Genomic DNA, 57,283 nt, shown 5'->3' with positions numbered 1-57,283 from the left:
GGACCGGTCCGAGCGCATCCGCACGTACAACTTCCCGGAGAACCGGATCGCCGACCACCGCACGGGCTACAAGGCGTACAACCTCGACCAGGTGCTCGACGGCGACCTGGGTCCCGTGGTGCGCTCCGCGATCGACGCCGACGAGGCGGCCCGGCTCGCCGAGGCCTCCGGTGTCTGAGCCGCGCATCACGCCGGGTCTGGCGGCTTCCGGCGTCGTCGGGCAGGCTTTTGCCGTGGTCGGAGGAGCGCGGTGAGCGCCAAGCTGGTGAAGTGGGCCGAGGGTGAGCTGGCGGACGCCGGGGTCCCGTCGCCCCGGGCCGACGCCGAGGAGCTGCTCGCGCACGCGCTCGGCGTGGACCGGGGCGAGCTGCGGCGGCTGCTCATGCTGGGCCGCGAGGTGCCCGACGACGTCGCACGCGCCTTCGAGGCCCTGGTCGCCCGCCGGGCGGCCCGCGAGCCCCTGCAGCACCTGACCGGCCGCGCCCCGTTCCGGCACCTGGAGCTGGCCGTGGGCCCGGGCGTGTTCGTGCCCCGGCCCGAGACCGAGGAGGTCGCCCAGGTCGCGATCGACGAGGCCGCCAAGGTCGTGGGGGAGCGGGGCGGCGCGGGCGCCGTCGTCGTCGACCTGTGCACCGGCTCGGGCGCCATCGCGCTGGCCGTCGCCACCGAGGTGCCCGGCGCACGGGTGCACGCCGTCGAGCTGGACAAGGACGCGCACGCCTGGGCGGCGCGCAACGTCGACGCCCTGAGCGCGGTCGCGGCCGGCCTGAACCCCTCCGGCACGTCCGGCGGGGCGACCGAGCCCGGCCTCGGCACGGACGCCGGCCCTGGCCCCGCGCCCGAGCGGATCGTCCGGCTCGTCAAGGGCGACGCCCGCACCGCGCTGTACGGCATCGACGGGACGGCCGACGTCGTCGTCTCGAACCCGCCGTACGTGCCGTCGGACGCCGTGCCCGTGGACCCCGAGGTCGCCGAGCACGACCCCGCCGTCGCGCTGTACGGGCTGGGGCCGGACGGGCTGGAGGTGCCGCGCGGCATCACGGACGCGGCGGCGCGGCTGCTGCGCCCCGGCGGGCTGTACGTCATGGAGCACGCGGAGGTGCAGGCCGAGGCGGCCCGCGCGATGGTCGCGGCCGCGCGGGACGCCGAGGGGCGGCCCGTGTTCGGCGAGCCGGAGACGCGCAAGGACCTCACGGGCCGCCCGCGCATGGTCGTCGCGCGCCGCCTGGATTCCCAGGCCCCCGGATCGTGAAAGACTGGTCCGCGTGAGTGTGCCTGTGCAGCCCGTGCTCGACGCCACCGACCCGCAGTCCTGGGGCCCCGCGATCGACGAGGCAGTGAACGCGATCTCCCGTGGCGGCCTCGTGGTCCTGCCCACCGACACCGTGTACGGCATCGCTGCCGACGCGTTCGACGAGGTAGCGGTCGCCGCGCTGCTCGCGGCCAAGGGCCGCGGGCGGCAGATGCCGCCTCCCGTCCTGGTGGGCGAGGTCGCGACCCTCGACGGTCTCGCCACCGACGTGCCCGACGACGCCCGCAAGCTCGTCGAGGCCTTCTGGCCCGGCGGCTTCACCGTCATCCTGCGCGCGCAGCCGTCGCTGCAGTGGGACCTCGGCGACACGGGCGGCACCGTCGCCCTGCGCATGCCGGACCACCCCGCGGCGCTCGCCCTGCTCAAGCGCACCGGCCCGCTGGCCGTGTCCAGCGCGAACAAGTCGGGCAGCCCGGCCGCGCAGGACGTCGAGGACGCGCGCGACCAGCTCGGCGCGTCCGTCGCGGTCTACCTCGACGGCGGGCAGGCGCCCGGCGGCGTCGCCTCGACGATCGTCGACGCGACCGGCCCGGTGCTGCGCATCGTCCGCGAGGGCGCCGTGACGCTGGAGGAGCTGCGCAAGGTCGCGGACGTCGAAGGTCCTCAGGTGTCGCCGGAGGACGACCCGACCGAGCCCCCGGCCCCCGCCGCGGAGGACGACGAGTGAGGGTGTACCTGCTCCTGATGCTCGTGGCCGCGGCGGTCACGTTCCTCACCACGCCCTTCGCCCGGTGGGTGGCCCTGAAGAGCTCCGCGATCTCCGCGGTCCGCGCGCGCGACGTGCACCTGGTGCCGACGCCGCGGCTCGGCGGGCTCGCGATGCTGATCGGCATCGTCGTCTCGGTCCTGCTCGCGTCCCAGATGCCGTTCCTGTCGGGGGTCTTCGAGGACCGCCAGGCGTGGGGCATCGTCGGCGGCGCCGCCATCGTGTGCGCGCTCGGCTGGGCGGACGACAAGTGGGACCTCGACTGGGTCACCAAGCTCGCGGGCCAGGTGCTGGCCGCCGGGTTCATGGCGCTCCAGGGCGTCCAGCTCATCACGCTGCCGATCGCCGGCACGACCATCACGTCGTCGCGCACCTCGCTGGTCATCACGGTCCTGGCCGTGGTGGTCGCGATGAACGCCGTGAACTTCGTGGACGGCCTCGACGGCCTGGCGGCGGGCATCGTCGCCATCGGCGGCGCCGCCTTCTTCCTCTACACCTACGGGCTCACCCAGCAGGCCAACCCGGAGGACTTCGCGTCCCTGGCGTCGCTGATGATGGCGGTCCTCGTGGGCGTGTGCGTGGGCTTCCTGCCCTACAACTTCCATCCGGCGCGCATCTTCATGGGCGACGCCGGGTCCATGCTGATCGGCCTCGTGATGGCCGGCGCGGCGATCACCGTGACCGGCAACGTCCAGCCCGACGTCATGACCGGGTCGCAGGCGCTGCCCGCGTTCATCCCGCTGCTGCTGCCGGTGGCCGTGCTCATGCTGCCGCTGCTGGACATGGGCCTGGCCGTGATCCGCCGGCTCGCCGCCGGCAAGTCGCCCATGGCGCCCGACCGGATGCACCTGCACCACCGCATGCTCGCCCTCGGCCACTCCCACCGCCGCGCCGTCGTGATCCTGTACGTCTGGACCGCGGTGTTCGCGTTCAGCGCCGCGGCGCTCGTGCAGTGGGACTGGGAGATCGTCCTCATCTGGACCACCGTGTTCGTGGTGCTCGCGCTGCTGGCCACGCTGGGCCCGCTGCGCAACCGCGGCCGGTTCCTGGACGACGACGTCGCCCTGTCCGGCCAGACTCCCAAGGTGCCGGCCGCCGTCGGCGCCGCGGCACCGGCGACCGCCGTGGCGCAGAGCGCCGGTGACGGCGCCGCGGACCGGCACGAGACCCACCACGGGACCCACGGCGAGAACCCCGCCGAGGCCCACGTCAAGACCAAGGAGACCGTCGAATGACCGAGCAGGTACCGGATGCCCCCGACGCCCCCCGGGGTGCCGCCGAGCAGGCGGTGCTGCGTGCGGCCCTGCGCGACTGCCTGATCCTCGTGGGCGGTCTCGCCGTCCTGGGGTCGGTGGTCGGGCTGCTGGTCGCCGGCATGCCCGGGGTCTGGGGCGCCCTGATCGGCGCGGCCCTGGCCGCGTTCTTCTGCGCCACGACCGTGTGGTCGATGCTCTACACCGTCGGCAAGGGCACCACGGCGATGGGCGCCGTGGTGATGGGCAGCTGGCTCGCCAAGATGGTGGTGCTGATCGTCGTCCTGGTCGTCATCACGCAGTTCGACTTCTACGACCGGGTCGTCCTGTTCGTGGTGCTGCTGCTGGGCGCCGTCGGCTCCGCGCTGCTCGACTACCGGGCCGTGCGCAACGGGCGCATGCCGTACGTCGAGCCCGAGGCCACGACCGACGTCAAGCCCTGATCGGACCACATGAGCGACCCACGACCTGACGCGGGGTTGCGCAATAAGTCACAAGGGGCCGTGTCATGCGGTTCTACGGCCAGAACCGCATGGGACATAGGTTAGGCTTACGACGAATCCATGACGGCCAGGCCCGACGGCGCGCCCGTTCCGCCACACAGCGGAAACGCGCGCGGGGCCGAATGACCACCTGGGAGTCCTCCTGTCCACGTATGCGACGTCCGTAATCCTCGCCGCCACTGAAGGCCACGAGGGTGAGGGCGGCTTCCACACGCCGTCGATCGCCGACTTCTTCCCGTCGGCCATTCTCTTCGAAGGCACAATCTTCCAGATCGACCGGCTCTGGATCATCCGGATCATCGCCACCATCGTGCTGCTGTCGATCTTCATGATCGCCGCGCGCCGGGCGAAGGTCGTGCCGGGCCGTTTCCAGGCCGGTGTCGAGTACATCCTGGACTTCGTCCGGGTGCAGGTCGGCGAAGAGATCCTGGGCAAGGACAACGCCAAGCGTTTCGTCCCCATGCTCACGACGATCTTCGTCACGATCCTGGCGTTCAACCTCACCGGCATCATCCCGGGCCTGAACCTCGCCGCCACCTCGCGCATCGGCGTGCCGCTGCTGCTCGCCCTGTGGGTGTTCGTCACCTACTGGGCCGTCGGCATCCGCAAGCACGGCCTGGGCGGGTACCTCAAGGCGAACCTCTTCCCGCCCGGGGTCCCGTGGCCGATCTACTTCATCCTGACGCCGATCGAGCTGCTGCAGATCCTGATCATCCGGCCGGGCTCGCTGATGGTCCGACTGGTGGCCAACATGGTCGCCGGCCACATCATGCTGGTGCTCTGCTTCGCCGCCACGCAGTTCTTCCTGATCGACTCTGCGGGCAGCGGGCTGATGGTCTTCGGCGCCCTGACCCTGCCGGCCGGCATCTTCATGACGCTGTTCGAGCTTCTGGTCGCGTTCCTGCAGGCGTACATCTTCGCCCTGCTTGCCGCGGTCTACATCAACATGTCGCTGGAGGAGGAGCACTGACGGTGCTCGCTCCTCCGGGCGGCGCTGCATAGCTTCACCTGGAAAACCCGCGACGGGCGCAGCACGCGCCTTCGCACACCACGCGACGCCGGGCCAAGACCGGTCCGGCGCCCAACGGAAGGAAGACGCAAGTGGACGTCACCACTCTCGCCGCAGTCTCCGGCAACCTGAACGCCATCGGCTACGGCCTCGCGGCGACCGGCCCGGGCATCGGCCTCGGCATCCTCATCGGCAAGACCATCGAGGGCATGGCCCGCCAGCCCGAGGTCGCCGGTCAGCTCCGCGCCACCATGTTCCTGGGTGTCGCCTTCGTCGAGGTGCTCGCGCTCCTCGGTCTCGTCGCCGGCTTCCTCTTCCAGTGATGACGGCGCACTTCAGCGCCGCCCTCGCAGCGGCGCAGACGGACGAGCCGCAGGGCATCGAGCTGTTCCTGCCCGCCGGATACGACGTCCTCTGGTCGGCCGTGGTCCTCGTGATCATCGCCGTGGCGTTCTACAAGTTCATCCTGCCGCCGATGAACAAGATCCTGGACGAGCGCGCCACCCTCATCGAGGGCGGCATCGAGAAGGCCGAGGCCGCGCAGAAGGCGGCCGACGAGGCCTTGGCGAAGCAACAGGAGCTGCTCGCCGAGGCCCGTGCCGAGGCGGCGCAGGTCCGCGAGGAGGCGCGTGCCGAGGGCACCGTCATCGTCAACGACCTCAAGGCCAAGGCGAGCGAGGAGGCGGGGCGCATCACCGAGACGGCGCACCGTCAGATCGAGGCCGAGCGGCAGTCCGCCGTCGTGTCCCTGCGCACCGAGGTCGGCACGCTCGCGACCGAGCTCGCGTCGAAGATCGTCGGCGAGTCCCTCGAGGACTCGGCCCGTCAGTCGCGCGTCGTGGACCGCTTCCTCGACGAGCTCGAGGCGAGCCAGGCCGTGGCAAGCAACAAGGAGGCGTGATGCGGGGATCGAGCGGTGCATCGCTGACTGCGGCGCAGGAGCGCTTCGAGCCGGTGCTGCGCGCCGCGGGTGCGGACGCGCTGACCCTGGGGGAGCAGCTGCTCACCCTGGTGTCGGCGCTCGACGACTCCGCCGCGCTGCGCCGCTCGCTCGCCGACCCCTCCCGCGAGGGTGAGGCCAAGGCGGGCCTGGTGGCCCGCCTGCTGAGCGGCTTCGACGAGCGTGTCGTCGACCTCGTGTCCGGGCTCGCCCGGGCGCGCTGGTCGAGCGACGCCGACCTCCCGGACGCCGTCGAGCGCCTCGGCCTGGACGCCGTCCTGGCTTCGGCCGAGGCGCGCGGCGCGCTGGAGACGGTCGAGGACGAGCTGTTCCGGCTCGGCCGGTCGCTCGTCGGCCAGCGGGAGGCCAAGCAGGTTCTCTCCGACGCCTCGACGGCTCCGGAGCGCCGGGTGGCGCTCGTGGACGCACTGGTCGGTGGCAAGGTCGACACCGTGACCCAGCGCCTGGCGCAGCGCGCGACGTCGTCGCTGCGTGGCCGCCGGTTCGTGCAGACGATCAGCTGGTTCGGCGAGGTCGCGGCGGAGCGCCGCAACCGCCTCGTCGCCGCCGTGACGAGCGCGACGGTGCTCACCCGCGAGCAGCAGGACCGCCTCGGCGCGCTCCTGGAGCGCTCGTACGGGAAGCCTGTGCAGCTGAACGTCACCGTGGACCCCACCGTCGTCGGCGGCCTGCGCATCCAGGTCGGCGCGGACGTCGTCGACTCCACCGTCCTGTCGCGCCTTGCTGACGCTCAGCGTCGTCTGGCCGGCTGAAAACGTGAACAAGAACCTTCCGCCGCGGCTTTCGCGGCCACGACAGGAGAAGAGCAATGGCTGAGCTGACGATCCGGCCGGACGAGGTCCGGGCCGCACTGGACAGCTTCGTGAAGGCCTACGAGCCCCAGGAAGCGGTCACCGAGGAGGTGGGCCGCGTCGCGTACGCCGCGGACGGCATCGCCCGCGTCGAGGGCCTGCCTGGCGTGATGGCCAACGAGCTGCTGCGCTTCGAGGACGGCACCCTCGGCCTCGCGCAGAACCTGGACGTCCGCGAGATCGGTGTGGTCGTCCTGGGCGAGTTCACCGGCATCGAGGAGGGCCAGGAGGTCCGCCGTACCGGTGAGGTGCTCTCGGTCCCCGTGGGCGAGGGCTACCTCGGCCGCGTGGTCGACCCGCTGGGCGTCCCCATCGACGGCCTGGGCGAGATCGCCACCGAGGGCATCCGTGCCCTGGAGCTGCAGGCGCCCGGCGTCATGCAGCGCAAGTCGGTGCACGAGCCGCTGCAGACCGGCATCAAGGCGATCGACTCGATGATCCCGATCGGCCGTGGTCAGCGTCAGCTGATCATCGGCGACCGCCAGACCGGCAAGACGGCGATCGCGATCGACACGATCATCAACCAGAAGGCGAACTGGGAGTCCGGCGACCCCAGCAAGCAGGTGCGCTGCATCTACGTCGCGATCGGTCAGAAGGGCTCGACCATCGCCTCGGTGCGTGGCGCCCTCGAGGAGGCCGGCGCGCTCGAGTACACGACCATCGTCGCGGCTCCGGCGTCCGACCCCGCGGGCTTCAAGTACCTCGCCCCGTACACCGGCTCGGCCATCGGCCAGCACTGGATGTACCAGGGCAAGCACGTGCTCGTCGTCTTCGACGACCTGTCGAAGCAGGCCGAGGCCTACCGTGCCGTGTCGCTGCTGCTGCGCCGTCCGCCGGGCCGCGAGGCCTACCCGGGTGACGTGTTCTACCTGCACTCCCGTCTGCTCGAGCGTTGTGCGAAGCTCTCGGACGAGCTGGGCGCGGGCTCGATGACCGGTCTGCCGATCATCGAGACCAAGGCGAACGACGTCTCGGCGTACATCCCGACCAACGTCATCTCCATCACGGACGGGCAGATCTTCCTGCAGTCCGACCTGTTCAACGCCGACCAGCGTCCCGCCGTGGACGTCGGTATCTCGGTCTCCCGAGTCGGTGGCGACGCGCAGATCAAGGCGATGAAGAAGGTCTCCGGCACGCTGAAGCTGGAGCTGGCGCAGTTCCGCTCGCTCGAGGCGTTCGCGATGTTCGCGTCCGACCTCGACGCGGCGTCCCGCGCGCAGCTGCAGCGCGGCGCCGTCCTGACGGAGCTGCTCAAGCAGCCCCAGTACTCGCCGTACGCGGTCGAGGACCAGGTCGCGGCCGTGTGGGCCGGTACCAAGGGCAAGCTGGACGACGTCGCGGTCGAGGACGTCAAGCGGTTCGAGTCCGAGCTGCTGGACCACCTGCGCCGCAAGACGGACGTGCTCTCGTCGATCCGTGAGAGCGGCAAGCTGGAGCCCGCGACGGAGGAGGCGCTCAGCGCCGCCGTCGAGGACTTCCGCGCCGGCTTCCAGCGGGCCGACGGCACCGCGCTCGTCGGTGGTGAGGTCGAGGGTGGCCCCGTCGACGTCGAGCAGGCACAGGTCGTCGTCAAGAAGAAGGCCTGACCCGTGGCCGGTGGATCCCAGCGCGTCTATAAGGCACGGATCAAGTCGACGCAGTCGCTGAAGAAGATGTTCCGTGCTCAGGAGCTCATCGCCGCGTCCCGCATCGGCAAGGCCCGTGCGCGGACGGCGGCTGCGGCACCCTACGCGCAGGCCATCACCCGTGCGGTCTCGGCGGTCGCCACGCACACCGACATCGACCACCCGCTCACGCGGGAGGTCGACGGCGCCAAGCGCGCCGCGGTGCTCGTCGTGTCGTCGGACCGTGGCATGGCGGGCTCCTACCCGGCGTCGATCGTCCGTGAGGCCGAGCGGCTGACCCAGCAGCTCGCTGCCGAGGGCAAGGAGGTTCTCCTCTACGTCGCCGGTCGTCGGGCGATCTCGTACTACGCGTTCCGCGGCCGCGAGGCCGTCCAGACGTGGACGTACGGCTCGGAGCGGCCGACGGCGGAGGTCGCCGAGGAGATCGGGCAGGCTCTGCTCGAGAAGTTCCTCGCGGACGAGGCCGAGGGCGGCGTGTCGGAGCTGCACGTGGTCTCCACGCAGTTCGTCAACATGGTGACCCAGCGTCCCCGCGTGGTGCGCATGCTGCCCCTGGAGGTCGTCGAGGGCGTGGTGGAGGCGGACGAGCACGAGGTCCTGCCGCTCTACGACTTCGAGCCGTCGCCGGAGGCCGTGCTCGACGCGCTGCTGCCGCGGTACGTGGACCAGCGCATCTACGCGGCCCTGCTCGACGCGGCCGCGTCCGAGCTGGCCGCCCGCCAGCGCGCCATGCACACGGCCACGGACAACGCCGAGGACCTGATCCGCACGTACACCCGACTGGCTAACCAGGCCCGTCAGGCGGACATCACCCAGGAGATCAGCGAGATCGTCTCCGGTGCCGACGCCCTGGCGTCCTGACCAACCAACAGACTCCCCGCCGGAGGACCCTCCGGCCCACCGAAGCGAGGCAACCATGACCGCCACCACCGTGGAATCCACGGTCGAGCACACGAGCGGCCCCGGCACCGGCCGGGTCGCTCGGGTGATCGGCCCCGTCGTGGACATCGAGTTCCCCGAGGACGCGATCCCCGACATCTACAACGCGCTCACCGTCGAGATCGACCTCTCGGGCCAGGGCGAGGACGAGAACACGTTCACGCTGACCCTCGAGGTCGAGCAGCACCTGGGTGACTCCCTGGTGCGCGCCATCGCGCTCAAGCCGACCGACGGCCTGGTCCGCGGCGCCCTGGTCACCGACACCGGCTCGCCCATCAGCGTGCCCGTCGGCGACGTCACCAAGGGCAAGGTCTTCAACGTCACCGGCGAGGTCCTGAACCTCGCCGAGGGCGAGAAGCTCGAGGTCACCGAGCGCTGGCCGATCCACCGCAGGCCCCCGGCCTTCGACCAGCTCGAGTCGAAGACCACGATGTTCGAGACGGGCATCAAGTCCATCGACCTGCTGACCCCGTACGTGCAGGGTGGCAAGATCGGTCTCTTCGGTGGTGCGGGCGTCGGCAAGACGGTCCTCATCCAGGAGATGATCCAGCGTGTGGCCCAGGACCACGGCGGTGTGTCGGTGTTCGCCGGTGTCGGCGAGCGCACCCGTGAGGGCAACGACCTGATCGCCGAGATGGACGAGGCGGGTGTCTTCGACAAGACCGCCCTCGTCTTCGGCCAGATGGACGAGCCGCCGGGCACGCGTCTGCGCGTGGCCCTGTCGGCGCTGACGATGGCGGAGTACTTCCGCGACGTGAAGAAGCAGGACGTGCTGCTCTTCATCGACAACATCTTCCGCTTCACGCAGGCCGGTTCCGAGGTCTCCACGCTGCTCGGCCGTATGCCGTCCGCCGTGGGCTACCAGCCGAACCTGGCCGACGAGATGGGCCTCCTCCAGGAGCGCATCACCTCGACGCGTGGTCACTCCATCACGTCGCTGCAGGCCATCTACGTGCCGGCCGACGACTACACCGACCCGGCCCCGGCCACGACGTTCGCCCACCTGGACGCGACGACCGAGCTCTCCCGAGAGATCGCGTCGAAGGGTCTGTACCCGGCGATCGACCCGCTGACCTCGACGTCGCGCATCCTCGACCCCCGTTACGTGGGCCAGGAGCACTACGACGTGGCGACCGAGGTGAAGTCGATCCTGCAGCGCAACAAGGAGCTGCAGGACATCATCGCTATCCTCGGTGTGGACGAGCTCTCGGAAGAGGACAAGACGGTCGTGGCGCGTGCGCGCCGCATCCAGCAGTTCCTCTCCCAGAACACCTACATGGCCAAGAAGTTCACGGACGTGGAGGGCTCGACGGTCCCGCTGTCCGAGACCATCGAGGCGTTCAAGAAGATCTGCGCCGGCGAGTTCGACCACATCGCCGAGCAGGCCTTCTACAACATCGGTGGCCTCGAGATGCTCGAGGAGAACTGGGCACGGATCCAGAAGGAGTACGGGGCCTGAGGTCTCGTACGTCCCCCCGTGCGTGATGCCGCCCCGCCGGACCCCTTAGACTCGGGCAACCCGGCAGGGGCGGCAGCACGCCCGCTACATCGGAAGGAGCTCTCGTGGCAGAGCTGAGCGTGGACCTCGTGTCCCTGGACCGCAAGGTCTGGAGCGGTGCGGCGACCCAGGTGAGCGCGCCGTCTGCGGACGGCCAGATCGGCATCCTGGCGAACCACACGCCGCTGCTGGCAGTGCTTCGCCCCGGCACCATCAAGGTGGACACGGCGTCGGGACCGGCCGTCGAGGCCCAGGTCACCGGCGGCTTCATGTCCGTCGACAACAACCTCGTCACCCTCGTGGTCGACGAGATCTCCCTGGTCTGAGGGCGAGCGCGTGCCGGGCGTCGTATGGATCGCGATTGCGGTACTCGGGGCGCTCGCGCTCGTGCTCGCGGCCGGGATCTCCCGGCTGCGCACCCTCTCCCGCAGGGTGGGTTCGTTCAACTGCGCGGCCCGGGCGACAGGTAACCCCGAGGGGTCCTGGACGCCGGGCATCGCGCAGTACGCGGTGGGCCGGATCGAGTGGTGGCGGTGCTGGTCGCTGTCACCCCGTCCGGCCCGCACGTGGTACCGGGAGCGGCTCGTCGTGACGAGCCGCACCCCGCTGGACCCGGACGAGCGTGGTCAGGGCGACCACTACCTCGTCCAGTGCCGGTACGACGGGCTCGACTTCGAGCTCGACCTCGCTGCCGGCGACTACTTCGGCCTCGCCTCCTGGCTCGAGGCCGCCCCTCCCGGACGACAGGATCTGGTTCTCTGATGCGGCTGGTCGTGGCAGACTGCTCCGCCCTCTACACGGGCCGCCTGACCGCGATGCTCCCGCAGGCGACGCGGCTGCTCGTGGTCAAGGCCGACGGCAGCGTGCTGATCCACTCGGACGGCGGCTCGTACAAGCCGCTGAACTGGATGAGCCCCCCGTGCACCCTGGCGGTGCGCGAGCCGTCCGAGGAGGCCGCCGAGCGCGGCGTCACCGAGGTCTGGACCGTCCAGCACGCCAAGTCGGACGACCGGCTCGAGGTCGAGCTGTTCACCGTGCACCACGACTCCGCCCACGACCTGGGCATCGACCCGGGCCTCGTGAAGGACGGCGTGGAGGCGCACCTGCAGGAGCTGCTCGCCGAGCAGATCGCGCTGCTGGGCGACGGGCACACCCTGGTGCGCCGCGAGTACCCCACGGCCATCGGCCCGGTGGACATCCTCGCGCGGGACGGCTCGGGCTCCACCGTGGCGGTGGAGATCAAGCGCCGCGGCGACATCGACGGCGTCGAGCAGCTCACGAGGTACCTGGAGCTGCTGAACCGGGACCCGCTGCTGGCCCCGGTGCGCGGCGTCTACGCGGCGCAGGAGATCAAGCCGCAGGCGCGCGTCCTGGCGAAGGACCGCGGTATCGCGACCCTCCTCCTGGACTACGACGCGATGCGCGGCGTCGACGACCCGACCACGCGCCTCTTCTAGGCCGGGGTCACCGACCAGGTCGCGCCCGGCGCCTCCCGGACGACGGCGTAGCCGCCCGGCGCGATGACGATGCCGTCCTCGGCCGGTCCGTCGGACACGAGGTCGTGTCCCGCCCCGGCCACCCGCAGCGGCCGCTCGCCGTGGTGGAGCAGGAAGAGGTAGGTGGCCTCGGCGCCGCGCCGGCGCACCGCCTCCAGCCCGGTGCCGACCGCCTCGGGCACCACGGCCCGCACGGCGCGCTCGGCGAGCACCGTGGCGACGAACGCGTCCCACGACTCCTGGACCAGCCCCGCCGAGACATACACGGCGGCCCCGTCCCCGACGGTGCGGCGGGTGACCGCGGGGGAGCCGGCGAGGGGCCCCTCCGTGTAGTGCGCCACGACCTTCGCGCCGGTCGCCTCCATCCGCTCGGTCCACTGGCCGACCACGGACCCGTCGCTCAGCTCCTGGGTGTCCCCGGGCGCGAGCGGCAGGTGCTCGGTGACCCGGACGCCCAGCAGGTCGCGCAGGCGCCCGGGGTAGCCGCCCGGGACCACGCGCTCGTGCTCGTCCGCCACACCCGTGAACCGCCCGACGACCAGGTGCCCGCCGTCCTCGACGTACCGGGTCAGCCAGGCCACCATGGCGTCGTCCAGCGCCATGAGGGTCGGCACGAACAGCACGCGGTACCGCGCGACGTCGGCCCCGGACCGCACGAAGTCGACGGCCACCCCGGCGCGCCAGAGGGCGCGGTGCGTCGCCCGGGCCTCGGTCGCGTAGTCGAGGTCGTCGTTCGGCAGGTGCGGCGTCTCCAGCGACCACCAGCCGGCGGCGTCCCAGAGCACGGCGACGTCGGCCGCCACGACCGGTCCCTCGGCGGGCGGCGCGGCCACCTCCTGGAGGCGGTCGAGGAGCGTGCCCAGCTCGACGACGCCCTCGTACGTGCGGCTCTCCGGGCCGGAGTGCGGCACCATCGCGCTGTGCCAGGTCTCGGAGCCACCGGCCGACGCGCGCCACTGGAAGAACAGCGCGCCCTGGGAGCCCCGGGCCACGTACCCGAGCGAGTTGCGGATCATCCGGTCGGGGTCCTTGAAGGCCTGCCGGCGGCCGTCGCGGATGCCGGCGGCGCTCTGCTCCATGAGCAGCCACGGCCCCTCGCCCCAGGACCGGGTCAGGTCGGCGCCGTACGCGACGTGCGCCTCGCCGTCGGGGCCGGGCGTGTCGAGGTAGTGGTCCACCGAGACGAGGTCCAGCTCGTCGCTCCACTCCCACTGGTCCAGGTGGTTCCAGGTGGGCAGCATGAAGTTGGTCGTGACCGGCGCGGACGAGCCGGTCGCGCGGATCTCGTCGCGCTGCTCGGTGTACGCGGCGAGCATCTCGGCGGAGCAGAACCGCTTGAAGTCCACGACCTGCGCCGGGTTGTGCAGGTACTGCGTGGCGCGGGGCGGCACGATCTCGTCCCAGTCGTCGTACCGCTGGGACCAGAACGCCGTGTACCAGGCGTCGTTCAGCGCGGCCAGGGAGCCGTACCGTGCTCGCAGCCAGCGCCGGAAGGCGGCCGCGGCGTGCGGGCCGTGGTCGACCGTGCCGTACTCGTTGTGCACGTGCCAGCCGCGCAGGCGCGGGTGGCTGCCGTACCGCTCGGCGAGGAACCGGGCGACGCGCCGCGCCGCCTCCCGGTAGGCGGGAGCGCTGATTGCGTACGTGTCGCGCGACCCGTGCCAGAGCTGCGTGCCGTCGGGGCGCACCGGCAGCGCGTCGGGGTGCGCCTTGGTGAACCACGGGGGCGGGGACGCGGTGGGCGTCGCCAGGAAGAAGCCGATCTCCTGGGCGTCAAGCAGCGCGACGACGTCGTCCAGCCAGCCCGGCTCGAACTCGCCCTCGCGGGGCTCCAGGGCGGCCCACGAGAAGACGCCGATGGTCACCGTGTTGACACCCGCCCGGCGCATGAGCGCCATGTCCTCGTCCCAGACGTCGCGGGGCCACTGCTCGGGGTTGTAGTCGCCGCCGAAGAGCAGGCGCGCGGGTGCGAAGGGGGCAGTCATGGTTCGTCCTCGGGTCGGCGGTGCGGTCTGTACGGGTGGGGCGGGGGCGGGCTAGCGCCCGAGCTCGCCGGCCCAGTGGGCGGGGTCGGGCAGCGCGGCGTCGAGGTCCGGCCAGACGTCGTCGGGCACCGGGATGGCCGCCCAGGCCGTGACCTGCGCGAGCTGGGCCGTGCTCGACACGCCGACGATGGTCGCCGCGACCCGCGGGTCGCGGACGCTCGCCCGCACGGCGAGGGCGCCCACGGGGACACCGGCGGCGCGGGCGATCTCGCGGATGCGCAGGACGGCGTCCCGCTGGGCGGCGTCGGCGTCGCGGTAGTGGTAGCTGCGCACCGGCCCGTCGTCGTCGGCGAGCGCACCCCCGCCGAACGGGGCGGCGTTCAGCACGCCGATCCCGCGCTCGGCGCAGTCCTCCAGCAGGGTCTCTGCCGACCGGTCCAGGAGCGTGAGCCGGTTGTGGGTCACCACGGCCTCGAACTCGCCGGTGCGGACGTACCGCCGCAGGAGGCCGATCGGCCCGCCGGCGACGCCGAGGTGCTCGATCGTGCCGGCGTCGCGCAGGTCGAGCAGCGCCCGGACGGGGCCGTCCGGGGCCATGGCGTCGTCGAACGAGATGCGCTCCGGGTCGTGCAGGTGCACCAGCGGGAGGCGGTCGAGGCGCAGGCGTTCGAGGGACTCGGCGACGGACGCCCGGACCCGGTCGCCCGAGAAGTCGGCGGAGCCGGGCAAGGGGTCGGCCTTGGTGAGCACCTGGACGTCGGCCAGGCCGTCGAGCGCCGAGCCGATGCGCGCCTCGGCGTCGCCGTACTCGTTGCTCGTGTCCCAGGTGCGCCAGCCTGCCGCGGCCGCCGCGCGGAGCACCTCGGCCGCGGTGGGCTCGTCGACCTTGCGGCCGAGGCCGGCTGTCCCGAGCACCAGGGCGGGCACGCGCAGCCCGGTCGTCCCCAGCGCGCGGTCGGTGATCCCGGGCACCGGGCCGGACGCCGGGTCGCTCGCTGTGCCGCTCATCCCTTGAGCCCGCCGCTGATCAGGTCGAGGCGCCAGTAGCGCTGGAGCACGAGCATCATCACGACGAGCGGGATGATCGCCACGGCCGAGCCGATGATCGCCAGCGTGTAGAGCGACGGCGTGCCGGAACCCTTGGACAGCAGCGTGTAGAGGCCCACGGTCAGGGGGTATATCCGCTCGTCCGACAGCATGATGAACGGCAGCAGGAAGTTGTTCCAGATGCCCACGAACTGCAGGAGGAAGACCGTCACCATGCCCGGGATCATCATGGGCAGGGCCACCGAGACGAAGACGCGCGCGTCGTTCGCGCCGTCGATCCGCGCCGCCTCGATGGTCTCCGTCGGCACCGCGGACCCGGCGTAGACGCGGGCGAGGAAGATGCCGAAGGGCGAGATGAGGCACGGCAGCAGCACCGACCAGTAGGTGCCGGCCAGGCCGATCTTCGACATCAGCAGGTACTGCGGGATGGCGAGCGTGATGCCCGGCAGCAGCACGCCGCCGAGGATCGCGTAGAACGCGACCTGCCGTCCCGGGAACTCGTACTTCGCCAGCGCGTAGCCGGCCATGGTCGAGACCAGGGTGCACGCGGCGGCGCCGACCCCGGCGAACAGGAGGCTGTTCAGGGCCCACTGCGCGTACTGGCCGTCGCCGTAGGCGAACAGGTCGCCCAGGTTGTCGAGCAGCCCGGTGCCCGGCAGGAACGTGAAGGTCGAGAACAGCTCCGAGCTGGACTTGGTCGAGGCGACCAGCACCCAGACCACGGGCACGAGGCAGTACAGCGCGCCGAGGACGAGCGCGACGGTCGGCAGCACGGCCGCGCGGGGGCGGGGTCGCCGGCGCTCGGCGACCAGCGGCCGGGTGCTGACGGGACGGGGTGCGGTGGCGGTGCTCATCAGGACTCTCCGAACGAACGCTTCTGCGTCACGCGCAGCAGGACGAGCGACACGACGAGCGTGCCGAGGGCGAGGGCGACCGAGGAGGCGGCGGCCAGCGACAGGTCGTCCCGGGTGAAGGCGTCGCGGTAGATCAGCATGAGCGGCACCCAGGTCTGGGAGATCTCGCTGGTCATCGGGCGCAGCGTGGTGGGCTCGCCGTACACCTGGAGGGTGCCGATGAGGGCGAACAGGCCGGTGAGCACCAGGGCGGGCCCGACGAGCGGGATCTTGATGCGGAAGGCGATGTCCCACTCGCTGGCGCCGTCGAGCCGCGCCGCCTCGTACACGTCCGCCGGGATACCCCGCAGGGACGTGTACAGGATGATCATGTTGAAGCCGACCCCGCCCCAGATCGCGATGTTCGCGATCGCGGGGAAGAGCATCGGGCCGTGCAGCGCGTCGATGCCCGGCAGGCCGACCCGTTCGAGGATCCAGTTGCCCGGGCTCGTCGACGGCAGGTAGAGGAAGCCCCACAGGAGCGTCGCCACCACGCCCGGCACCGCGTACGGGATGAAGATCGCGGTCCGGCTGAACCGGGCGCCCCGCACGCGCGGCAGGTCGAGCAGCAGCGCGAAGGTCAGCGCGAGCCCCAGCGTGAGGGGCACCGCGATGACGCCGTAGATCGCGAGCCGGCCGAACCCCGCGAGGAGCTCGGGGTCGGCGAACGCCGCGACGTAGTTGTCCAGTCCCACCCAGGTCTCCTGGCGGACGCCGAACGGCCCGCCGCCCGTCACCCGCATGCCGCGGAAGCTCAGCCACACGGCGTAGCAGATCGGGATCGCGAGGAACGCGACGAACAGCACCGCCGCGGGCAGGAGGAAGAGGACCGGGGCACCCCAGCGCCGGCGCGCGGGGCGGCGCGCGGGCGTCTCGGTGGCAACGCTCATGTGGGCTACTCCTTTGCAGCCCCGTGGCCGGCGGTGCCCGCCGGCCACGGGAGTCACTTCTGGGTGACCTCGAAGCCCGTGGTGGTCATGTCGTCGACCACCTCGGCCTCGGTCTCGGTCAGGGCGTCACGCAGGGGGGTGCCGTTCGTGACGGCCGCCGACATCGCGTCCTGGAAGGCGCTCGAGGCGACGTTCACGTTGGGGCCCCAGCTGATCTCCGGGATGGTGTCCTTGGTGATCTCGGCCGCGACCTGCCAGTAGTCGTCCTGCTCCGGCGTCAGCAGGGGCGCGTCGCTCTCCAGCGTGAGCTCCTGCCCGGCCAGCGACGCGGGGTACTGCCCCTGCTCGATCTGGGCGGCGGACGCCTCGTCGGCGGTGCCCATCCACCGCGCGAACTCGGCGGCGGCCTCGGCGTGCTCCGTGGACGTCGTGACGACGACGGCGGAACCGCCCTGGAACGCGACGGCGGGGTCGCCCTCGGTCCACTGGGGCATCGGTGCCATCGCCCAGTCGCCGGCGCTCTCCTCGGCCACGCCGTAGAGGACTCCCGCGGCCCAGAGGCCCGCGGGCCACGAGAGCACCTCGCCCTTGTTGACCTTGGCGTTCCACTCGGGGGTCAGCAGCGGCTCGGCCAGCACCAGGTCCCGGTCGATCAGGTCCTGCCAGTAGTCGGCGACGGCCACGGACGCGTCGTCGTCGAAGTCCACGGTCCACGCGTCGCCGTCGACCGACCACCACTCGGCGCCGGCCTGCTGCGCCAGCCCGGCGAAGCCGCCGAACTCGGCCGGGGCGAAGGTGGTGATGTACGAGTCGGGGTCCGCCTCGTGGACCTTCTCCGCCGCGTCGGCGAACTCGTCCCACGTGGTCGGCACGTCGATGCCGAGCTCGTCGAACTTCGCCTTGTTGTACGTGAGGGCCTGGGGGCCGGCGTCCTGCGGCACGCCGTACGTGGCGCCGTCGAAGGTGACCTGGCTCCACACGCCGGGGGCGAACTCGGCGTCCAGCCCGTCGACGTTCCCGGAGATGTCGGCGGCCACGCCGGCCACGATCATGGCCGGGAGGGTGTTGTACTCGACGATCGCGACGTCGGGCGCGTTGCCGCCGCGCGTCGCGGTGACCAGCTTGGCGGAGGAGTCCGTGCCGCCGCCGGCGTCGGTCCGCTTGACCTGGATGTCGGGGTGCGCGGCGTTCCAGGCGTCGACCATGGGCTCCTGCGCGGTACCCCAGGCCCAGTAGTCGAGGGTGATGGGGCCGTCGTCGGCGGCGTCGGAACCGCCGGAGGCAGCGCCCGAGGAGCAGGCGGCGAGAGTGAGGGCGAGGGCCGAGACCGTCGCCACGAGCGGGATAGTCCTACGCATCATGCACATCTTCCTTGACGTGTTCGGTGAACCCCTCGCCGTCTCTGGCGAAGCGCTTCGATGATGGGCGTCATCATTCACAGACGGGAGACGGCCTGTCAAGGGTTGTTAAAACCGGTCACCCGCAGGGCGGGTTTGTTCGGGGTCCATCCACGTACATCTATTGGAGGGGCAATCAGTCGAAGCGGTTCGCCGTCTCGCGGGGCTTTCGTGCGTCTCGTACGGGTCTGGCGCCGCCCCGATCCCGCCGGACGCGGGCGCGAGCGCTGGCAGGATGTCCGCATGAGTGACGTGGTTGTGGTGCGCGGTCGTGTGGTGCTCGGCTCCTCGGTGGTGGACGACGGCGTCGTCGTCGCCTCGGGCGGACGCGTCGCCTTCTCCGGCTCGGTGGCCGACGCCGTGGCGGCCGGCCACGGCCCCGCCCTGGAGCGGGCGCTGGAGCAGGCTCCGGACCAGGCCCCGGACCGGGCGCGGCCCGCGCCCGGGACGCTCGTGCTGCCGGGGCTCGTCGACCTGCACAACCACGGCGGGGGCGGCGCGTCGTTCCCCGACGTGACCTCGGCCGGCGAGGCGCTCGCGGGCGTCCTGGAGCACCGCGCCCACGGCACCACCACCCTGCTCGCGTCGTTGGTGACGGCCCAGCCCGAGGTGCTGCTGGCGCGCGCCGCGGTGCTGGCCGAGCTCGCCGAGGCCGGGGAGATCGAGGGCCTGCACGCCGAGGGGCCGTTCCTCTCGTACCGCCGCCGAGGCGCCCACAACCCGGCTGACCTGCAGGAAGGCAGCGTCGAGCTGGTGCGTGACCTGGCCGCGGCCGCCCGCGGGTACCTGCGCACCATGACGATCGCCCCGGAGGTGCCGGGCGTGACCGGCCCCGGCGGCGTCGCCGAGGCGCTGGTCGCGGCGGGCGTGCTGCCCTCGCTGGGGCACACCGACGGCAGCACCGAGCAGGCCGAGGCGCTCATCGAGCAGGTCACCTCGGCGCTGCGGGCGCGGGCAGGCGGCGGGGCCGCGGGACCTGGGGCCGCGGGGCGCCCGGCGGGCACCCCGGCCCCGGCCGGGCCGATGACGGCGACGCACCTGTTCAACGGCATGCGCCCGCTGCACCACCGGCAGCCCGGCCCCATCGCGGCGTGCCTGGCGGCGGCGGCCCGCGGCGACATGGTCGTCGAGCTCGTGGGCGACGGCGTCCACCTGGACCCGGCGACCGTGCGCTCGGTGTTCGACATGGTCGGCGCGGACCAGGTGCTGCTGGTGACCGACGCGATGGCGGCGGCCGGCATGGCCGACGGCCGGTACGACCTGGGCCCGATGTCGGTGGAGGTGCGCCACGGCGTCGCGCGCATCGCCACCCCCGTGTCAGACCCACAGGTCACCGGGGGGACCTCTGCGTCTGACACGGGGGAGGGGGAGGGACCGATCGCGGGCGGCACGGCCCACCTGGTCGACGTCGTCCGCTGCGCCGTCGAGGGCGGCGTCCCCCTGGTCGACGCCGTCCGCTCCGCGACGGCGGTGCCCGCCCGGGTGCTGGGGCTCACCGGCGAGGTCGGCACCCTGGAGCCCGGCGCCCGCGCCGACGTGCTGGTCACCGACGCGAACCTGCGCCCCCTGCGGGTGCTGCGCCACGGTGTTGACGTCGATGTCGCCGGGGCGTAACTCGCCGCTGTTAGCGTTCCGGCCATGACGCCTCCCGTTTTCGAGCCCGGCCAGACGGTGGTCCGCCGCGAGATCATGCGGGGCGAGCCGTGGATCGCCATCCCCCAGGTCTGCGTGCAGGACGACGGCGACCTCCTGGTGACCTACACGCCCGGCGGCACCCCGATGGTGTATCCGGGGTCGGGGGTGTTCCCGGTGGGGGAGCACCCGTGGAAGGCCGCCGGGAGCAGGCGCTGGCGCGGCCACGGGCGCCTCGAGCTGCACTGGGCCGGGGTGGAGCACTCGCTCTTCCTGTTCTGGGACGGCCCGCAGCGCACCTTCCAGGGCTGGTACTTCAACCTGGAGGACGCGCCGCGCCGCACGCCGATGGGCTTCGACACCCTCGACCACGAGCTGGACGTCTGGTGGGCGGCGGACGCCGAGACCTACGAGTTCAAGGACGTCGTCGAGTTCGAGGAGACCGGCCCGGACCGGTACCCGGGCCGGATGGAGCAGATCCGCGCCGAGGGCGCCCGGATCGCCCGCCTCCTCGACGCGGGCGAGCTCTGGTGGGACAAGGCGTGGGCCGACTGGACGCCCGACACCTCGTGGGAGCCCCGCGACGTGCCGGCCGGCTGGGAGAGCGTGGCGTTCGAGACGCGCTGACCGAGATCTGCGGCAGGGCGGAATCTGTCGTCGATACCGGCTGATTTCCGGTGGCATCTCGGTTCGTGGGCGCTACGGTCGGACCGTGCCCCCTTCCGTGCCGTCCGACTCGGCCCCCAGCCCCGCCGCACCGATGTCCGCCCCCGGCTCCGCCGCCCGGTCCGGCGCGCCCTCGCGCGGGTACCGGGTCGACCCCGGCTGGCCGGTGGTCACCCCGCGGCTCGCGCTCCGCCCGGTCGCCCCGGACGACGCCGAGGCGTTCTTCGCCTGGCGCTCGCTGCCCGACGTCGTGCGGTTCATGTACCAGCCGCCGTGGGACCAGGAGACGGCGAAGGTGAAGCTCCGCACCTGGTCGAGCGCCCCGTTCGAGGAGGCCGGCGACGTGCTGGTGCTCGCCGTCGAGGCCGACGGCGACGTCATCGGCGAGACCATGCTCAAGTGGGCGGCCGGCCCCCGGCAGGCCGAGGTCGGCTACGCCCTGCACCCCGACGTCGCGGGCCACGGCCTGGCGACGGAGGCCGTCCGCGCCACGCTGCGCCTGGCCTTCGGGTCGTACGGCTTCCACCGCGTGTACGCGCGCATCGACGAGGAGAACCTGCCCTCGGTGCGGGTGGCCCAGCGGCTGGGCATGCGCCAGGAGGCGCGCCTGGTCGAGAGCGACGTGCGCGACGGCGCCTGGTCCACCGAGCTGGTCTTCGCCCTGCTCGACCGCGAGCACGCGGACCGCGACTAGCCGGTCGCGCCCTCAGTCGGCGGTGGCGACGGCGGCCGGGCCGGGCGCCGAGCTCTCGCGCTCGGTCAGCACGGGCGCCAGCAGGCGGGTCTCGGACGGCTGCTCGGACTCCAGGCGCGCCATCACCATGTCCACGGCCACCTTGCCGATGTCCTCGGCGGGCAGGTCGATGCTGGTCATCGGGATGCGCTGGGAGAGCGCGACGTCGGTGGGGCAGACGGCGACCACCGCGATGTCGGTGCCCACCACCAGCCCGCGCTCCGCGAGCCGGGACAGCACGTGGGGGAGGGCGCCCTCGTTGTGCACCACGATGCCCGTGGTCTCGGGGGCCGTGGTCAGCAGCAGGTCCACGGCGGCCGAGGCGCCCGCCGGCGTGGAGTCGCAGGCCTCCACCGTGGCCGTCACGCCCGACGCGCGGGCCTGGTCGCGCAGGCCGCGCATCATCCGCTCGGCGTAGGACGTGTGCCGCCGCAGCACCTCGGGCGGTGAGCCGATGAGCGCGACGTCGGTGTGGCCCGACTGCGCGAGGTGCCGCACGGCGAGCCGGCCCGCGCCCTCGAAGTCGAGGTCCACGCAGCTGAGCCCCTCCGGGTCCTGCGGCAGGCCGATGAGCACGGTGGGCTGCTTGGCGGCGGCCACCAGGGGCACGCGCGGGTCGTCCGCCTCGATGTCCATCATGACCAGGGCGTCCACCATCGAGCCGCCGGTCACCCGGTCGAGGCCGCTCACGTCGTCCTGCGTCAGCAGCAGCACGTCGTGGTCGAAGTCCCGCGCCCGCGTGACGACGCCCGCGACGAACTGCATGATGACGGGCACGTTCACGCCCACGCGCAGCGGTGCCATCAGCGCGATCACGTTGGTGCGCGCCGAGGCCAGCGCCCGCGCGCCGGCATGGGGGCGGTAGCCGAGCTTCTCGATCGCGCGCTCGACCCGCGCCCGGGTGGGCGCGGAGATGGGCCGCTTGCCCGACAGGACGTAGGACACGGTCGAGGTCGAGACCCCCGCCGCCCGCGCGACGTCGTCGATCGTAGCCACAGTGCTCCATTCGAGTCGGAACCGGTCATCTGCCCCGGGAGAGTGTGCCTGATCCCGGCGCAGGTGGTGCGCGGTGCCGGCACACCAGTGTGCCGCATGCCGGGGAAGCGCTTCGACAGAAGACTAGCCCCATGGTCTAGAAATGCTACTGGACAGTTGTCAGAGCTTGGGGCTAGCGTGTTGAAACGCTTCGACGATCCGGACGCAGGAGTCCGGGCGCGACCAAGGAGATGCAATGAGGCACAAGCGGACGATCGCGGCCGTGGCCGCAGCGGTGGCCGGCGCGATGGCCCTGGCCGGCTGCACCGGCCAGAGCGCTGCCGGCGGCGACACCGACGACAGCACGCTCACCATCTGGCACTACGAGAACGACGACTCGGCGATGGGCAAGGCCTGGGCCAAGGCCATCGAGATCTTCGAGGAGGAGAACCCGGACGTCACGGTGGACGTCGAGAAGCAGACGTTCGAGCAGATCCAGAAGAACGCCAAGATCGTGCTCACGGGCGACGACGTGCCCGACGTCATGGAGTTCAACAAGGGCAACGCGACCGCGGGCCAGCTCGCGGCGCAGGGCCTGCTCACCCCGCTGACCGACGCCGCCGCCGAGCGCGGCTGGGACGAGAAGCTGTCCGGCTCGCTCGCCACCACGGCCACCTACGACGAGCAGGGCCTCATGGGCTCCGGCGAGTGGTACGGGGTGCCGAACTACGGCGAGTTCGTCGGCGTCTACTACAACAAGGAGATGCTGGCCGACCTCGGGCTGGAGGTGCCGACCACCCTCGACGAGTTCGAGGACGTGCTGGCCGCCTTCAAGGACGAGGGCGTCACGCCGCTCGCCGAGGCCGGCGCCGAGTACCCGCTCGGCCAGCTCTGGTACGAGCTCGTGCTCGCCTACGGCGACCGCGCCCTGGTGGACGACTACCAGCTCTTCGCGAACGACGTCGACTTCCACAACGACGCGATGACGCAGGCCACCGAGAAGCTCGACGAGTGGATCGAGAAGGGCTACATCGCCTCCGACTCCGCCGCCCTGACCGCCGAGGACATGGGCGTCTCGTTCATCGACGGCACGTACCCGATCATGGTCAGCGGCTCGTGGTGGTTCGGCCGTCTCGCCACCGAGATGCAGGCCGACTGGGGCCAGTTCAACTTCCCGGGCAACACGCTGCACACCGGCTCGTCGGGCAACCTCTGGGTGGTCCCCGCGAACGCCGACTCCCCGAGCCTGGCCGAGGAGTTCATCGACATCACCCTGCGCCCCGAGGTGCAGGACGTGCTGGCCACCGAGGGCGGCCTGCCCGTCGCGGGCGACCCCTCCGTGATCGAGGACGAGCGCACGCGCGAGCTCACCGAGAACTTCCAGGCGATCCTCGACGAGGACGGTCTGGCCTACTACCCCGACTGGCCCGTGGCCGGCTACTACGACGTGATCGTCAGCGAGCTCCAGTCCCTGGTGAACCGGTCCAAGACGCCGTCCGAGGTGCTGGACGGGCTGCAGGGCTCGTACGACGAGGGCAAGGCCGACCTGCTCGATGGCTGACACCGCCCTGACCGAACGGCGCTCGCGGGCGGACACCCGCCCGCGAGCACCGCGCGGAACGCGCCGTCGTCGGGCCCCGTGGGTGGGGTACCTGCCCTACCTGCTGCCCGGCGCGGTCGCGTTCGTCGTGGTGATCGGGTACCCGCTGGTCACCAACGTGTACTTCAGCCTGTTCAAGTGGCGCGGCGGCATGGCGCCGCTGCGCTGGAACGGGCTGGGCAACTACGTGGACCTGCTGGGCGACGACAAGTTCTGGACGTCGTTCGGCAACTCGCTGGCGATGATCGTCGCGATGGTGCTGGTGCCCACGCTGCTGGGCCTGGTGCTCGCGGCGGTGCTGTTCGACTACCTCGGACGGCGCTTCGGCGAGCGGGTGTCCTCCGTGCTGCGGGCCACGTACTACCTGCCGCAGATCCTGCCCGTCGCGGTGGCGGGCGTGCTGTGGAACTGGATCCTGAACTCCCAGACCGGTGCGCTCAACGTGATCCTGCGCGGGATCGGCGTCGAGACGCCGCCCAACTGGCTCGGTGACCCGAGCACGGCCCTGCCCTCGGTGATGCTCGTGCTGATCTGGGTGCAGATGGGCTACCCCGTGGTCATCTTCATGGCGGCCCTGCAGCGCGTGGACCCGGAGCTCTACGAGGCGGCGGAGCTCGACGGCGCCGGCTGGTGGGACAGGTTCCGCGCCATCACGGTGCCGCAGATCCGCCCCGAGACCTTCGTGGTGACGCTGACCTGCACGGTCGCGGCCCTGAAGGTGTTCGGGCCCATCTACGTGCTGACGCGCGGCGGGCCCGAGAGCTCGACCCTGGTGCCGAGCTACTACTCGTACCTGAACTTCTTCGACAAGTCCCAGGTCGGCTACGGGTCGGCCATCGCGACGGTGCTCACGCTCGTGATCGTCGTCGTGGCGCTGGTGATCCTCGGCCTGCAGAACCGGGCCGAACGACGTGAGAGGGAGGGGGTCTGACATGGCCGTCGCCACAGACCTGCGACCCGCCCAGGTGCGGGCCTCCGCGATCGACTCCCGCTACCGCCGCGGGGTGGGCCGCTGGCTCGTCCTGGCCGCCGCGGTCCTCGTGGGGCTCGCGGTGCTCGCCCCGTTCGGGATCATGCTGCTCAACGCCTTCAAGTCGCCGCAGGACTACGCGGCGAACGGGCCGCTGTCCCTGCCGTCGGGCCTCTACCTCGACGGGGTCGTGGCCTTCTGGGAGCGCACCGACTTCCCGGTCAAGCTGTGGAACTCGGTGTTCATCTCGGCGGTCGTGGCCGTGCTCGGCGCCCTGCTGTCGCTGCTGAACGCGTACGCGATCGGCATCGGCCGGGTGAAGGGGCGGCTGTGGATCGTCGCGCTGTTCCTGCTGGCGAACATGCTGCCGCAGGAGGCCCTGATCTACCCGCTGTTCACCATGGCGCAGTCCGTGGGCCTGTCGAACTCGCAGTGGTCGGTGATCATCATCTTCACCGTCATCCAGTCGGCGTTCGGCACCTACCTGCTGTCCTCGGTGCTCGGCACGTTCCCGCCCGCCCTGCTGGAGGCGGCCGCCCTGGACGGCGCGAGCCGCTGGCGCATCCTCTGGCAGGTCGTGTTCCCGATCGTGCGGCCCACGCTCTCGGTGCTGATGATCTTCTTCTTCATCTGGACCTGGAACGAGTTCTTCATCCCGCTGGTGATGCTGACCAGCAACGACACCCAGACCATCCCCATCGCCCTCGCCTCGCTGCAGGGCGACCGGATGATGGACGCGCCCACGATCAACGCGGGCTCGCTCGTGTCGCTGGTGCCGGCCGTCATCTTCTTCCTGATCTTCCAGCGCACCCTGACCCGGGGCGTGACCGCCGGGGCGGTCAAGTGAACGCGCTCCACCCCACGGCCATCGAGAGACGAGTGAGGCCCCACGCATGAGATTCACCGACGGCTACTGGCAGCTGCGTCCCGGCGTCGACGTGCTGCGTCCGCGCGACGTCGACGCGGTCGAGGCCGGCGACGACACGCTGACCGTGTACGCGCCCACGGCGCCCATCACCAAGCGCGGCGACACCCTGAACCGCCCCGTCGTGACGGTCACGTTCGACGCCCCCGCGGACGACGTCATCGGCGTGCGCATCGAGCACCACCAGGGCCGCCGCGACCCCGGGCCGCACTTCGCGGTGAACCGGGAGCCGGGCGTGGTCAAGGTGGTGGCGCCCACCGCTCCGGGCGAGGGTCCCGCCGAGCTGACGTCGGGCGGCCTCACGGCCCGCGTCTCGACCGACGGCGCGTGGCAGGTCGACTTCGTGGCGGGCGGCGAGGTGCTCACCACGTCTTCGGCCCGGAGCGTGGGGCTGGCCAGCACGCCCGAGGGCGACTTCGTGCACGAGCAGCTCGGGCTGAGCGTGGGCGAGCACGTCTACGGGCTGGGCGAGCGGTTCGGCGCCTTCGTGAAGAACGGCCAGAGCGTCGACGTCTGGAACGAGGACGGCGGCACCGCGAGCGAGCAGGCCTACAAGAACGTCCCGTTCTACCTGACCGACCGCGGCTACGGCGTGTTCGTGGCGCACCCCGAGAACGTGTCGTTCGAGGTGGGCTCCGAGGCGGTCAGCCGCACGCAGTTCTCCGTGCCGGGGCAGACGCTGCAGTACTACGTGATCCACGGGCCCACCCCGGCCGAGATCCTGCGCCGGTACACGGCCCTGACGGGGCGGCCCGCCGTCGTCCCCGCCTGGTCGTACGGGCTGTGGCTCTCGACGTCGTTCACCACGGACTACTCCGAGTCCACGGTCATGAGCTTCGTCGACGGCATGGCCGAGCGGGACATCCCGCTGTCGGTGTTCCACTTCGACTGCTTCTGGATGCGGCAGTTCCACTGGTGCGACTTCGTGTGGGACCCGGCCACCTTCCCGGACCCCGAGGGCATGCTGGAGCGGCTGCACGACCGCGGCCTGAAGGTCTGCGTCTGGATCAACCCGTACATCGCCCAGCGCTCGCACCTGTTCCGCGAGGGCAAGGCGAAGGGCTACCTGGTCACCACGGCCGACGGCGACGTCTGGCAGTGGGACAAGTGGCAGGCCGGCATGGCGCTGGTGGACTTCACCAACCCCGACGCCGCCGCCTGGTACCAGGACAAGCTGCGCGTGCTGCTGGACCAGGGCGTGGACTGCTTCAAGACGGACTTCGGGGAGCGCATCCCCACGGACGTCGTCTGGCACGACGGGTCCGACCCGCAGCGGATGCACAACTTCTACGCCTCCCTCTACAACAAGACGGTGTTCGACCTGCTGGAGCAGGAACGGGGCACCGGCGAGGCCGTGCTGTTCGCCCGGTCCGCCACGGCGGGCACCCAGGCCTTCCCCGTGCACTGGGGCGGCGACTGCGAGTCCACCTTCGTGTCCATGGCGGAGTCGCTGCGCGGCGGCCTGTCGCTGTCGCTGTCCGGGTTCGGCTACTGGAGCCACGACATCGGTGGCTTCGAGGGCACGCCCGACCCCGCCGTCTTCAAGCGGTGGACGGCGTTCGGCCTGCTCTCCTCGCACTCCCGCCTGCACGGGTCGAGCTCGTACCGCGTCCCGTGGGCGTTCGACGACGAGGCCGTCGACGTCACGCGCAAGTTCACCCGGCTGAAGATGCGGCTCATGCCGTACCTCGGCGGGGCCGGCGCCGAGGCCGCCGGAGCGGGGCTGCCCGTGATGCGGCCGATGGTGCTGGAGTTCCCGGCCGACCGGAGCGCCGCCACCGTGGACACGCAGTACATGCTGGGGTCGTCGCTGCTGGTCGCGCCCGTGTTCGGTGAGTCCCGCGCCGAGTACTACCTGCCCGCGGGGGAGTGGACCCGGCTGGCGGAGGTCGCGGCGTCCGACCTGGCCCCGACCGTCTCCGGGTCCCGCTGGGTCACGGAGGAGCACGGGTTCGACACCCTGCCGGTGCTCGTGCGGCCCGGCACGGTGCTGCCGGTCGGCGCGCGCGACGACCGGCCGGACTACGCATGGGCCGAGGGCGTGACGTTACGCTGCACCCGTCTGCCCGAAGGGTTCGACGAAGAGATCCTGGTTCCCGGTGGCACCGGCGCCCCGGCGACGTTCCGTGTGCGGTACGTGTCCGGCGTCGTGCACGTGACCAGCGCTGACGCTCCTGGTGAATGGAGCGTCGAGAACGAAGGCAAGACCGTTCGGGCCACCGGCCCGGGAGAGGTGGCACTGTGAGTGCACGGAAGTTCCCCGACGATTTCCTCTGGGGATCGGCGACGGCGTCGTACCAGATCGAGGGAGGCGCGACCGAGGGCGGGCGCGGCCCGTCCATCTGGGACACGTTCTCGCACACGCCGGGCCGGACGCTGAACGGCGACACCGGTGACGTCGCCGACGACCACTTCCACCGCTGGCAGGAGGACGTCGAGCACATCAAGAACCTGGGCCTGGGCGCCTACCGGTTCTCGATCGCGTGGCCGCGGGTGCAGCCGGGCGGCTCCGGCGAGTTCAACGCCGAGGGCATCCGGTTCTACTCGGACCTCGTGGACGGCCTGATCGCCGCGGGCGTCAAGCCCGTCGTCACGCTCTACCACTGGGACCTCCCGCAGGAGCTGGAGGACGCCGGCGGCTGGACCAACCGCGAGACGGCCTACGCCTTCGCGCGGTACGCGCGGAAGATGGCCGAGGAGCTGGGCGACCGCATCGACGTCTGGACCACGCTCAACGAGCCGTGGTGCACGGCGTACCTGGGCTACGGCTCGGGCGTGCACGCGCCCGGCCGCACCGAGTCCCTGGCCGCGCTGCAGGCGGTGCACCACCTCAACCTGGCGCACGGCCTCGCCGTCCAGCAGATCCGCGAGGTGCTCGGCGACGCCGCGAAGACGTCGATCACGCTGAACCTGCACGTCTTCCGGCCGGACGACCCGTCGTCCGAGGCCGACCAGGGCGCCGTCCGCAAGGTCGACGCCCTGGCGAACCGGGCGTTCCTCGCGCCGGTGCTCGACGGCGTCTACCCCGCCGACCTGCTGGAGAACACCGCCTCGGTGACCGACTGGTCGTTCGTGCACGACGGCGACCTGGAGATCACGAAGCAGCCGCTCGACGTGCTGGGCGTCAACTACTACTCGACGGCGCGCGTGCGGCACTACTCCGGCGAGGGCGAGCGCCAGCAGGCCGACGGGCACAAGGACTCCGCGGGCACCCCGTGGATCGCCGCCGACGACGTCGAGTTCCTGCCGCAGCCCGGCCCCTACACGGCCATGGGCTGGAACATCGAGCCGGCCGGCCTCACCGACCTGCTGGTCTCGCTGCGCGACACCTACCCGGACCAGCCGCTCATGGTCACCGAGAACGGCGCGGCGTTCGCCGACACCGTGGTGGTCGAGGACGGCGTGGCGCGCGTGCACGACGTCGAGCGCGTCTCCTACCTGCACGACCACGTCGAGGCGCTCGGGCTCGCCCGGGACCAGGGCGTGGACGTGCGCGGGTACTTCGCGTGGTCGCTGCTCGACAACTTCGAGTGGGCCTACGGCTACGACCGCCGGTTCGGGATCATCCGGGTGGACTACGAGACGCTGGAGCGCACCTGGAAGGACTCCGCGCACTGGTACCGGAGGCTGGCCACCAGCAACATCCTGCCGGGGACGGATGAGGTCTCCCCTGCCTGACCCCTTGCTGGTGGGGGTGTGACTTCGGTCGGTTGCCTTGAGACCGGTCGGTCGAACGACCGGTCTCAAGGCAACCGACCGATCTCGTTCGTTGGGTACCTTCTGGGGATGATCCAGTCCCAGGTGGCCAGTACCGTGCCGGGCAGCGCGCTGAGCGGGCTGCTCCACGAGCTGCGCGACGGCGCCCGCGTGCCCGCCCTGTCCGCCGCCGCCGGCCGCGGGGGCGAGGTCGTCTGGGCGGACGTCGCGGCGGCCCCCTGGGCAGGCGAGCCGACGCCGGAGCACGCCTTCCGCATCGGCTCGATCACCAAGCCGATGATCGCCGTCGCCGTGCTGCGGCTCGTCGCCGACGGCGCGGTGGCGCTCGCGGACCCGATCGGGAAGCACCTGCCGGACGCCCCCGGCGCCGACGCCACCGTCCGGCAGCTGCTCACGCACACCAGCGGCCTCCAGGCGGAGTTTCCCGGGCCGTGGTGGGAGCGGCACGGCGGGCCGTCCTGGGACGAGCTGGCCGCCTCCGGCCTGGAGCGGCTCTGGGAGCCCGGCGACCGGTACCACTACAGCAACCCGGGCTTCGCCCTGCTGGGCCGGCTGGTCGAGGTGCACCGCGGCCGGCCGTGGGACGAGGTGCTCCGCGACGAGCTGTGGACGCCGCTCGGCATGACCGCCACCGGCCGGGAGCCCGCCGGCCCGCACGTCACGGGCTACGCCGTGCACCCGGACCAGGACCTGGTGCACCACGAGCCGGTGCCCGGCTACCGTGCGGCCGGGCCGGCGGGCGAGGTGTGGTCCACGCCGTCGGACCTGGTGCGCTTCGGTCTGTGGCTCGTGGGCGCGGAGAGCGACCGGGACGCGGGCGAGGCGGTGTTGCCGCTCGCCGTGCGCCGCGACCTGGCGGTCCCGCGCGTCGTGGTCGACGATGCCGGACCCGCGGGCGGACCGTGGGCCACCGCGCACGGGCTCGGCGTGCGCGTGCGGCAGGACGGCACGGTGCGCACGGTCGGGCACGGCGGGTCCGTGCCGGGGTTCACGGCCGACCTCCGGGCCGACGTCGAGACCGGGGACGTGGTCGCGGTCTGCGGCGCGTCCACGGCCGGGTTCGGCGACGGTACCGGGCTGCTGGCGCTGCTCCAGGGCGGCGGGGCGGCCGCGGGGTCGCCGGTGGTCGACGAGCAGGGCTCGAACGGGCAGGGCTCGAACGAGCAGGCCTCGGGCGGGCGGGCCGGGATCGACGGGACCTGGTACTGGGGGCCCGTCCCGTTCCTCGTGCGCGTCGACGCGGCGGGACGGGTCGACCTGCGGTCCGCGCGCAGCGGGGGCCGCGGCACGCTGTTCGACGTCGTCCGCGGCGAGCTCCGGGGCGTCGACGGCGGCTACTGGCTGGGGGAGCGGCTGCGGGTGGTCGAGGCGGACGGCGCGCCCGTCGCGCTGGACATCGGCACGTTCCACTTCACGCGGGCGCCGTACGACGCCGGCACGACCGTTCCCGGGGGCGTGGACGACGTCGGCTGGCACGTTCCCGGGCCGGTCGGGTAGGCGCACCCCGCCGAGTACGGATCGGCCGCGCACGGGTGCCGGTGGGAGCGCCGTCCCGGAGCGGCGGCGAGGTATTCCCGGTGGCGGCCGTCCGTCGTGTGGTGAGCCCGACAAACTCCGTCCGGGTGACACGCCGAAGGGGCGCGACACGCCGTGGACTCAGATATTTTTCGGGCTCCGCGAGGCCGCCGAGGTGCCCGTTCGCGCGGTCCCGGCGGCTCCTCCGACGGCGCCCTGGGAACCCGTGCGCGCGGCCTCCCAGGCGGTGTCAGAGGCTCGTGGCAGCATGGTCCTCGAGCGTCGCGAGCGTTCCCGGCCTAGTGCCTACCACGTCTCGAACCACTACATGTCGTTGCCGAGCAGGTGTCAGACCCTAGGTGTAGTGTTTGGTGCAGCGGGAGACGCAGACCCGCGAACAAAGCACACCGACGTAAGTTCACGGGTGTTCTTCGAGGTCAGAGGAGGCGGACATGAGCGTCACGGTCTACAGCAAGCCGGCATGCGTGCAGTGCGACGCGACGTACCGGGCACTGGATCGCAAGGGTGTCGAGTACACGGTCGTCGACATCACGCAGGACGCCGAGGCGCTGGAGATGGTCCGCGGTCTCGGTTACCTCCAGGCACCGGTCGTCGTGGCCGGTGACACCCACTGGTCGGGCTTTCGTCCCGACCAGATCAGCGCGGTCGCCGCGCTTCAGGCCGCTTCGGCCTGACCAGCACCACAGCTACGTCGGCAAGGAGGCGTGACGTGGGCTCTCTCGTCTACTTCTCCAGCGTGTCCGAGAACACGCACCGGTTCGTCGAGAAGCTCGCTCTCGACGAGCAGGGGATGTCCGTGCACCGGATCCCGCTCCGCCCGGCCGACGGCTTCCTGCGCGTGGACGAGCCCTACGTCCTCATCGCCCCCACCTACGGTGGCGGCAACGAGGGCGGGGCCGTCCCGCGCCAGGTGAGGAAGTTCCTCAACGACGAACACAACCGGTCGCTCATCCGCGGCGTCATCGCCGCGGGGAACACCAACTTCGGGGCTGCGTACTGCATCACGGGCGACATCATCGCTGCGAAGTGTGATGTCCCGTACCTGTATGCCTTCGAGCTCCTCGGAACTGCGCAGGACGTCACGCGCGTCCGCAACGGATTGGGACGATTTTGGCAGCAACAACCACTGAGCCTCTCGGCTTGACCGAAGGCCTGAGCGAGATCCCGCTGGAGTCCCTCCAGATGGACTACCACGCGCTCAACGCCATGCTGAACCTGTACGGGCCGGACGGGAAGATCCAGTTCGAGAAGGACCGCGAGGCGGCCCGCCAGTACTTCCTGCAGCACGTGAACCCGAACACGGTCGAGTTCGAGACGCTCGAGGCGAAGCTCGAGCACCTCGTCGAGGCCAAGTACTACGACCCGACGGTGCTGGCCAAGTACTCCGGCGCGTTCGTCAAGGAGCTGTTCCAGCTCGCGTACTCGAAGAAGTTCCGCTTCGAGACGTTCCTGGGCGCCTTCAAGTACTACACCTCGTACACGCTCAAGACGTTCGACGGCAAGAAGTACCTGGAGCGCTTCGAGGACCGCGTCGCCATGGTCGCGCTCGGCCTCGCCGACGGCGACGAGGGGACGGCGCGCGACATCGTCGAGGAGGTCGTCTCCGGGCGGTTCCAGCCGGCGACGCCCACCTTCCTCAACGTCGGCAAGGCGCAGCGCGGCGAGCCCGTGTCCTGCTTCCTGCTGCGCATCGAGGACAACATGGAGTCCATCGCGCGCGGCATCAACTCCGCGCTGCAGCTCTCCAAGCGCGGCGGCGGCGTGGCGCTGCTCCTGAGCAACATCCGCGAGCACGGCGCCCCGATCAAGCACATCGAGAACCAGTCCTCGGGCGTCATCCCCGTGATGAAGCTCCTGGAGGACTCCTTCTCCTACGCGAACCAGCTCGGCGCGCGTCAGGGCGCCGGTGCCGTGTACCTGCACGCGCACCACCCCGACATCATGCGGTTCCTCGACACCAAGCGGGAGAACGCGGACGAGAAGATCCGCATCAAGACCCTCTCCCTCGGTGTGGTCATCCCGGACATCACGTTCGAGCTGGCCAAGAAGAACGCCGACATGCACCTCTTCAGCCCGTACGACGTCGAGCGGGTCTACGGCAAGCCGTTCGCCGACATCTCCATCTCGGAGAAGTACGACGAGCTCGTCGCCGACGAGCGCATCCGCAAGACGACGATCAGCGCGCGCGACTTCTTCCAGACGCTCGCGGAGCTGCAGTTCGAGTCCGGGTACCCGTACATCATGTTCGAGGACACGGTGAACGAGGCGAACCCGATCAAGGGCCGCATCACGCACTCGAACCTGTGCTCCGAGATCCTGCAGGTCTCCACCCCGTCGACGTTCAACGAGGACCTCTCGTACGACGAGGTCGGCCGCGACATCTCCTGCAACCTGGGTTCGCTGAACATCGCCAAGGCGATGGACTCCCCGGACTTCGGCCGCACCATCGACACCGCGATCCGCGCGCTGACCGCGGTCAGCGACCAGACGTCGATCGAGTCCGTCCCGTCGATCAAGCTCGCCAACGAGCGGGGTCACGCGATCGGCCTGGGCCAGATGAACCTGCACGGCTACCTCGCACGTGAGCGCATCTACTACGGCTCCGAAGAGGGCATCGACTTCACGAACATCTACTTCTACACCGTGGCCTACCACGCGATCGCGGCGTCCAACCGCCTGTCGATCCAGCGGAAGCAGAAGTTCGGCGGGTTCGAGGACTCCAAGTACGCCACCGGCGAGTACTTCGACAAGTACGTCGAGCAGGAGTGGAAGCCCGCCACGGAGCGGGTCGCGCGTCTGTTCGCCGACGCCGCGGTGTCGATCCCGACGCAGGACGACTGGCGCGCGCTCAGGGCCTCGGTCATGGAGCACGGCCTGTACAACCAGAACCTCCAGGCCGTCCCGCCCACGGGTTCGATCAGCTACATCAACAACTCGACGTCGTCGATCCACCCGGTTCCGGCCAAGGTCGAGATCCGCAAGGAAGGCAAGCTCGGCCGCGTCTACTACCCGGCGCCGTACATGACGAACGACAACCTGGACTACTACCAGGACGCGTACGAGATCGGGTACGAGAAGATCATCGACACGTACGCCGCGGCGACGCAGCACGTGGACCAGGGCCTCTCGCTGACCCTGTTCTTCCCGGACACGGTGACCACGCGCGACGTCAACAAGGCGCAGATCTACGCGTGGCGCAAGGGCATCAAGACCCTGTACTACATCCGCCTGCGTCAGCTGGCACTGGAGGGTACGGAGATCGAGGGCTGCGTCAGCTGCATGCTGTGACAGCAGCACGCTGACCGGTCCGCACCGCCAGGCTCACCCGTACCACCGCCGCTCCTGAAGGAACTCCCATGTCGCCAACTGGCAAGCTCAAGCTCATCGATCGCGTGACGGCGATCAACTGGAACCGCCTCGAGGACGAGAAGGACCTCGAGGTCTGGGACCGCCTGGTCGGTAACTTCTGGCTCCCCGAGAAGGTGCCCGTGTCGAACGACATCCAGTCGTGGAACACGCTCTCGGAGCACGAGAAGACCATGACGTCGCGGGTGTTCACCGGTCTGACCCTCCTGGACACGATCCAGGGCACGGTCGGCGCGGTGTCGCTCATCCCGGACGCGCTCACCCCGCACGAGGAGGCGGTGTACACCAACATCGCCTTCATGGAGAGCGTCCACGCGAAGAGCTACTCCTCGATCTTCTCCACGCTGCTGTCCACGCCGGAGATCGACGCCGCCTTCGAGTGGTCCGAGAGCAACGAGCACCTGCAGAAAAAGGCAGAGATCGTCCTCGACTACTACCGGGGCGACGACCCGCTGAAGCGCAAGGTCGCCTCGACCATGCTCGAGTCGTTCCTGTTCTACTCCGGCTTCTACGCGCCGATGTACTGGTCCTCGCGGGCCAAGCTCACGAACACGGCCGACCTGATCCGCCTCATCATCCGTGACGAGGCGGTGCACGGGTACTACATCGGCTACAAGTACCAGAAGGGGCTCGCGAAGCTGACGCAGCCCGAGCAGGACGACCTCAAGGCGTACACGTTCGACCTGCTCTTCGAGCTGTACGAGAACGAGGTCGAGTACACCGACTCGCTCTACGGCGAGCTGGGGCTGACCGAGGACGTCAAGAAGTTCCTGCGGTACAACGGCAACAAGGCCCTGATGAACCTGGGCTACGAGGCGCTGTTCCCCAAGGAGGACACCGACGTCAACCCCGCGATCCTCGCGGCGCTGTCGCCGAACGCGGACGAGAACCACGACTTCTTCTCGGGGTCGGGCTCGTCGTACGTGATCGGCAAGGCCGTGGAGACCGAGGACGACGACTGGGACTTCTGACCTCTGGTCGGAAGTCAGTCACCAGGTACGGCTGACAGAGGCCCGGGTCCGCAGAACGCTGCGGACCCGGGCCTCTGTCGTACCCGCGGCTCAGAGCGATCCGGACCCGGGCCACCGTGACCAGTGCGTGTTCGGCGCGTGGGTCGGCCGGTAGGCGTCGACCGCGCCGGTCGCCAGGACCCGGGCGAGCTGGACGTAGGTCTCGCACTGCGACGGGATGGTCCGGAACAGGTCGGGCTGGTACCAGGCGTCGATCACCAGCAGGCGTGGCAGTTCGCCGGGGACGAGCCAACCCAGCTCCTCCTCGTCGCAGAGCAGCAGATCGCGGTGCTGGGGGACCAGGCCCCGGAAGACGTCGACGAGGCCGGCTCCGGCTGGTTGCGTGACGTCCAGGTCACGCCCGCGGACCCGGACAGGGGCGGAACCCGCGAACACCTCCGGCTCCCACTCGTCTTCGATCTCGTCCCAGTTCTCGACGCGGTCGAAGGTGCCGATCTCGGATCGCCACCGTGGTGCTGCACCCGGACCCGCGTTGTCGAAGACATGGACGACGTCGCGCACCGCACCACCACGCGGGGTGTAGGCGACCTTCTCGACCACCAGAGCCCATCGGGTCGCGTCGGCGAACGCGTGCAGGCGGCAGTCGATCAGGTACTCGTAGACGTGATCGAGGTCGGGGAACTGATGCTCGGCCGCGGCCCGGTCGAAGAGGTCCAGGATGCTCTGCTCGTCCGTCATCACGTCGCACACGGTAGAGACAGCTACTGACACCTACCGGTGGTCGAGCCGTTCGTGATCGTCTGCCGTGTCGGTGGCGCCGACTACAGTCGCCGCCGTGACCGAGATGAACGTGGCGCCGCCGTCCGACGGCGATCAGCTGAGGTACGTCAGACAGCAGGTCCGGGCCATGGTGCGCGCGGGGTTCACCCCGTTCGACCGCGTGCTCCAGGCCGCCGACGAGATGCTCGAGAGCGATGCCGGGAAGAGCCTCCGTGCCGCCGCAGGTGAGGCAGCTCGTCAGGAGTGGCAGGCCCGGGTCGTCGAACAGGCGAGCTGGGCCGACGAAGGCAGCTACCCGGCCCTCGCCACAGCCTTCGCCGACCTGGAGAGCCTGGGCGTGGTGGCGCGGATGTCCTTCGCCTGCTGCAACACCTGCGGCGCCACCGAGATCCACGACGAGGCCGACCCGAACGGCCCCGAGCCGCTCGGCTACACCTTCTTCCACAGCCAGGAGGCGGACAGGCTCGGTGACACACCGGGTGACCTCTTCCTCTCGTTCGGCGGGTTCGACGAGACGCCGGCCGCCGTGATCGGCGACATCGTCGCGACGACGGTCGCCCGGCACGGGTTCGACGTCGACTGGGCCGGGGACGCCGGCGCGAAGGTGCAGGTGCGCGTGCCGGACTGGCGCAAGCGGCTGCCGGGCGACGTGCCGTTGGCAGTCCCGGCGCGACTGCGCGTGCTGCCCGAACGGGGCGCGCCGAGCCTCGACCCGACGCCCTACGACCTGCTCGTGCACCTCCACGAGGTACGGCGTGGTCGTCAGCAGTTCGTCGTCGTCGAGGACACGACGAACGGCTACAGGTTCGCGCAGAGCGCCCTCGACGACGACGGGCAGGCGTTCGTCGTGGAGCATCGCGAGAGCCCGGACGGTCCGATCCACCGCGCGATCTGCCCGGATCTCGCGCTCGCGCACAAGGTGCTCATCGGCTGGTGCACCGGCGAGAACGGCTGGCGCGACCTGACCGGCTGGACGCAGATCGAGCTGTAGGGGAGGGCCGGCAGTCGCGCGTACTGGGGTAGAGCGCGGGTCGGCAGCGACGTCGCCGCAGGGCCGTGACGAGCAACTTCACAGATCCGGGGTGGTGAAATTGTGCACATATGCGGTATTAGACCGCTAAGGTCGTTACGGTCTCCGAAGTCTCGCCCTGTCCCCCTGGTGGAAAAGAACGATGACGAATCAGACTGCGACTACCCATGCCCCAGGTCCTGTGATGGGCGGGTCGCCACGGTCCGGTGCTCTGCCGATGCGCCTGTTCGACCCTGTTGACGTCCCGCTGCTCACCGATCTGCTCGCGGCGCGTGATATCGATGCCGCCTGGTCGGCGCTGAGGGAGGAGTGGGGAGAGGCCGCCCCCGTCGGCCTCGGGCCAGATGCCCGTGCCTGGCTGGTGAGCGGCTATCAGACCCTCGCCACCCTCGCCCGTGGCTCCGGGATGGTCACGACCGACACGGGTGCCTGGAACGGCGAGCCGAGCGGGCCGCTGCCGGCGTCCCTGCGACCGTCCTTCGAGGCGAGTGCGTCGCGGAAGGTGGAGACGGCGTCGGGGCCCGTGCACGCCCGGCTGAGGGCGCCGCTGGACGAGGTGCTCGAGGCGGTGGACGCGGCCGAGGTCGGCCGGATCACCCGAACCGTGTGCCAGGAGGTGGCCGACCGACTGGTGCCGGGCGAGCAGGCCGACCTGATGCGCGACTACGTCGTGCCGGTGGCGCACCTCGCCTTCGGCTCCGTCCTCGGGCTCGATCCCCGGACCGGGCGCCAGGTGCTCGAGATCGCCGACGACCTGGCGGCCGGGCGCGGGGACGACACCGTCGTCGACGAGCTCAGCTTCCTGCTCGGCGGGCAGGTCATGGGGCGCGACGCGAGCGGCGGCCTGACGCCGATCGGCCTGCTGGCGCAGCACTCCGCCTATGAAGGCACCGCCGAGGCCGTGACCGGGATGCTTTCTCTGGTCACGAGCGCGAGCCTGGGCCTGCAGGCGTGGCTGGGCCAGGCCCTGCTCCTGGCCCTGAGCGACGAGGGATTCCTCCGCCGGCTGGCCGGCGGGCGGCTCGGGACCGACGAGGCCCTGGACGAGGTCCTGTGGAACGCGTCGCCCGTGACGGTGCTGGTCCCGCGGTTCGCCCTCAAGGAGGGGCACCTGTTCGGCGACGACTCGTACGTCGAGCGGGGCGACGCCGTGCTCCTGGCGGTCGGGGCGGCGGCGTCGGACCCGAGGGTTCGCGGCGACGCCTGGGACGGGCTCGGCAACCGGGCGCACCTGGCCTGGGGCGCGGGGGCACACCGGTGCCCGGCGCCACGCCAGGCGAGGCTGATCGTCCGGACCGCGGTCGAGACCCTGCTGCGGCAGGTCGAGCCCTCGCTCGCGAGCGGCGCCGACGAGATCCGCTGGGTCCCGGACCTCCGCTTCCGGCGCCCGGTCTCCCTGCCGGTCACCTTCCGGGCCACCGGCCCGGAGCCCTGGCCGTCGTCCGAGTGACGACTCCGAGCGCGCGGGACCTCGCCGCGCCTCGAAACGAGTTCCACGCCGAGCCCCGATCGGGGCTCGGCCCCCGAAGAAGACCCCTGGAGGATCTGTGAGTCGTACGCCCCGCGTGACCCGCGCGCTGAACACCGTGCTGGGACCGGTCGTGAAGGGGTACGAGGACCCCGACCGGGCCTGGGCGAAAGCGGTCGCGCAGGTCGAGAAGAAGGCGGGAACCGAGGACCGTCAGTTCGCGGACGACCTCGGTGCGATCATGAGGGGCGCGGCCGAGATCCCCCGGCTGTCGCCCCTGGGCTGGTCCCTCATCCTGGCCGACGTCAAGGCGCGCTACGTCAACCGGCTGCGGGTCAACCACCTGCTCGCGGAGCACCCGGAGATCGCCGACGAGCCGATCACGGCCCCGGTGATCGTCTGCGGGCTGCCGCGCACCGCGACGACCCTGGCGCACCGGGTCCTGTCCGCCTCGCCCGACCACCGCGCCCCGCTGCTGTGGGAGATGCAGAACACCGGCTTCGAGGACCCGCGGTCCGAGCAGAAGCTGATCAAGCAGATGGAGCAGGGCGCCGGCCTGATGGAGCGGTTCGCGCCGGACATCCCGCACATCCACCCCATCAACATCGACCGGCCCGAGGAGTCGATGTTCCTCCTGCCGCACGGCAGCCACTGGCCGACCCTGCACGGCCTCATGCCGGAGTACAGCGCCTGGGCGGCCGCGCGCGACCAGACGGGTGACTACGAGTACCTCAAGTCGTGCCTGCAGGTGCTGCAGCACGGCCGGGCGCCCAAGCGCTGGTTCCTGAAGTACCCGGCCCACCTGGCCGACATGGACACGATCCTGAAGGTCTTCCCGGACGCCACGTTCGTGTGGACCCACCGCGACCCGGTCACCGTCATCGGTTCGTTCTGCAGCCTGATGGAGACCTTCTGGGGCATGTACCAGCACGACACCGACCGCCAGGTGATCGGCCGGTTCGCCCTGGACCACCTGGTCGGCCAGGTGAACCGGGGTCTGGAGCTGCGCCGGAACCTGCCGCCCGCCTCGATCGTGGACGTGCCGTACCACAAGCTCAGCGCCGACCCCTTCACCGAGGTCCCCCGCCTGTACGCGGCGATCGGCGCCACGTGGACGGCCCGCGACCAGGAGCACCTGGCCGACGTCGTCGCGAAGCCGAAGGGCACCCCGTCCCACCGGTACGACCTGTCCGACTACCTCGACCCCGCCGAGGTGGAGCAGACGTTCGGGCCGTACAACCGGCTGCTGGACCGCCTCGACCTCCGCGACGCGGAGCTCACCGTCGAGCTGTGACGGTTCCCCGGTGACGGGCGTCAGCGCCTCAGGCGTCGATCGACCGCGCGCCCGTCACCGGGGGCTCCGCCGACCACGGGAACGTGATCCACAGGTCGGTGTCCTTCCAGGAGTAGTCCGGCTGGATGATGGTGCGCGGCTTCGTGAAGAGCACCGCCGAGCGGGCCTCGGCGCCCTTCTGCTCCAGCAGGTCCATGACCAGCGCGAGGGTGCGGCCCGAGTCGGCGACGTCGTCGACCACGAGCACCTTGGCGCCCGGGAGCTCGGACGTGTCCATCAGCGGCGGCAGCACCCGCGGGTCGTCGAGGGTCTTGCCGATGTCCGTGTAGAACTCGACGTTCAGCGTGCCGACGCCCTTGGTGCCGAGCGCGTAGGCCATGGCGCCGCCGGGCACCAGACCGCCGCGGGCGACGGCGATGACGACCTCGGGCACGAACCCGCTGTCCACCACCTTGTGGGCCAGGTCGCGCACCGCGACGGGGAAGGTCTCCCACGTGAGCACCTCGCGCTCCGGCAGGGGAGCGGACTCGGGTGCTGGCAGGTCGGTCGAGGTCATGGGAAGACCCTACGAGACGTGGCGGGCACCCGGCTCGGGTACCCGCCACGTCTGTGCCGTGACCTGCGGCGATGCGCACAGTACGTGCGCGAGGTCTCATCCGGCCCGCGAGCGGGCCGAGGAGGGTCAGGCGGCCTTGGCCTCGAGGATGTCGACCACGAACACCAGCGTCGAGTTCGCCGGGATCGCGCCGTTCTCCTGGTCGCCGTAGCCCTGGTCGGCCGGGACGACGAGCAGCACCTGGCTGCCGACCTTCTGGCCGGCGATGCCGTTGGTCCAACCGGGGATCACGCCGTTCAGCGGGAACGACGTCGGGGTGCCGCGGCTCCACGAGGAGTCGAACGACGTGCCGTCGAGCAGGCAGCCCGCGTACTGCACGGTGACCGTCTGGTCCTTCGTGACCTCGGCGCCGTCACCCTCGATGAGGGGCTCGACCACGAGCTCCGTGGGCTCCTCGTAGTCGGCCGGGATCGTCACGGTCGGCTGGCCGGTCTCCTCGGCGAGCTCGACGGTGGGCAGGCCCGCCTCCGGCTCGACCGCGGTGCCCTCGGCACGCGTCGGGATCTCCTTGGCCTCGGTCACCTCGACCATCGTCACCTGGATGGTCTGGTCCATCGCGGTGCTGGCCATGAGGAGGCGCGCGCCGACCTTCTGGCCGATCAGGCGGTCGTTGAGCAGGTCGTACTGCGGGTCGCCGAGCGTGAACGACTCGGGCTTCTTGGTCTCCCAGGTGGAACCGCTGGTCGAGCCGTCCTTGCCGGCGATCACCACGTAGTTGATGGTCACCTGGGCGCCCTCGGCGAGCTCCTCGCCGGTGCCCTCGTCCACGACGCGGGAGGTCGGGGTCGTGACCTCGAGCGGCGCCTCGAAGGTGACCTTCGGCTCCTTGCCGACCGGGCCCGAGACCTCGATCGACTCGACGGCCGCGACGTCCTCCTCGGACGGGCTGGGCGCGGGCGACGGCTCGGCGGCCGGGGTCACCTCGCAGACGTTTCCGTCGGAGGAGGCGGCGGCGTTGCCGCTCCCGCCGTCGTCGCCGCTCGCGCAGCCGGTGAGCGCGATGGATGCCAGCGCGACGGCTGCCAGGCCGGCAGTGGTGCGGTGCTTCACGAGTAGTCCTTCGGTCGGTGTGCGCCTTGCTGGGGACCGCCACACTCTAGCGGGCGGAGATGAGTGCGGCTCCCAGGGTCTGTGGTGCGCGATGTGGGCTGTTCTCAGGCAGCCTTGAGCCATCCGCTCCGCCCTGCGGAACAATAGATGGCATGCCGTCGAACCGCCGCTCCAGCAAGCGTCCGTATGCCGCGGACCATGTCCCCCTCGACGTGGACCGTGCCACGGGCGGACGTCGTAGCGAGTCCGCGGCCGACGGCGAGTGGGTCGTCCAGCGGATCAGGTCGTCCGACAAGGCGTACGTCTGCCCCGCCTGCCGCCAGGAGGTCCCGCCCGGCACGGCGCACGTCGTCGCCTGGAGGACGGACGGGTTCGGCGGGCCCGAGGCCGGGCTGGACGCCCGCCGGCACTGGCACACCTCCTGCTGGCAGCGCCGCGCGAACCTGCGCTGAGCGCCCCGGCGCGCGGAGGGGGAGGACAATGGTCCCGATGACCACTGAAGCGACGCCGGACGCGGCCTCCGGCCAGACGACCCACCAGATCCGCTCGCTCACCGTCCTGCCCGCGCAGCGGGAGGACGTCGAGCTGCACACTGCCGACGGCCTCACGCTCGTGGGCGAGCTGGCCCTGCCCGCGGACAGCGAGCCGCAGGCCAGCCTGCTGACGCTCCACCCCCTGCCCACGCACGGCGGGTACATGGACTCGCACGTCTACCGCAAGGCCGCGTGGCGCCTGCCCGCGCTGGCCGACCTGGCGGTGCTGCGGTTCAACACCCGGGGCACGTCCTCCCCGCGCGGCACGAGCGAGGGCGCGTTCGACGGGGGCGAGGCGGAGAAGTACGACGTCGCCGCCGCGATCGAGCTCGCGGAGTTCCGCGGGCTGCCCCGGCCGTGGCTGGTCGGCTGGTCGTTCGGCACGGAGCTGGTGCTCAAGCACGGCGCGGACCCGAGCGTCGAGGGCGCGATCCTGCTCTCGCCGCCGCTGCACCGGGCGACGGACGAGGACCTGGACCGATGGGCCGCGTTCGGCAAGCCCCTCGTGGTCCTGGTGCCCGAGCTCGACGACTACCTCCGGCCCGACGAGGCGCGCCGCCGCTTCGCGCGCGTCCCGCAGGCCGAGGTGATCGGCGTCGACGGCGCGAAGCACCTCTGGGTCGGCGAGCCGGCCGTGACCCGCGTGCTCAACGAGATCGTCGGGCACGTGCTGCCGGACCACCCGCTCCCGCTCCCGACCCGCTGGGACGGGCCGCTGGGCGAGTCCTGAGCGACCGTACCCACCCGACCCACCACAGGAGGACGACGATGACCTCGCGAGCCACCCGGAACCTGGCGACCTTCACGCTGCACGACGGCGGTGGGGTGCCGCTCGTGCTCCTGCACGGCTTCCCGCTCGACCACCGCATGTGGGCGACGTGCGCGGAGCACCTCCCGCCGGGCGCCCGGGCCATCGGCGTGGACCTGCCCGGCGCGGGGCACAGCGACCTGGACGGGTACCCGCCGAGCATCGAGCACATCGCCGACGCCGTGCACCGGACGATGATCGAGGCCGGCGAGGGCAACGCCGTCGTCGTCGGGCACTCGATGGGCGGCTACGTCGCTCTGGCCCTGGCCGAGCGGCACCCGGGGTTCGTGGCGGGCCTGGGTCTCGTGGACACGAAGTCGACGGCGGACACCGACGCCGCGCGCGCCAAGCGGCTGCGGATCGCCGCCGCCGTCGACGCCAGCCAGACCGTGGATGCGGTGCTCGGCATGCCCGCCGAGCTCGTGGGCGCCACCAGCACGGAGCAGCGCCGCGGCCTGTTCCCGCTCCTGGACTCCTGGATCAGGGCCCAGTCGCCCGCCGGCGTCGCCTGGTCGCAGCGCGCGATGGCGGCCCGGCCCGACCGGACCGCGGTGCTCGAACGGCTGGACGCGCCGGTCGCCGTCGTGGTCGGGGCCGAGGACACGATCACGCCGCTGGCCGAGGCCGAGCACATGGTCCAGGCGGCCGGCTCGCCCAGCGGGCCCGCGATGGGCGACGCCGCGCTCACCGTGGTGCCCGGCGCCGGGCACATGGCCGTCGTCGAGGACCCCCAGGCGGTCGCGGCGGCCCTCGGCCTGCTGCACACCCACGTGGTGGCGCACCACTGAGCGAGCCTGCCGAGATAGAACCAGGGCGAAGTAGAACCAGGGCGAGATAGAACTCTGGGGCGGTACCAACCACGTGGTCGGTACCGCCCCAGAGTTCTATCTCGCCCTGGTTCTACCTCGGCGCGAGCGTCAGCTCGAGGCGCCGGCCTTCTCGGAGACGGGTGCCTCGGCGTCGTCGCTCTCCGCGGGGGAGGAGGCCGAGTCGGAGGCGGCCTGGCCGGCCTTCGTGCTGGCCTTGGTGCCCTTGACCGACGGGATGACGACGGTCGCGGTGCCGACGGGCACCGGCGTCGGGTTGCTCGGCGGGATGGAGGCCGGCATCGAGCCGTCCGCGTCGGCGGAGTCCGGGACCTCGGGCTCGGCCTCGGTGCCGTCACCGACGACCGCGAACCGCGCCTGCTGCGCCGGGGTGGCCCCGGCCATGCTCGCGGCCTTGGCCGCCGGGGCGGCGGGCGCCGCGTTGGCGGGAGCGCCGTTCGGGGCCGCGGGGGTCCCGAGCATCCCGCGCAGCTCCTCGAGGTACGAGTTGATCGAGTCGTGCTGACGCGTGAGGTCCTCGAGCTGGTGCTGCGCGGCGGACCGGCTGGACTCGGCCTCGGCGCGGGCGTCGTCGATCGTCTGCTCGGCGAACTCGCGGGCGTCGGCGACGATGCGGTCCGCGGACTTGCGGGCGTCGGCCACGAGGTCCTTGACGTAGACGTCGGACTCCGACCGGATCTTCTCGGACTGCTCGAGCGCCACGGCCACGCGCTTCTCGGCCTCGGCCGCGTGCTCCTCGGCCGTGCTGACCAGCTTGCCGGTCTCGGTCTTCGCCGTCTCGTGCCGCTCGGCGAGCTCCTTCTCGACGGCCTCCTTGCGGGTGGCGATGTCGAGCTCCGCCTGGGCGAGCGCCGCGCGGGCCTGCTCGCGCAGGTCCTCCATCTCGGTGGTGACGGCGTTGGAGGCCTCGGCCGCCTGACGACGTGCCTCGGAGAGGATCTGCTCGGACTCGGCGCGGGCGCTGGCGAGCATCGCGGACGAGTCGCGCTCGGCGGTCTCGCGCTGCTCCGTGGTCTCGGCGTTCACCTGGGCGCGCAGCTTGGCGGTGTCGCGCTCCGTGTTGACGCGCAGCTCCGTGGTCTCGCGCTCGACGGTCGAGCGCAGGGTGCCGAGCTCGCGCTCCAGGCTGGCCCGGCGCTCGCTCTCCTCGGCGTTGATCGCGCTGGCGATCTGCGCGGACTCGCGCTCGGCGGAGCCGACGAGCTCCTCGGCGCGGCGCTGCGCGGCGAGGAGGTGGCCCTCGGCCTCGGCGGCCATCGTCGTGCGGATCTCCTCGGCCTCGCGGCGGGCGGAGGCGAGCATCTCGGCGACCTCGGACTCGGCGCGCGAACGCACCTGACCGCCCGACAGCTTGGCGCGGGCCATGATGTCCGCGGCCTGCTGGTTGGCCTGGTTGATGATGTCCGTCGACTGGTCCTCGGCGGAACGCAGGAGGAGCTCGATGCGGGAACCGAGGCCGGCGTACGACGGCTTCTCGGTCTCGCGCAGGTTGCGCTTGGCATCGTTCAGGTCCTGCGTGAGCTGCATGGCACGACCGTCGGAGGCCTCGACCTGCCGGCGTGCTTCTTCGAGCGCGTGGTTGAGCCGGTCCAGGTGCGCGTGCACCTGGTCGCGGTCGTAGCCACGCATGGCAGTCGGGAAGAGCGAGCGCTCGTCGGACACGGTGCAGACCTCCAGTGTCGGAACTTGGTGAGGCGCGGGTCAGGCTCCCCCCTGGGACGCCGGTTATCGGCCCGTCCGGCGCCCAGAATACGTGCCTTCTGCGGATGTGGATACTCCGCAGCAGGATGCAATCTACGCAATGCGTGGAATACTGCCCGCTGGTCCGGGACCCCTTCACCACCGTGGCGGTTCAGGCACACCTCGGTGAAGGAAGAGTGAGAGTCCCGGCCGAACCTCACAAGCACACCCGTCATTGGACAGTGCTCTGAGTTCGGTCCCTATGCTGGAACATCCACCTCATCGGGCTCGCGCCCTTGAATTCGAAGGGAATCGGTGGTGCAACGCTTTTTGGCGATCCTCCTGATCCTGGTCGGCCTCGGCGGGATCGGTTTCGGGATCGCGACGGCAACCGTCCTGCGCGATTCCGACACTGTTGTCGCGACCGCGACCCCCAGCGGCGACGGAACCATGGTCGTGACCGATCCCGGCGTGCTGGGTCTCGTCGACGACCAGGTGACCGTCAAGGCCACTGTCCCCGAGGGACAGAAGGTCACGCTCGCCCTCGGCTCCGACGTCGACGTGCTCGGCTGGGTCGGCAGCGACCCCTACGACTCGGTGACCGGCCTGTCCTCGTGGGAGGCGCTGAGCGTCGCCCCGGGCACCCCTGCCCCCACCGACGACGAGGAGTCCGCCGAGCCGGCCGAGAAGCCGGCCGAGGGCCCCGACCCCGCGGGCTCCGACATGTGGATCTCCGAGACCAGCGGCGAGACCGAGGTCTCCCTGCGCTGGACCGAGCAGCCCGGCCGCGTCGTGCTGCTGGCCGCGGGGGTCGGCAAGGACGCGGTGGCGCCCACGCTCGAGCTCACCTGGCCCCGCCCGGTCAACACCCCGTACCTGTGGCCGGGCGTGCTCGGCGGCGGCTTCGCCCTGATCCTCGGCGTCTTCATGCTCCTCGGCGCGCGCCGGAGCAAGAAGCGCGGCAAGGGCGCGCCCACCTCGACGGTCCGCACGCGTCAGTCGACGGCGGACCTGCCGCGCCGCGGTGCGGTCTTCGGCGTGGACGGCGACGAGGCGGACCAGCACCCGGAGGAGCCCCGTGGCGGGTTCCAGCCCGGCCAGGGCCAGGGCCAGGGCGAGGCGCCCGACGGCGGCACGGCGGTCTTCCCGCCGGCGGCCCCGGAGCGTCCGGGCCGTGACCGCCCCGAGCCGGCCTTGCCGCAGCAGCGCTCGCAGCAGGGTTCGCCCCAGCAGGGCCCGCCCCAGGGTTCGCCCGTGCCGGGCACGCCCCGCCGCGGCCGTCCCGGACCGGGCGCCGCGCCCGAGCCGAGCGAGGACCGCACGCAGGCCTGGGGTGCCCCGGCCGCCGCGCCGGCACCCTTCGGCGGCGCCGCACCGATCACCCCGGCACCGGCGCCCGAGCCGGAGCCCGCACCGGTCGCCGCCCCGGCGGCCTCCATCCGCGGGATGCGCCGCAGCCGGCGCAGCCAGGGTCCCGGCGCACCCGCGACGCCCCCGGCAGCTCCCGTGCAGCAGTTCGGCGGCGCCGTCCCCGAGCAGACCCAGCCGGCCCCCGGGCGCCCCGCGGCACCGGCCGAGGCCGCTCCCGCGGCGTCGGGCAAGCCGATGACCCGGCGCGAGATGCGCATGCGCGAGCAGGCGCAGCGCCGGGCCGCGACCGGCGCCATGCCGGCCGTGCCCTTAGCAGAACCGCAGCCCGAACCCGAGCCTGAGCAGGAGACGCCCAGCAGCCGCGCTGCCGCGTGGCGTCAGACCTGGGGGGTCACGGGGAACGACGACGGAGGTAACAGATGACACGCACCACGACCCGATCCATGGCCGTGGTGGCGACCGTGCTCGCCACGGGCCTCCTGGCCGGTTGCGCCGAGGAGCTGCCCACCCCCAAGCCCGAGGCGCCCGTCGCGGCGGCCGTCGTGACGCAGGCCCAGGAGCGCAACATCCTGGACAAGGTGTCCGGCGTCGTCGAGGGCGTGACCAAGTCGAAGGACGCGGACTCGCTCCGCTCACGCCTCTCCGGGCCCGCGCTCAACATCCGCGAGACCCAGCTCAAGGTGGCCGGCGCCCGCAAGGACGAGGAGCCGCTGACGGACCTGAACATGGAGATGCAGCAGGTCATCCTGCCCTCCGACCAGGAGTGGCCGCGCAGCAGCTTCGCCATCACGGTGCAGCCCAAGGACCTCACGACGCCCGTGCTCATGGCGTTCGACCAGGCCGAGGCCCGGCAGCAGTACAAGCTCTGGGGCTGGGTCCGTCTGCTCCCGGGCGTGACCATGCCGCAGTTCGCGGAGGCCGACCTGGGCAGCGCCGCCGTCCCCCCGGACGACGCGAGCCTCAAGGAGACGCCCGAGACCGTCATCAAGCAGTACGCGTCCGTGCTGACGGTGGACAAGGACTCGAAGTACGCCGGCAACTTCGCCGACGACGACCTGCGCCAGTTCTTCCGTGACTACGGCAAGCTGCAGGTCGACGCGATCAACAAGGAAGAGTGCAAGGGCGCCTTCGAGGTCGCGTACGAGCCCACGAAGGACCCGGTCAAGGCGGTCCGCACGGCCGACGGCGGCGCCCTCGTGATCGCGGCGATGATCAGCAAGGAGACCATCACCGCGCGGGAGGACGGCTGCGAGATCGGCCCGCCGACCAAGACGACCCAGGCCCTGTGGGGCGACGCCGACGTGACCAACGTCGTCGAGGTCAACTACGAGGACATGGTGGCGATGTACGTGCCGCCCAAGGACTCGGAGGACCAGATCAGCCTGGTCGGCTACGAGCACGTCCCGTCGTCGGTCTCGAACGGCTGACGTCCTCGCAGATCGCAGCACCGAACCATCGCTAGGGTGGCCTCCGTGAACCTTCGGAGGCCACCCCTGCTGCGTTCCGGCCTGGTGCCGCTCGCCGCGCTCGCCGCGACGTCGCTCCTGCTCACGGGGTGCACCCCCGAGCTCCCCGTCCCGGTCGCCGACGCCCCCGTGGTCGCCGCGGTGGTCACCGAGGCCCAGGAGCGCAAGATCCTGGAGCAGGTGACGGCGGTCGTCGACGGCGCGAAGGGTGACAAGGGCTCCAAGGCGCTGGAGGAGCGGCTGACCGGTCCCGCCCTCGAGCTGCGCCGGGCCGAGCTGCGGATCGCCGCGGCCGGGGACGGCAAGTCGCTGCCCGCGATGTCCCTGGAGACGCGGCAGCTCATCCTGCCGTCCGAGCAGGGCTGGCCGCGCAGCAGCTTCCTCATCACCCCGGACCCCGCCAACGGCACCACGCCGATGCTCGCGGCGTTCGAGCAGCCCGCGCCCCGCGACCAGTACAAGATGTGGGGCTTCGTCTACCTGGCGCCCGGGGTGACCATGCCGCAGTTCGCCGCGGCAGAGCTGGGCAGCCCCGCCGTCGCGGCGGACGACACGAGCCTGAAGGTCTCGCCGCAGGAGGCCGTCACCCAGTACGTGTCGGTCCTCAACGTCGACGGGCAGTCGCAGTACGCCGAGAACTTCGGCGACGACGAGCTGCGGCAGACCCTGCGCGAGACCGGCGAGAGCCAGCTCGCGGAGATCAAGAAGGCGGACAAGGAGGCCAAGGCCACCTTCGAGGTCGGGTACGAGGCGACGAAGGACCCGGTCAAGGCGGTCCGCACGGCCGACGGCGGCGCCGCGGTGCTGGCGGCGCTGATCAGCCAGGAGACCCTGAAGGCGGAGAAGGGGTGGCAGCTCCTGCCGAGCGCGCCGTCGGCCAAGGCGCTGTGGGGCGACGCCAAGCCCACCGCGGTGATGACGGTCGGCTACCGCGACATCGTCGCGCTGTACGTGCCGCCCGCCGGCTCGCCCGACCAGATCAGCCTGCTGGGCTTCCACCGCGTGCCCTACACGGTCTCCAACAAGTGACCCGCTGATCGCCGAGAGCGGAGTCGACGGGTACGGAGCGCGCGGTTCATTAGGATTGCCCCCATGAGCAGTACCTCCCCTCAGCCCGGCCCCGCCCGGAGCTCGCAGCCCGAGTTCGCGGTCCGCGGCGCCGTAGACCTGTCCGCACTCAACCGTCCCCAGGCGCCGCCGCCCGGGCAGCCCGGCGGCGCGCCCGAAGCCGGAGGCTTCGTGGTGGACGTCAGCGAGGCGAACTTCGAGACGCTGGTCCGCGAGTCGGCCACGTACCCGGTGGTGATCCTGCTGTGGATCCCCACGGACCAGGCCAACGCCGACCTCGGTGTGACGATGGGCCGCCTCGCCCAGGAGTACGCCGGCCGGTTCCTGCTGGGCCGCGTCGACGCGCAGGCCAACCCGCAGGTCGCCGCCGCGTTCCAGGTGCAGGGCGTGCCCACCGTGGTCGCCGTGCTCCAGGGCCAGCCGCTGCCGCTGTTCCAGGGTGGTGCGGACGAGCAGCAGATCCGCGGCGTGCTCGACCAGGTGCTCGCCGCCGCCGAGCAGAACGGCGTCACGGGCGTGGCCCCGGGCGCCGTCGCCCCCGAGGGCGACGAGCCCGAGGCCGAGCCGGAGCAGCCGCTCCCGCCGCTGCACCAGGAGGCGTACGACGCCATCGAGCGCGACGACCTCGACGGTGCCGCCGCCGCGTACGAGAAGGCGCTGCGCCAGGACCCCAAGGACGCGGACGCGACCGCCGGGCTCGCGCAGGTGCACCTCATGCAGCGCACCCACGACTCCGACCTCGCCGCCGTGCGGCAGGCCGCCGCCGCGGCGCCGTCCGACGTGGACGCTGCGCTCGCCGTCGCCGACATGGACATGCTGGGCGGCAAGGTGGACGACGCGTTCGCGCGCCTGCTCGACCTGCTGACCGAGACCGACGCCGAGGGCAAGGAGAAGATCCGGGTGCGGCTCCTGGAGCTCTTCGAGATCGCGGGCACCACGGACCCGCGCGTCAGCAAGGCCCGCAAGCGTCTGGCGATCAGCCTCTATTGACCCGACGTTGAGTGCTGGACATTCGCCCTTCTGAGACCGTCAGAAGGGCGAATGTCCAGCACTCAGCGGGGCTCGGGGACCAGGATCAGGGCGCCCAGCGGCGGGATGCGCATCGGCGCCGACCAGCTGCGGCCGTGGTGCGGGACCGGCTCGGCCTGGACGCTGCCCATGTTGCCGACGCCCGAGCCGCCGTAGACCGTGGCGTCGGTGTTCAGCACCTCGCGCCACACCGCGCCTGCCGGGGGCACCGGCTCGGCCAGCGTCGCGGCCTGGGCCGGCGCGACTCGCGGTGACGTCTCCGCCGGCTCGGCCGGCGGGAGGGTCTCGACGGGCTCGACCAGCGATCCCGGCTCGGCCGGCGATCCCGGCTCGCCCGACGACGACGCCGGCACGTCCGGCAGCGGCAGCCGGTACCCCTCGTGCGGCACGCCCGCGAAGTTCACGACCACCACCACCGGATCCCCGGAGCGTGACCGGCGCACGTAGGCGAGCACGTTGTGGTCGGCGTCGTCGGACTCCAGCCACTCGAAGCCCGCCGGGTCGAAGTCGAGCTCCCACAGCGCGGGCGTCGCGCGGTACAGCGCGTTCAGGTCGCGGACCAGGTGCTGCACGCCCGCGTGCCCGGCGTCGCCGAGCAGGTCCCAGCGCAGCCCCTCGGACTCCGCCCACTCGTTGTCCTGCGCGAACTCGCAGCCCATGAACAGGAGCTGCTTGCCGGGGTGGGACCACTGGTAGGCCAGGAACGAGCGCACGCCGGCGAGCTGCTGCCACCGGTCGCCGGGCATCTTGCGCAGCAGCGAGCCCTTGCCGTGCACCACCTCGTCGTGGCTGATCGGCAGCACGAACTGCTCCGTGAAGGCGTACACGAGCGAGAAGGTCAGCTCGCCGTGGTGGTAGCGCCGGTTGTACGGGTCCTCCGCGAGGTAGCGCAGGGTGTCGTTCATCCAGCCCATGTTCCACTTCAGGCCGAAGCCCAGCCCCCCGCTCGACGTCGGGCCGGTGACCTGGGGGAACGCCGTAGACTCCTCGGCGATCATCATCACGCCCGGGGTGCGCCGGTACGCGGTCGCGTTCGCCTCCTGGAGGAACGCGATGGCCTCCAGGTTCTCCCGCCCGCCGTGCACGTTGGGCGACCACTCGCCCTCCTTGCGGGAGTAGTCGAGGTAGAGCATCGAGGCGACGGCGTCCACGCGCAGCGCGTCGACGTGGAACTCCTCGAACCAGTACGTGGCGTTGGCGACCAGGAAGTTGCGCACCTCGCGGCGGCCGAAGTCGAAGATCAGCGTGCCCCAGTCGTGCTGCTCGCCGCGGCGGGGGTCCGGGTGCTCGTACAGGGGCGTCCCGTCGAAGCGGGCCAGGGCGAACTCGTCGCGCGGGAAGTGCGCGGGCACCCAGTCCAGCACGAGGCCGACGCCGGCCTGGTGCAGCCGGTCCACGAGGTACCGGAAGTCGTCGGGGGAGCCGAAGCGCGACGTCGGCGCGTAGTAGCTCGTGACCTGGTAGCCCCACGACCCGCCGAACGGGTGCTCCGCGACCGGCATGAGCTCCACGTGCGTGAAGCCCTGCTCGACGACGTACGCGGTGAGCTGCTCGGCGAGCTCCCGGTAGCCCAGGCCCGGTCGCCACGAGCCCAGGTGCACCTCGTACACGCTCAGCGGCGCGGAGTGCGGATCGGTGGCCGACCGCGCGGCGAGCCACGCGTCGTCCTGCCACTCGTACGTCGAGGTGGTCACGACGCTCGCGGTCGCGGGCGGCTGCTCCGTCGCCTTGGCGAGCGGGTCGGCCTTGGCGCGCCAGACGCCGTCGGCCCCGAGGATCTCGAACTTGTACCGCAGGCCCGGGCCGACGTCGGGGACGAACAGCTCCCAGACGCCCGTGGCGCCGAGCGACCGCATGGGGTGCGTGCCGCCCCAGCCGTTGTGGTCGCCGACCAGCCGGACGCCGCGCGCGTTGGGCGCCCACACGGCGAACGCGACGCCCGCGATGTCGCCGTCGGCGCCCGGGTAGCGGTGCGGGTTGGCGCCGAGGACCTGCCAGAGCTGCTCGTGCCGGCCCTCGCCGATCAGGTGCAGGTCCACCTCGCCCAGCGTGGGCAGGAACCGGTACGGGTCGTCGGACGTCCAGGTGTCCGTGCCGGAGCGGGTCCGGATGCGGTACTCGGGGGCGTGCCGGGTCCCGTCGCGCTCCTCGGCGGCCGGGACGACGGCGGCCCACACGCCCGCCCCCTGGTGGGTCGCCTCGACCTCCGCGCCGCCGTCGGCGCTCGCCACGACGACGACCACCTCGTCGGCGAGCGGGCGCAGCGCGCGCACGACGGTCCACGGACCGTCGAGCAGGTGCGGGCCGAGCACGGTGTGCGGATCGTGGTGGGTTCCGGACGCGACAGCGGTCAGGACCTCGAGGTCGACGTCGGGCAGGTCAGCCATGGGTTCACCATTCCATGTCGGGAGCGTGACGTGCGACACGTGCTCGTCGCGTGCTGAGCCGCAGGTCACGAGCTGAGCACGCGGTCCACGGCGGCGAGCGGGATGTGCATCCACGCGGGGCGGTGCCGGAACTCGTAGACCACCTCGTACAGGGCCTTGTCGACGGTCAGGGCGCGCAGCAGGAGCTCCGCCGTGCCGACGTCGAGCGCGCTGCCCGACGACGTCGCCCCGCCGACGGGGTGCGCGGTTCCCTCGTGCACCTCGCCGTTCGACGCCTGTCGATAACCCTCGAGAAAGCTCACCTGCGCGTGGGCCGCCCAGTGCGGGTCCGTGGCCTGCCCGACGGCGGCGGCGTAGTCGAGGGAGCGGAGCATCCCGGCGACGTCGCGCAGCGGCAGGTCGGGGGCCGTGCGCTCGGACACGGGGCGCTGCGGCTCGCCCTCGAAGTCGAGCACCTTCCAGCCGTCGGACGACCAGAGCGCCTGCCCGAGGTGCAGGTCGCCGTGGATCGCCTGGAGCGGGACGACGTCGCCGCGCGCGACGACCGCGGACAGGCGCGTGCTCAGCGACTCGTACAGCGCGGTGACGCCCGCGCGCTGCGGGGCCAGGGCGGGCACGTCGGCGAAGGCCTCGGCGGCCCGGCGGCGCAGCACGCCCATGAAGCCGGCCGGCTCTAGCGCGGGCCCTGGGCCCAGGGCCCGGCGCAGCGCGGTGTGCATCTGCGCGACGACGGCGCCCAGCTCCAGCGCCCGCTCCCCGAAGTCCTCGTCCCGCGCGGCGTACGCGCAGGCCAGCTCGAAGCCGTCGGTCGCGTCGTGGACCAGCTCGGACAGGACGGCGAGGTGCGCGTCGGGCAGAGAAGCGGAACCAGAACCGGAACCGGAGCCTGGACGAGTGCCGGCCCCCGCTCCCGACAGCCCGACCGCGCCCAGGTAGCGCGGCACGCCGTCCCAGCCGGCCTCGGTCAGGGCGGCCGGGATGACGACGTCGGGGTGCGGCCCCAGGGCGACGGTCCGCAGGATCTTGAGCATCCCGCCCCGCCCGGCCGCGTGCGGCATGGCCGGGAGCACCACGGAGGTGTTCGACTGCTCCCCGGAGATGCGGCGCGCGCCCACGAGCTCGGCGCAGTCCTCCGGCTCGCACGCGCCGGGCAGCGCGGCGGTGAAGTAGGCGTGCCAGGCCGCGGGGTGCACGCCGCCGTCGTGCACGGTCGCGGTGCCCGACGCCGTGGTGACGGTGCCGATGAGCCCGGCCGCCTCCGTGTCGGGGGTGTCGGCCTCCGGCTCCGCGGTGGGCGTCAGCACCAGGGGGACCTGGATCACGAGCGACTCGTCGCCGGACGCCAGCCCGGGACCGACCAGCCGCAGCAGGGCGACGACGACGTCGGCCACCCCGCCGAACGTGACCGTGAGCCACGGCTCGTGCGTCACGCCCTCGGCGGGCACGGGGTACCAGCGCTGCTCGGGCAGCCAGGCGTCCAGCAGCCGCAGCACCTCGGGCGGGAGGTGCGCGGCTCCGGGGGAGACGTGGACGGGTCGCGCCGCGCTCACACCTCTCCCGCCTGCCCGCCCGGGTCGTCCGCGGCGGGTCGGTCGCCCGTCCCGGCGGGCGCGGGCGGGGCCAGCACCAGCCAGTAGAAGTCGCGGGCGCCCCACGTCATGGTCAGCACGCCGTCGTCGCCGACGCTCGGGAACCCGGCGCCGCCGAACACGTCCGTCAGCGTCCAGCCCGCGTAGCCCGGGAGCTTGATGGTCGACGACCGCGCCGTGGCCGACAGGTTCGCGGCGATCAGCAGCGTCTCCTCGGGCGAGGACCGCGTGAAGGCGATGACCGACTCGTCGTTGCAGTCGAGAGCGGTGAAGTCGCCGGTCCCGAACGTGGGGTGCAGGCGCCGGAACGCCAGCATGTTGTGCGTCCAGTGCAGCAGCGACGTCGGCTGCGCGAGCTGCGCCTCGACGTTGGTGTGCTGGTAGTGGTGCACCAGCGACTGGACCAGCGGCAGGTACAGCTTGCCGGGGTCGGCGGTCGAGAAGCCCGCGTTGCGGTCCGGCGTCCACTGCATCGGGGTGCGCACCGCGTCGCGGTCGGGCAGCCAGATGTTGTCGCCCATGCCGATCTCGTCGCCGTAGTAGAGGCACGGCGTGCCGGGCATCGACAGCAGCAGCGCGTTGGCCAGCTCGATCTCCTTGCGCGCGTTGTCCAGCAGCGGCGAGAGCCGCCGCCGGATGCCCACGTTCGCCCGCATGCGCGGGTCGGGGGCGTACCAGCCGTACATGCTGGCGCGCTCCTCGGTGGAGACCATCTCCAGCGTGAGCTCGTCGTGGTTGCGTAGGAACGTGCTCCACTGGCCGCTCGCGGGGATCGCGGGCGTGTCCGCGAGGATCTCCAGGAGCTGGCGGGCCCGCTGGTCGCGGATCGCGTAGAAGATGCGGGGCATCACCGGGAAGTGGAAGCACATGTGGCACTCGGGCTCGTCCTCCGTGCCGAAGTACTCCACGACGTCCGCCGGCCACTGGTTCGCCTCGGCCAGCATGATGCGGCCCGGGAACTCGGTGTCGAGCATGCGGCGCACCTTGCGCAGGAACCCGTGCGTCTCGGGCAGGTTCTCGCAGTTGGTGCCCTCGGCCTCGAACAGGTACGGCACGGCGTCGAGCCGGAACCCGTCCACGCCGAGCTGCAGCCAGAACCGGGCGACGTCGAGCATGGCCTCCACGACGCGCGGGTTCTCGAAGTTGAGGTCGGGCTGGTGGCTGAAGAACCGGTGCCAGAAGTACTGCCGGCGCACCGGGTCGAACGTCCAGTTCGACGTCTCGGTGTCCACGAAGATGATGCGGGCGTCCTGGTACTGCGTGGCGTCGTCGCTCCACACGTAGAAGTCGCCGTACGGGCCGTCCGGGTCGGCGCGGGACGCCTGGAACCACGGGTGGGCGTCGCTGGTGTGGTTCATGACCAGGTCGATGACCACGCGGATGCCGCGCTCGTGCGCCGCGGCGACCAGGTCGCTGAAGTCCGAGATGGTGCCGAACTGCGGGGAGACAGCGGTGAAGTCGGCGACGTCGTACCCGCCGTCGCGCAGCGGGGACGGGAAGAACGGCGGCAGCCAGAGGCAGTCGACGCCGAGCCACTCCAGGTAGTCGAGCCGCTCCACGAGGCCGCGCAGGTCGCCGGTCCCGTTGTCGCCCGAGTCGGAGAACGACCGGATCATCACCTCGTAGAAGACGGCCTTCTTGTACCACTCGGGGTCGTCGGACAGCCCCTTGCGGCGGGCGTCCAGGCGCGGCTGCCGCCGGGGCGGCAGGGCCTGCACGGGCACCGGGACCGACGGCGGGTTGGGCATGGCCGGGCGCTCGGGCGTGGCCGGCCCGCCCGGCGGCGTCGGCTGTGCGGGGTATCCCTCTGGCGGCCCGACGGCGGGGCCACCCGGTCCGAACGTCGTCATGCCGGACCCACCTGGAGGACGTGGGCCACCCGGACCTGGGGGTCGAGCCGCACCCAGGGATGCGCTCCCCAGCCGTACGTCTCGCCGGACAACAGGTCGTGCGCCACGTAGAACGGGGCGCTGTCGTCGCCCTCGGGGGCGCTGAGGCCGAGGGCGGAGAGATCCAGGTGCACTACAGACTCCTGCACGTTCCGGGGGTCCAGGTTCAGCACGACCACGATCACGTCGTCGTGCCGCGGGGCACGCCGATCGTTACCCCCTGCTCTCATGGTGCGGCCCGCCGCCGCCGCTGTCGCGCGCGACGCGTGATCGGCGCTGATCCGGCGGGAGTAGGCGACCACCTGGTCGTTCGTCGTGGGGTGCACGGTCAGGTTGCGCAGCTGCCGCAGCGCGGGGTGCGCGCGGCGGACGGCGTTCAGCTCGCCCAGCAGCAGGGCGATGCCGTACTCGTCGGCCCGCTCCCAGTCGCGCGGCCGGTACTCGTACTTCTCGTTGTCGATCTGCTCCTCGACGCCCGGGCGGGGTACGTTCTCGACCAGCTCGTAGCCGGAGTAGATGCCCCACGTGGGCGAGCCCGTCGCGGCCAGCACGGCCCGCACCGCGAACGCCGAGACGCCGCCCTCGATCAGGTACGGCGGCAGGATGTCGTGCGTCGTGGGCCAGAACGACGGCCGCAGCACCGAGCCCTGCGGCCCGCTCACCTCTTCGAGGTACTCCTCGACCTCCTCCTTGGTGTTGCGCCAGGTGAAGTAGGTGTACGACTGGTGGAAGCCGATCCGGGCCAGGGTCTGCATCATCGCCGGCTTGGTGAAGGCCTCCGACAGGAAGATGACCTCCGGGTTCGTCGCGTGCACCTCCGCCAGCAGCCACTCCCAGAAGTTCAGCGGCTTGGTGTGCGGGTTGTCCACGCGGAACAGGGTCACGCCCCGGTCGATCCACGTGCGGATCACCCCGAGGACGGCCTCGTACAGGCCGTCGGGG

The 57,283-nt window shown here is 71.6% G+C and carries 52 protein-coding genes (2 of these 52 cut by a window edge); 38 read left to right on the top strand and 14 right to left on the bottom strand.

Annotated elements, in window-relative coordinates:
- The 15 genes from prfA to nucS all read left to right on the top strand — a co-directional run.
- Positions 1–178 carry the 3' portion of a peptide chain release factor 1 gene (prfA, locus tag FHX71_RS19440; RefSeq protein ID WP_182619123.1) on the top strand. Its footprint begins 911 nt before the window's first position, so 178 of the gene's 1,089 nt are visible here — the last part of the coding sequence; its start codon lies off the left edge, out of view; it ends in the stop codon at positions 176–178.
- A 72-nt stretch (positions 179–250) separates the two neighbouring features.
- Complete coding sequence (locus FHX71_RS19435; RefSeq protein WP_312877136.1) at positions 251–1,252, top strand: N5-glutamine methyltransferase family protein; 1,002 nt, start codon at positions 251–253, stop codon at positions 1,250–1,252.
- Between the two features lie 19 nt (positions 1,253–1,271).
- Positions 1,272–1,979 (top strand): L-threonylcarbamoyladenylate synthase, encoded by a 708-nt coding sequence (locus FHX71_RS19430; protein WP_376770164.1) that lies wholly within the window; start codon positions 1,272–1,274, stop codon positions 1,977–1,979.
- The gene (locus FHX71_RS19425; protein ID WP_312877134.1) at positions 1,976–3,253 is read left to right on the top strand and encodes an MraY family glycosyltransferase; all 1,278 of its coding nucleotides are present in this window, start codon (positions 1,976–1,978) and stop codon (positions 3,251–3,253) included. The genes FHX71_RS19430 and FHX71_RS19425 overlap by 4 nt, the downstream gene beginning before the upstream one ends.
- Positions 3,250–3,714 carry a Cg1360 family ATP-synthase-associated protein gene (locus tag FHX71_RS19420; protein ID WP_182619122.1) on the top strand — a complete coding sequence of 155 codons (465 nt, stop codon included), beginning with the start codon at positions 3,250–3,252 and terminating at the stop codon, positions 3,712–3,714. The genes FHX71_RS19425 and FHX71_RS19420 overlap by 4 nt, the downstream gene beginning before the upstream one ends.
- A gap of 190 nt (positions 3,715–3,904) precedes the next feature.
- A complete protein-coding gene (gene atpB, locus FHX71_RS19415) occupies positions 3,905–4,744 on the top strand; it encodes a F0F1 ATP synthase subunit A (protein ID WP_312877193.1) in 840 nt (279 codons plus the stop codon).
- A gap of 131 nt (positions 4,745–4,875) precedes the next feature.
- The gene (locus tag FHX71_RS19410; protein WP_182619121.1) at positions 4,876–5,106 is read left to right on the top strand and encodes an ATP synthase F0 subunit C; all 231 of its coding nucleotides are present in this window, start codon (positions 4,876–4,878) and stop codon (positions 5,104–5,106) included.
- Complete coding sequence (locus tag FHX71_RS19405) at positions 5,106–5,684, top strand: F0F1 ATP synthase subunit B (RefSeq protein ID WP_182619120.1); 579 nt, start codon at positions 5,106–5,108, stop codon at positions 5,682–5,684. The genes FHX71_RS19410 and FHX71_RS19405 overlap by 1 nt, the downstream gene beginning before the upstream one ends.
- A complete protein-coding gene (locus tag FHX71_RS19400; protein WP_182619119.1) occupies positions 5,684–6,496 on the top strand; it encodes a F0F1 ATP synthase subunit delta in 813 nt (270 codons plus the stop codon). Before FHX71_RS19405 ends, FHX71_RS19400 begins: the two co-directional genes overlap by 1 nt.
- Positions 6,497–6,552: 56 nt before the next feature.
- On the top strand, positions 6,553–8,181 hold the full coding sequence (atpA, locus tag FHX71_RS19395) for a F0F1 ATP synthase subunit alpha (protein WP_182619118.1): 1,629 nt from the start codon (positions 6,553–6,555) through the stop codon (positions 8,179–8,181).
- A 3-nt stretch (positions 8,182–8,184) separates the two neighbouring features.
- Entirely contained in the window at positions 8,185–9,081 is an 897-nt protein-coding gene (locus FHX71_RS19390; protein WP_182619117.1) for a F0F1 ATP synthase subunit gamma, read from the top strand.
- A gap of 55 nt (positions 9,082–9,136) precedes the next feature.
- Positions 9,137–10,618, top strand: a complete 1,482-nt coding sequence (gene atpD, locus FHX71_RS19385; RefSeq protein WP_182619116.1) for a F0F1 ATP synthase subunit beta — start codon at positions 9,137–9,139, stop codon at positions 10,616–10,618.
- A 104-nt stretch (positions 10,619–10,722) separates the two neighbouring features.
- Positions 10,723–10,983 carry a F0F1 ATP synthase subunit epsilon gene (locus tag FHX71_RS19380; protein WP_182619115.1) on the top strand — a complete coding sequence of 87 codons (261 nt, stop codon included), beginning with the start codon at positions 10,723–10,725 and terminating at the stop codon, positions 10,981–10,983.
- A gap of 10 nt (positions 10,984–10,993) precedes the next feature.
- On the top strand, positions 10,994–11,419 hold the full coding sequence (locus tag FHX71_RS19375; RefSeq protein WP_182619114.1) for a DUF2550 domain-containing protein: 426 nt from the start codon (positions 10,994–10,996) through the stop codon (positions 11,417–11,419).
- Positions 11,419–12,114 (top strand): endonuclease NucS, encoded by a 696-nt coding sequence (nucS, locus tag FHX71_RS19370; RefSeq protein WP_182619113.1) that lies wholly within the window; start codon positions 11,419–11,421, stop codon positions 12,112–12,114. Before FHX71_RS19375 ends, nucS begins: the two co-directional genes overlap by 1 nt.
- On the opposite strand, the gene FHX71_RS19365 is transcribed toward nucS, so the two are convergent.
- The 5 genes from FHX71_RS19365 to FHX71_RS19345 are packed head-to-tail and all read right to left on the bottom strand — an operon-like array spanning position 12,111 to position 18,329.
- On the bottom strand, positions 12,111–14,138 hold the full coding sequence (locus FHX71_RS19365; protein ID WP_182619112.1) for a beta-galactosidase: 2,028 nt from the start codon (positions 14,136–14,138) through the stop codon (positions 12,111–12,113). The two genes, nucS and FHX71_RS19365, sit on opposite strands and share 4 nt — an antisense overlap.
- Before the next feature lie 51 nt (positions 14,139–14,189).
- The gene (locus FHX71_RS19360) at positions 14,190–15,146 is read right to left on the bottom strand and encodes an aldo/keto reductase (RefSeq protein WP_182619111.1); all 957 of its coding nucleotides are present in this window, start codon (positions 15,144–15,146) and stop codon (positions 14,190–14,192) included.
- The gene (locus FHX71_RS19355; RefSeq protein WP_182619110.1) at positions 15,143–16,039 is read right to left on the bottom strand and encodes a carbohydrate ABC transporter permease; all 897 of its coding nucleotides are present in this window, start codon (positions 16,037–16,039) and stop codon (positions 15,143–15,145) included. Before FHX71_RS19355 ends, FHX71_RS19360 begins: the two co-directional genes overlap by 4 nt.
- Positions 16,039–16,968, bottom strand: a complete 930-nt coding sequence (locus FHX71_RS19350; protein ID WP_182619109.1) for a carbohydrate ABC transporter permease — start codon at positions 16,966–16,968, stop codon at positions 16,039–16,041. The genes FHX71_RS19355 and FHX71_RS19350 overlap by 1 nt, the downstream gene beginning before the upstream one ends.
- A gap of 53 nt (positions 16,969–17,021) precedes the next feature.
- Positions 17,022–18,329, bottom strand: coding sequence for an ABC transporter substrate-binding protein (locus FHX71_RS19345; RefSeq protein ID WP_246403338.1), 1,308 nt, complete (start codon positions 18,327–18,329; stop codon positions 17,022–17,024).
- A 279-nt stretch (positions 18,330–18,608) separates the two neighbouring features.
- On the opposite strand from FHX71_RS19345, the gene FHX71_RS19340 reads away from it, so the two are divergent.
- The 3 genes from FHX71_RS19340 to FHX71_RS19330 all read left to right on the top strand — a co-directional run bounded on the left by FHX71_RS19340 (position 18,609) and on the right by FHX71_RS19330 (position 21,357).
- Entirely contained in the window at positions 18,609–19,979 is a 1,371-nt protein-coding gene (locus tag FHX71_RS19340; protein WP_182619107.1) for an N-acetylglucosamine-6-phosphate deacetylase, read from the top strand.
- A gap of 24 nt (positions 19,980–20,003) precedes the next feature.
- Entirely contained in the window at positions 20,004–20,624 is a 621-nt protein-coding gene (locus FHX71_RS19335; protein WP_220490208.1) for a ribonuclease FAU-1 family protein, read from the top strand.
- An 85-nt stretch (positions 20,625–20,709) separates the two neighbouring features.
- Positions 20,710–21,357, top strand: a complete 648-nt coding sequence (locus FHX71_RS19330) for a GNAT family N-acetyltransferase (RefSeq protein ID WP_312877133.1) — start codon at positions 20,710–20,712, stop codon at positions 21,355–21,357.
- Positions 21,358–21,369: 12 nt separating this feature from the next.
- On the opposite strand, the gene FHX71_RS19325 is transcribed toward FHX71_RS19330, so the two are convergent.
- On the bottom strand, positions 21,370–22,392 hold the full coding sequence (locus tag FHX71_RS19325; protein WP_182619106.1) for a LacI family DNA-binding transcriptional regulator: 1,023 nt from the start codon (positions 22,390–22,392) through the stop codon (positions 21,370–21,372).
- 235 nt (positions 22,393–22,627) lie between these two features.
- Here FHX71_RS19325 and FHX71_RS19320 point away from each other — a divergent pair, with 235 nt between their 5' ends.
- From FHX71_RS19320 to nrdF, 10 genes are all read left to right on the top strand, one after another.
- A complete protein-coding gene (locus FHX71_RS19320) occupies positions 22,628–23,932 on the top strand; it encodes an ABC transporter substrate-binding protein (protein WP_182619105.1) in 1,305 nt (434 codons plus the stop codon).
- Positions 23,925–24,902, top strand: a complete 978-nt coding sequence (locus FHX71_RS19315) for a carbohydrate ABC transporter permease (protein WP_246403337.1) — start codon at positions 23,925–23,927, stop codon at positions 24,900–24,902. The genes FHX71_RS19320 and FHX71_RS19315 overlap by 8 nt, the downstream gene beginning before the upstream one ends.
- 1 nt (position 24,903) lies before the next feature.
- Complete coding sequence (locus FHX71_RS19310; protein WP_182619104.1) at positions 24,904–25,788, top strand: carbohydrate ABC transporter permease; 885 nt, start codon at positions 24,904–24,906, stop codon at positions 25,786–25,788.
- 46 nt (positions 25,789–25,834) lie between these two features.
- Positions 25,835–28,111, top strand: a complete 2,277-nt coding sequence (yicI, locus tag FHX71_RS19305) for an alpha-xylosidase (RefSeq protein ID WP_182619103.1) — start codon at positions 25,835–25,837, stop codon at positions 28,109–28,111.
- Entirely contained in the window at positions 28,108–29,544 is a 1,437-nt protein-coding gene (locus FHX71_RS19300) for a GH1 family beta-glucosidase (protein WP_182619102.1), read from the top strand. The genes yicI and FHX71_RS19300 overlap by 4 nt, the downstream gene beginning before the upstream one ends.
- Before the next feature lie 108 nt (positions 29,545–29,652).
- Positions 29,653–31,080, top strand: a complete 1,428-nt coding sequence (locus FHX71_RS19295; RefSeq protein WP_182619101.1) for a serine hydrolase domain-containing protein — start codon at positions 29,653–29,655, stop codon at positions 31,078–31,080.
- 470 nt (positions 31,081–31,550) lie between these two features.
- The gene (gene nrdH, locus FHX71_RS19290) at positions 31,551–31,793 is read left to right on the top strand and encodes a glutaredoxin-like protein NrdH (protein ID WP_020017613.1); all 243 of its coding nucleotides are present in this window, start codon (positions 31,551–31,553) and stop codon (positions 31,791–31,793) included.
- A gap of 35 nt (positions 31,794–31,828) precedes the next feature.
- Positions 31,829–32,263: a class Ib ribonucleoside-diphosphate reductase assembly flavoprotein NrdI gene (nrdI, locus tag FHX71_RS19285; protein ID WP_182619100.1), complete on the top strand. Its 435-nt coding sequence runs from the start codon at positions 31,829–31,831 to the stop codon at positions 32,261–32,263.
- Between the two features lie 38 nt (positions 32,264–32,301).
- A complete protein-coding gene (gene nrdE, locus FHX71_RS19280) occupies positions 32,302–34,407 on the top strand; it encodes a class 1b ribonucleoside-diphosphate reductase subunit alpha (protein WP_220490320.1) in 2,106 nt (701 codons plus the stop codon).
- A gap of 68 nt (positions 34,408–34,475) precedes the next feature.
- The gene (gene nrdF, locus FHX71_RS19275) at positions 34,476–35,456 is read left to right on the top strand and encodes a class 1b ribonucleoside-diphosphate reductase subunit beta (protein WP_121387752.1); all 981 of its coding nucleotides are present in this window, start codon (positions 34,476–34,478) and stop codon (positions 35,454–35,456) included.
- Between the two features lie 90 nt (positions 35,457–35,546).
- Here the strand turns inward: nrdF and FHX71_RS19270 are convergent, their stop codons facing one another.
- A complete protein-coding gene (locus FHX71_RS19270) occupies positions 35,547–36,194 on the bottom strand; it encodes a DUF7003 family protein (protein WP_182619098.1) in 648 nt (215 codons plus the stop codon).
- Positions 36,195–36,300: 106 nt separating this feature from the next.
- On the opposite strand from FHX71_RS19270, the gene FHX71_RS19265 reads away from it, so the two are divergent.
- The 3 genes from FHX71_RS19265 to FHX71_RS19255 all read left to right on the top strand — a co-directional run bounded on the left by FHX71_RS19265 (position 36,301) and on the right by FHX71_RS19255 (position 40,028).
- A complete protein-coding gene (locus FHX71_RS19265; protein ID WP_376770163.1) occupies positions 36,301–37,227 on the top strand; it encodes a DUF6891 domain-containing protein in 927 nt (308 codons plus the stop codon).
- A 256-nt stretch (positions 37,228–37,483) separates the two neighbouring features.
- The gene (locus FHX71_RS19260) at positions 37,484–38,716 is read left to right on the top strand and encodes a cytochrome P450 family protein (protein WP_182619096.1); all 1,233 of its coding nucleotides are present in this window, start codon (positions 37,484–37,486) and stop codon (positions 38,714–38,716) included.
- A 97-nt stretch (positions 38,717–38,813) separates the two neighbouring features.
- Positions 38,814–40,028 (top strand): sulfotransferase family protein, encoded by a 1,215-nt coding sequence (locus tag FHX71_RS19255; RefSeq protein ID WP_312877132.1) that lies wholly within the window; start codon positions 38,814–38,816, stop codon positions 40,026–40,028.
- A 28-nt stretch (positions 40,029–40,056) separates the two neighbouring features.
- Here the strand turns inward: FHX71_RS19255 and FHX71_RS19250 are convergent, their stop codons facing one another.
- Complete coding sequence (locus tag FHX71_RS19250) at positions 40,057–40,584, bottom strand: phosphoribosyltransferase (RefSeq protein ID WP_182619095.1); 528 nt, start codon at positions 40,582–40,584, stop codon at positions 40,057–40,059.
- Between the two features lie 126 nt (positions 40,585–40,710).
- A complete protein-coding gene (locus tag FHX71_RS19245; RefSeq protein WP_182619094.1) occupies positions 40,711–41,694 on the bottom strand; it encodes an FKBP-type peptidyl-prolyl cis-trans isomerase in 984 nt (327 codons plus the stop codon).
- Positions 41,695–41,846: 152 nt separating this feature from the next.
- On the opposite strand from FHX71_RS19245, the gene FHX71_RS19240 reads away from it, so the two are divergent.
- From FHX71_RS19240 to FHX71_RS19230, 3 genes are read left to right on the top strand one after another with little or no spacing between them, the layout of a single operon-like run.
- Positions 41,847–42,146: an Rv1322 family protein gene (locus FHX71_RS19240; RefSeq protein WP_182619093.1), complete on the top strand. Its 300-nt coding sequence runs from the start codon at positions 41,847–41,849 to the stop codon at positions 42,144–42,146.
- Between the two features lie 37 nt (positions 42,147–42,183).
- Complete coding sequence (locus FHX71_RS19235; RefSeq protein WP_376770149.1) at positions 42,184–42,957, top strand: alpha/beta hydrolase; 774 nt, start codon at positions 42,184–42,186, stop codon at positions 42,955–42,957.
- A 38-nt stretch (positions 42,958–42,995) separates the two neighbouring features.
- Positions 42,996–43,823, top strand: a complete 828-nt coding sequence (locus FHX71_RS19230; protein ID WP_182619091.1) for an alpha/beta fold hydrolase — start codon at positions 42,996–42,998, stop codon at positions 43,821–43,823.
- A gap of 129 nt (positions 43,824–43,952) precedes the next feature.
- Here the strand turns inward: FHX71_RS19230 and FHX71_RS19225 are convergent, their stop codons facing one another.
- A complete protein-coding gene (locus FHX71_RS19225) occupies positions 43,953–45,524 on the bottom strand; it encodes a DivIVA domain-containing protein (RefSeq protein WP_182619090.1) in 1,572 nt (523 codons plus the stop codon).
- Between the two features lie 336 nt (positions 45,525–45,860).
- Between FHX71_RS19225 and FHX71_RS19220 the strand changes: the two genes are divergently transcribed.
- The 4 genes from FHX71_RS19220 to FHX71_RS19205 all read left to right on the top strand — a co-directional run bounded on the left by FHX71_RS19220 (position 45,861) and on the right by FHX71_RS19205 (position 50,437).
- Complete coding sequence (locus FHX71_RS19220) at positions 45,861–47,336, top strand: hypothetical protein (protein ID WP_182619089.1); 1,476 nt, start codon at positions 45,861–45,863, stop codon at positions 47,334–47,336.
- Positions 47,333–48,340 carry a DUF8094 domain-containing protein gene (locus FHX71_RS19215; RefSeq protein WP_246403336.1) on the top strand — a complete coding sequence of 336 codons (1,008 nt, stop codon included), beginning with the start codon at positions 47,333–47,335 and terminating at the stop codon, positions 48,338–48,340. Before FHX71_RS19220 ends, FHX71_RS19215 begins: the two co-directional genes overlap by 4 nt.
- 45 nt (positions 48,341–48,385) lie before the next feature.
- Positions 48,386–49,408: a DUF8094 domain-containing protein gene (locus tag FHX71_RS19210; protein WP_312877131.1), complete on the top strand. Its 1,023-nt coding sequence runs from the start codon at positions 48,386–48,388 to the stop codon at positions 49,406–49,408.
- A 63-nt stretch (positions 49,409–49,471) separates the two neighbouring features.
- Positions 49,472–50,437 carry a tetratricopeptide repeat protein gene (locus FHX71_RS19205; protein ID WP_182619087.1) on the top strand — a complete coding sequence of 322 codons (966 nt, stop codon included), beginning with the start codon at positions 49,472–49,474 and terminating at the stop codon, positions 50,435–50,437.
- Between the two features lie 62 nt (positions 50,438–50,499).
- Here the strand turns inward: FHX71_RS19205 and glgB are convergent, their stop codons facing one another.
- The 4 genes from glgB to FHX71_RS19185 all read right to left on the bottom strand — a co-directional run.
- Positions 50,500–52,863, bottom strand: a complete 2,364-nt coding sequence (gene glgB, locus FHX71_RS19200) for a 1,4-alpha-glucan branching protein GlgB (RefSeq protein WP_182619086.1) — start codon at positions 52,861–52,863, stop codon at positions 50,500–50,502.
- 65 nt (positions 52,864–52,928) lie between these two features.
- Positions 52,929–54,413 carry a maltokinase N-terminal cap-like domain-containing protein gene (locus tag FHX71_RS19195; protein WP_182619085.1) on the bottom strand — a complete coding sequence of 495 codons (1,485 nt, stop codon included), beginning with the start codon at positions 54,411–54,413 and terminating at the stop codon, positions 52,929–52,931.
- Positions 54,410–56,200, bottom strand: coding sequence for a maltose alpha-D-glucosyltransferase (treS, locus tag FHX71_RS19190; RefSeq protein ID WP_376770162.1), 1,791 nt, complete (start codon positions 56,198–56,200; stop codon positions 54,410–54,412). The genes FHX71_RS19195 and treS overlap by 4 nt, the downstream gene beginning before the upstream one ends.
- 98 nt (positions 56,201–56,298) lie before the next feature.
- On the bottom strand, positions 56,299–57,283 hold the final stretch of the coding sequence (locus FHX71_RS19185) for an alpha-1,4-glucan--maltose-1-phosphate maltosyltransferase (RefSeq protein ID WP_182619083.1). 1,121 nt of this gene lie beyond the right edge of the window; 985 of the gene's 2,106 nt are visible here — the last part of the coding sequence; its start codon lies beyond the right edge, outside the window; the stop codon is at positions 56,299–56,301.

This window comes from Promicromonospora sukumoe, assembly GCF_014137995.1.
GTDB classification, from domain to species: domain Bacteria; phylum Actinomycetota; class Actinomycetes; order Actinomycetales; family Cellulomonadaceae; genus Promicromonospora; species Promicromonospora sukumoe.
The sequence above is the reverse complement of the archived record's forward strand: the minus strand, read 5'-3'. Positions and strand labels throughout refer to the sequence as shown.

Excerpts from the sequence above, each read along its gene's own strand:
- atpD (WP_182619116.1), top strand. The coding sequence starts at position 9,137 with ATGACCGCCACCACCGTGGAATCCACGGTCGAGCACACGAGCGGCCCC.
- FHX71_RS19250 (WP_182619095.1), bottom strand. The coding sequence starts at position 40,584 with ATGACCTCGACCGACCTGCCAGCACCCGAGTCCGCTCCCCTGCCGGAG.
- FHX71_RS19205 (WP_182619087.1), top strand. The coding sequence starts at position 49,472 with ATGAGCAGTACCTCCCCTCAGCCCGGCCCCGCCCGGAGCTCGCAGCCC.
- FHX71_RS19340 (WP_182619107.1), top strand. The coding sequence starts at position 18,609 with ATGAGTGACGTGGTTGTGGTGCGCGGTCGTGTGGTGCTCGGCTCCTCG.
- FHX71_RS19355 (WP_182619110.1), bottom strand. The coding sequence starts at position 16,039 with ATGAGCACCGCCACCGCACCCCGTCCCGTCAGCACCCGGCCGCTGGTC.
- FHX71_RS19360 (WP_182619111.1), bottom strand. The coding sequence starts at position 15,146 with ATGAGCGGCACAGCGAGCGACCCGGCGTCCGGCCCGGTGCCCGGGATC.
- FHX71_RS19235 (WP_376770149.1), top strand. The coding sequence starts at position 42,184 with ATGACCACTGAAGCGACGCCGGACGCGGCCTCCGGCCAGACGACCCAC.
- FHX71_RS19405 (WP_182619120.1), top strand. The coding sequence starts at position 5,106 with ATGACGGCGCACTTCAGCGCCGCCCTCGCAGCGGCGCAGACGGACGAG.
- atpA (WP_182619118.1), top strand. The coding sequence starts at position 6,553 with ATGGCTGAGCTGACGATCCGGCCGGACGAGGTCCGGGCCGCACTGGAC.
- FHX71_RS19320 (WP_182619105.1), top strand. The coding sequence starts at position 22,628 with ATGAGGCACAAGCGGACGATCGCGGCCGTGGCCGCAGCGGTGGCCGGC.
- FHX71_RS19365 (WP_182619112.1), bottom strand. The coding sequence starts at position 14,138 with ATGACTGCCCCCTTCGCACCCGCGCGCCTGCTCTTCGGCGGCGACTAC.
- nrdH (WP_020017613.1), top strand. The coding sequence starts at position 31,551 with ATGAGCGTCACGGTCTACAGCAAGCCGGCATGCGTGCAGTGCGACGCG.
- FHX71_RS19240 (WP_182619093.1), top strand. The coding sequence starts at position 41,847 with ATGCCGTCGAACCGCCGCTCCAGCAAGCGTCCGTATGCCGCGGACCAT.
- FHX71_RS19420 (WP_182619122.1), top strand. The coding sequence starts at position 3,250 with ATGACCGAGCAGGTACCGGATGCCCCCGACGCCCCCCGGGGTGCCGCC.
- FHX71_RS19400 (WP_182619119.1), top strand. The coding sequence starts at position 5,684 with ATGCGGGGATCGAGCGGTGCATCGCTGACTGCGGCGCAGGAGCGCTTC.
- FHX71_RS19230 (WP_182619091.1), top strand. The coding sequence starts at position 42,996 with ATGACCTCGCGAGCCACCCGGAACCTGGCGACCTTCACGCTGCACGAC.
- FHX71_RS19310 (WP_182619104.1), top strand. The coding sequence starts at position 24,904 with ATGGCCGTCGCCACAGACCTGCGACCCGCCCAGGTGCGGGCCTCCGCG.
- glgB (WP_182619086.1), bottom strand. The coding sequence starts at position 52,863 with ATGGCTGACCTGCCCGACGTCGACCTCGAGGTCCTGACCGCTGTCGCG.
- FHX71_RS19260 (WP_182619096.1), top strand. The coding sequence starts at position 37,484 with ATGCGCCTGTTCGACCCTGTTGACGTCCCGCTGCTCACCGATCTGCTC.
- FHX71_RS19270 (WP_182619098.1), bottom strand. The coding sequence starts at position 36,194 with ATGACGGACGAGCAGAGCATCCTGGACCTCTTCGACCGGGCCGCGGCC.
- FHX71_RS19315 (WP_246403337.1), top strand. The coding sequence starts at position 23,925 with ATGGCTGACACCGCCCTGACCGAACGGCGCTCGCGGGCGGACACCCGC.
- nucS (WP_182619113.1), top strand. The coding sequence starts at position 11,419 with ATGCGGCTGGTCGTGGCAGACTGCTCCGCCCTCTACACGGGCCGCCTG.
- yicI (WP_182619103.1), top strand. The coding sequence starts at position 25,835 with ATGAGATTCACCGACGGCTACTGGCAGCTGCGTCCCGGCGTCGACGTG.
- FHX71_RS19265 (WP_376770163.1), top strand. The coding sequence starts at position 36,301 with ATGAACGTGGCGCCGCCGTCCGACGGCGATCAGCTGAGGTACGTCAGA.
- FHX71_RS19215 (WP_246403336.1), top strand. The coding sequence starts at position 47,333 with ATGACACGCACCACGACCCGATCCATGGCCGTGGTGGCGACCGTGCTC.
- FHX71_RS19345 (WP_246403338.1), bottom strand. The coding sequence starts at position 18,329 with ATGATGCGTAGGACTATCCCGCTCGTGGCGACGGTCTCGGCCCTCGCC.
- FHX71_RS19350 (WP_182619109.1), bottom strand. The coding sequence starts at position 16,968 with ATGAGCGTTGCCACCGAGACGCCCGCGCGCCGCCCCGCGCGCCGGCGC.
- FHX71_RS19295 (WP_182619101.1), top strand. The coding sequence starts at position 29,653 with ATGATCCAGTCCCAGGTGGCCAGTACCGTGCCGGGCAGCGCGCTGAGC.
- treS (WP_376770162.1), bottom strand. The coding sequence starts at position 56,200 with ATGCCCAACCCGCCGTCGGTCCCGGTGCCCGTGCAGGCCCTGCCGCCC.
- FHX71_RS19335 (WP_220490208.1), top strand. The coding sequence starts at position 20,004 with ATGACGCCTCCCGTTTTCGAGCCCGGCCAGACGGTGGTCCGCCGCGAG.
- nrdF (WP_121387752.1), top strand. The coding sequence starts at position 34,476 with ATGTCGCCAACTGGCAAGCTCAAGCTCATCGATCGCGTGACGGCGATC.
- nrdE (WP_220490320.1), top strand. The coding sequence starts at position 32,302 with ATGGACTACCACGCGCTCAACGCCATGCTGAACCTGTACGGGCCGGAC.